The sequence below is a fragment of the Chitinophaga sp. CB10 genome (assembly GCA_001870995.2).
Lineage (GTDB): Bacteria > Bacteroidota > Bacteroidia > Chitinophagales > Chitinophagaceae > Chitinophaga.
In genome coordinates this window covers 1-57,671 of record MLAV02000016.1, presented here as the reverse complement: position 1 = coordinate 57,671, position 57,671 = coordinate 1, and the positions used below count along the sequence as shown (strand labels likewise).

The window sequence follows — 57,671 nt, the reverse complement described above, 5'->3', positions numbered from 1 at the left end:
AGGCTGTCGACCACGCTGCCGCCGCTGACGTACCTGAGGCTGCCCACCTTCGTTTTAAACCGGTACGGGAGCAGGCCGCTGAGGCGCATGATCCTGACCGGAAATTCATCCGGCTGGTCCAGTTCATCGTAGATGGCGTAGTGCGTGGAGTCGTTAATATTGGACCGGTCATAGTTCAGGGTCACCCAGCTTCCTGCCGGGGATTTCCAGGCTTTCAGGAACGGTTCATAGTCCGGCGCGTTCCAGTAAATGACGGGCGTATCTACTACGCCGTTCATGGTACGGGTGATGTGGCTGATAAGGCGGGACGGCTCGTAATAGGTAATATGGCCCTGCTGCGCCACCGGCTGCCCGTTGCCGAAAATATTGCAGGCGTAATCCGTGGCCCTGCCAAGGCTGTCGACCCGCACCTGCAGGGTAGTATCGCCGGCGCCCTGGATAAAGTACCTTTTATCCCCGTCGTATTTTACGGTAAAGAACCAGAAATGCCAGTTATCGTTATAGCCGGAGTTCATGGTGAGGTGGGAGAGCCTGCCGCTGGTACTGTCGTAGGTGTACAGGGCCATCGGTCTTAGTACGCCGTTAATACTGTACCAGCATGCGGTAATTCTCCAGGTGGTATCAGGGGTGTTGGGGGGGAGAGACATAGCCGTCGTGCCGGTAATGGCCTCGTGTTGGGTCAGTGGCTCTTTGGAGCATGCCGGGAGCAACAGGGCTGCCAGCATTGCCACGCCAAGATTTTTAACGCTTGTTGGGATCATATGTTTTTAATTTAAGAGCAATAAGTCCGCGGGGATCGGTTGATCCCGGGTTTTTACAGTTAGCAGGGGTACCCGGTATAGGTTTCCTGTAAAATTACGCGGCGGGGCGGTGGGAAAAAAAGTGGTTTTCCGGGTAGGCATATACGAAAAAAAGCTGGTCGTACGACCAGCTTTTCACTTATTTAATAGCGTTAAAACTTACGCTTTGTATTTTTTGAACACGCAGATAGCGTTGTGACCGCCGAAGCCGAAAGTATTGCTCATGGCGATGTTCACAGGGCGTTCCTGGGCTTTGCCGAGGGTCAGGTTCAGGTTTGTCGGGATACCTTCGCCCAGTTCCCTGGTATTGATGGTAGGCGGAACGATATCTTCCTGGGTGGCTTTGATGCAGGCGATCGCTTCGATAGCGCCGGCAGCGCCCAGGAGGTGGCCTGTCATAGATTTGGTAGCGGAGATGTTGAGTTTTTCAACATGCTCGCCAAACGCTGCGCTGATGGCTTTCAGCTCGCTGATGTCCCCAACAGGAGTGGAAGTGGTGTGGGAGTTGATATAATCCACATCGGCCACGGTTACGCCGGCATCTTCCAAAGCCTGCTCCATACCCAGTCTTGCGCCGAGGCCTTCAGGGTGGGTGGCGGTGAGGTGGTAAGCGTCGCAGGTCATAGCGCCGCCGATCATTTCGCCGTAGATGGTGGCGCCGCGGGCGATGGCATGCTCATACTCTTCGAGGATGATGGCGCCGGCGCCTTCTCCCATAACGAATCCATCGCGGTCGGCGTCAAACGGACGGGAAGCGGTGGAAGGATCGTCGTTCCGGGTGGACAGCGCTTTCAGCGCGTTAAAGCCGGCAATACCAGCGCGGGTTACAGGGGCTTCGGAGCCGCCGGCAACGATCACATTGGCTTTACCCAGGCGGATATAATTAAACGCATCCACCAGCGCGCTGCTGGATGAAGCGCAGGCAGAAACTGTACAGAAGTTGATACCCATGAAACCATATTTCATGGCAATCTGGCCGGCAGCGATGTCGGAAATCAGTTTCGGAATGAAGAACGGGTTGAATTTAGGCACAAAGTTTTGCTGTGCAAATTCCACGATCTGCTCTTCGAAGGTGAGCATACCGCCGTTTCCGGAAGCCCAGATCACCCCTACTTTAGTTTTATCAATGCCTTCGTTGGTGAGGCCTGCATCCAAAACAGCTTCGTGCGCAGCCGCCATAGCGTACTGGGTGAAGTTGTCCATTTTGCGGGCTTCCTTTTTATCCATGTATTTTTCTACATCGAAATTTTTAACCTCACAGGCAAATTTTGTTTTGAACTCTGTGGTGTCAAATTTGGTGATAGGGCCAGCGCCACTAACACCCGCCTTTAAGTTGCTCCAAAAAGTATTTACATCATTCCCGATAGGTGTTAATGCCCCCAAGCCGGTGATCACAACCCTTTTCAGTGTAACAGTACGCATATTTTTTACTTTATATAAAAAAAGTTAGAGCGCAAATTTAGTTACTTATTGTTATGAATAATCATAATCATTAAGATATTCTGTTATAATATCTGTTAAATAGTCTTAAAACGCAACAGGGGCAAAGGTTTTAAGCCCCTGCCCCTGGTATAAAAATTAAAAAATCAGACAAAAACGGTAAATAATCCTGCTAGGCGGCCGCCATTGCCGGCTGTGGAACCGTGAGGATCGGGCGGGTACGTGCCCGCAGGAAGGCGATGACTTCTTCCTCGGAGCGGAATTTGCCGCCGATGTCCACAAAGTGCCTGGCCAGCAGGTCGTACCGCTTGGTCATCAGCCACAGCCATACGTGCAGGAAGTGAATGCCGTCGTACACGATCGTGTCGTTTTCAATGTACAATCCCAAAGTTTTCTTAAAATAAACGGGATGCTCCGTCCAGTGCATGCTGGGCTTGTCGTGGTGACTGATATGATACCCGTCGTTCCAGCACTTATGGTTGTATTTAGTGTTGATGCAGGTGATGCTGTTCTTATAGGGATTGTCAGGATCGGCCGGACAGATGAATGCGTGCTGCGCCCAGTTGCCCACCATCATTATGATCCTGGAAATAATGAACGGCAGGATAAACACAACGAACGTTGCGGGGAAGTTGATAAAGGATAATCCCACACAGGCAAGGATAAACAGCAGCTCGCCCCTTACGGAGCGCATGAGCAGGTTTTTCCTTTTCTTCCGGAACAGGTAAGTGGCCAGGTGGTATATACCTGCGAAAAAGAAACTGCCGAGGTAATGGAGAAAGCCCCGGAAGGAGTCCCGTCGATAGGCCATGGTGGAGCTTTCATCCTCCGGCATATTGTTTTCCGGGTGGTGCATGCCGATGTGGTGGCTGTAATATGTTTCAGGCGTCTGGCCAAACAGCGGGCCAATCACCCAGGGGAGGTAGTGGTTGAGGAATTGGTATTTACGGTCAAAGAAAACGCGGTGGCTGGTGCAATGCAGCATGAGGCCGAACGGCCCTTTGAACGTCACGTTGTTGAGGAACTGGTAAGCAATCGCGGCAGTCCACCACATCCAGTTGTTCAATCCGGGGATGTACAACAGGATGGCCAGGGGCCACAGCGTGAAGGTGATTTTCAGCGTCAGGTACACAAAAGGCAAGTCCCTTTCATCGCGGATATAGCGCTTAAAAAAACGGTCGGCTGCCAATTCGGTTGCAGGCTTGATGTAAATCGGATCGTTGATTGTTGTGAGTTGCTTCATGATAACTGTGTAATGTTGGCTACAGTACAAATGGCCTTTGTGAAATATTGAGTAGCTATATTTGCTTAACGTGGAATCACATCCAATATTATCCGGCCAAAAAACTGTTTTCGTAATATAAGCAATTTAAGTTGGTCTGCCAGTATTTTTGTAATTTCCGCCCCCGGAAATCGGCAGAACGCTTTTAAAGAAATGTTAAAACGTGGAAGAGCGTGCTGGTAACTGTCCAAAAAATTCCCAAATGAAGAGACTCACACTCAAAGATGTAGCCAGGATGGCTGGCGTAGCTCCCAGTACCGTATCCTTTGTTTTAAACGGAAAGGCAAAACAGATGCGTATCCGCGACGAGGTAGCGCAAAAGATCATGAGTGTGGTGAATCAGTCCGGTTACGAGCCGCATCGTGTAGCCGTTAACTTACGTACGGGGCAATCCAAAACACTGGGCCTTATTGTGGAAAGTATTTCAGGCAGCTTCTTCGCCAGCCTGGCCCGCACCATCGAAACCGAGGCGGAGCGCCTGGGGTATAATGTGGTGTACTGCAGTACGGAAAACAATGCGGAGAAAGGCGGTGAGCTGATTCGTATGCTGGGCCGCCAGATGGTGGATGGTTACCTGATCACGCCCGCCCCCGGTATGGAAAACGAAATCAGGCGGCTGTTGCAGATGCATAAGCCCGTAGTGCTGATGGACAGCTACTTTCCGGGCATCAAAGCGCCGTATGTACTCATCGATAATTTTCACGGCGTGCAGCTGGGCATGGATCACCTCTTTGAAAGGGGCTACCGCAAAATAGGTTATGTAACGGTAGATGTGTCCCTGATACAGCTGGCCGAGCGCCAGCGCAGTTATACACAGGCCCTGAAGAAAAAGGATATCCCTTTCCGTAAGAAGCGGGTGCTGGAACTGAATTACCATGACAGCAGGGAACAAAACCTCGCTACGCTGGAAGCTTTCATACAGGAGAACCGCGATATGGATGCTATTTTCTTCGCTACGAACTATTTAGGCATCCTGGGGCTCGAGGCCATGGGCCGACTGAAAATCAGCATGCCTAAGCAAATGGCGGCCATCTGCTTTGATGATCATGATATTTTCCGCCTTTATCCGCCGGGTATTACGGTGATAGAGCAGCCGATCGAAGGCATTGCCGCGAAGGCAATCAGTTTGCTGATGAAGCAGCTGGATAAACAGTCCGGGCCTATTAAGGAGTCGCAGGTAGCGCTCCCGGGCCGGTTGATTGTGCGGAGTTCGACGTGAGGCGGGCGCCATTCGCGTTTTACAGGGTTCCCGCTCCGGACAGCACTCCCGATCCTACGGCATTTTCCGCGGTAGTATCGCCTGACGCCTTATTCATCGCGTTTTACAGGGTCCCCGCTCCGGACAGCACTCCCGATCCTACGGCATTTTCCGCGGTAGTATCGCCTGACGCCTTATTCATCGCGTTTTACAGGGGGGGCGCTCCGGACAGCACTCCTGATCCTACGGCATTTTCCGTGGTAGAAGCGCCTGACGCCTTAATCACCGCGTTTTACAGGGTCCCCGCTCCGGACAGCACTCCCGATCCAACGGCATTTTCCGCGGTAGTATCGCCTGACGCCTTATTCACCGCGTTTTACAGGGTCCCCACTCCGGGCAGCGCCCCCGTTCCCATGGCATTTTCCCCGGTAGTAGCGCCGCCCGCCCCCGGCCTTATTCACCGCGTTTTACAGGGTCCCCGCTCCGGACAGCGCCCCCGTTCCCACAGCATTCTCCCCGGAAGTGCCGCCGCCCGGACGATACCCCCCGGCCCGCCGTCCATAAATTTCTCCCCAATATTTCCCCTTGATCTAAAAAAAAATTATACATTTATCACGGGTATGGTATCAGAGATAGTAAAGATTCTTCAGAGAATCTTTTTTTAATTCACCTGTGCTAAATCGATTTTGTAAGTATTCCATTTATAAATACAAGTATGAAAAAAGTTGGATTGCTAGCTGTAGCTATTTTTTTAATGCACCACGCCAAGAGTCAGACGGTGGAAAAAGTGCAGGAACCGGTGGAATGGGTGAACACCCTCATGGGCACCGATTCCAAAGTAAGCCTGTCTAACGGTAACACCTATCCCGCCATCGCCCTGCCATGGGGTATGAATTTCTGGATGCCGCAAACCGGCGCCATGGGCGACGGATGGGCGTATCAATACAGCGCCGACAAGATCCGCGGCTTCAAACAAACCCACCAGCCTTCCCCCTGGATCAACGACTATGGCCAGTTTGCCATCATGCCGGTAACAGGCTCCATCAAGTTTGACCAGCGGAAACGCGCCAGCTGGTTCTCCCACAAATCGGAAATCACCAAACCATACTACTATAGCGTGTACCTCGCAGATGCCGACGTAACCACGGAAATCACGCCTACGGAAAGAGCCGCGCAACTGCGTTTTACCTACCCGGCCAGCGATAGCTCCTTCCTCGTGGTAGATGCGTTCGACAAAGGGTCCTACATTAAAATCATCCCGGAAGAAAAAAAGATCATCGGCTACACCACTAAAAACAGCGGCGGCGTACCGGCGAACTTCAAAAATTATTTCGTGATCTATTTCGATAAACCGTTTACCGTAGCCCATACCTGGCACGACAGCGTGCTGGTTGCCGGCAAGCTGGAAATGCAGTCCAACCACAGCGGCGCGGTAGTGGGCTTCAAAACCCAACGCGGGGAAAAAGTGACGATCAAAACCGCATCGTCCTTTATTTCCTACGACCAGGCGGAACTCAACCTGAAACGGGAAATTGGCAGCGATAACTTCGACGTTACCAAAAACAAAGCGAAAGATATCTGGAATAAAGAACTGGGCCGCCTCGCCGTACAGGGCGGCACACCGGAACAGGTGCGCACCTTCTACTCCTCCCTGTACCGCGTACTCCTCTTCCCGCGCAAGTTCTATGAACTCAATGCAAAAAATGAAGTGGTGCACTACAGTCCGTACAAAGGGGAAGTATTACCCGGCTATATGTTTACCGATAACGGCTTCTGGGACACGTTCCGCGCCGTACACCCGTTCTTCACCCTCATGTATCCGAGCCTGAGCAGCCACATCATGGAGGGCCTCGCCAACGCTTACAAGGAAAGCGGCTGGCTGCCTGAATGGGCGAGCCCCGGCCACCGCGACTGCATGATCGGCTCCAACTCCGCTTCACTCATCGCTGACGCCTATATCAAAGGTATCCGCGGTTATGATATCAATACCCTCTACGAAGCAGTGCTGAAAAATTCTGAAAACGAAGGCCCGCTCACCTCTGTAGGCCGTAAAGGCGTGAAATATTACAATACCCTGGGGTATGTGCCTTACGATGTAAATATCAATGAAAACACCGCCCGTACGCTGGAATACGCCTACGACGACTTCACCATCCTGCAGCTGGCAAAAGCCCTGAACCGGCCAAAAGAAGAGCTGGACCGCTTTGCAAAACGCAGCCAGAACTTCCGCAACGTGTTTGACCCGGAAACAAAGCTCATGCGCGGCAGAAACAAGGATGGCAAATTCCAGACGCCTTTCAACCCATTCAAATGGGGAGATGCCTTTACCGAAGGCAACTCCTGGCACTATACCTGGTCCGTTTTCCACGACGTGAATGCCCTGGCCACCTTAATGGGCGGAAAAGAGCAGTTTGTGGAAATGCTGGATTCCGTATTCAAAATGCCACCTGCGTTTGACGACAGCTATTACGGCGGCGTCATCCACGAGATCCGCGAAATGCAGATTATGAACATGGGCCAGTACGCGCACGGCAACCAACCCATCCAGCATATGATTTACCTGTACAACTACGCCGGCCAGCCATGGAAAACGCAATACTGGATCCGCCAGGTGATGGAGCGCTTGTACAAACCTACGCCGGATGGTTACTGCGGGGATGAGGATAACGGCCAAACCTCCGCCTGGTACGTGTTTTCCGCGATGGGCTTCTACCCGGTATGCCCTGGTACGCCGCAATATGTATTCGGCACGCCGTTATTTTCCAAACTCACCATGACGCTGGAAGACGGTAAGAAAATGGTGATTGAAGCGCCGGCTAACAGCGCCAAAAACCTCTATGTGCAAAGCGCGTCCCTTAACGGTAAAAACTATACGAAAAACTGGATCAGCCACCAGGACCTGCAAAATGGCGGTAAGCTGGTATTCAATATGGGCGCGGCTCCTAATAAAACAAAAGGAACCAGCCCGGCTGATTTCCCCTACTCTTACTCTACCGCGGTAAAGTAAAAGATGGATAAAAAAGAATTTCATTGTTCACTGTAAATACTTCATCCCGATTCTTCGGGATGTATTTTTTATAGCTCTTAAACATCAACCATGAAGCAATTTTTGACGCCCTTGCTACTCACTGCGGCAGTAGCTGCCAACGCGCAGGAAAACCTCCTGCAATATGTAAAGCCCATCACCGGTACCATGAAAATGGGGCATACCTATCCCGGCGCTACCGTGCCTTTCGGCGCGGTGCAGCTCAGCCCGGAAACGGATACCATACCTTACGAAATGGATGGGAAATACAATAAGGATGTGTATAAGTATTGCGCGGGTTACCAGTATGAGGATAAAACCATCGTAGGATTCAGCCATACCCATTTCAGCGGTACCGGCCATGCGGACCTCGGGGATTTCCTGATCATGCCTGCCACGGGCCCGCTGCAACTCAATCCCGGTACGGCGGACCACCCGGAAACCGGCTACCGCTCTACCTTTTCCCATGCCAGCGAAGTATCCGAAGCAGGTTACTATAAAGTGAAACTGGACGAGCCGGACGTACTGGCAGAACTCACCGCTACCAACCGGGTAGGGTTTCATCAATATACCTTCAATGGCAAGGAGCCAGCGCATATCATCCTGGATATGATGTCCAACATCTACAACTACGAAAACAAGAATGTGTGGACTTTCATCCGGGTGGAAAACGACAGCACCATCACCGGCTACCGGCAGACTAACGGTTGGGCACGTACGAGAACAGTGTATTTCGCCATGACCTTCTCCAAGCCGTTTAAAAGCTACGGTCATCAGAACTACGCCAACAACGTGTACCGCGGCTTCTGGCGCAAGTTTGATCAAACGCATAATTTCCCGGAAATGGCAGGGCGGCAGATCCGCGCCTGGTTTGACTTTAACACCACCCCCGGGGAGCAGATCAAAATCAAACTGGCCATTTCCCCGGTAAGCACTGCCGGCGCATTGAAAAATTTATATGCGGAAGCGCCGGGCTGGGACTTCAATAAAGTGAAGGCTGACGCGCAGGCGCTTTGGGCCAAAGAACTGAATAAAATCCGTATTGAATCGCCTTCCAGGGAAGAGAAGGAGAACTTCTACACCGCGATGTACCACGCTTTCATCAATCCGACTACCTATATGGATGTGGATGGCAACTACCGCGGACTGGATATGAATGTGCATAACGCCAACGGTTATACGAATTATACCACCTTCTCCCTCTGGGATACCTACCGCGCCCTGCATCCTTTCTTTAACCTGATACAGCCTGCCCGCAACGCGGACATGGTACGCTCTATGGTAGCGCATTACGAGCAAAGCGCGCAGCATATGCTGCCGGTATGGTCCCACTATGCCAACGAAAACTGGTGTATGATCGGCTATCACAGCGTATCTGTAATCGCCGATGCCATCATAAAAGGAAACGCGCCGTTTGATGCAGACAAGGCATTGGAAGCCTGCGTGACCACGGCCCGCCACCGCAGCTATGACGGCCTCGGGTACTATATTGATAATGGTTATATCCCGGAGGATAAACAAGGCGCCTCCGTATCTAAAGTGCTGGAATATGCTTATGACGACTGGTGCATTGCCCAGGTAGCCAAAAAGCTGAACCGCAAGGATATCTACGAGGAGTTCATCAAACGCTCCCTCCACTACAAAAATGTTTATGACGCCTCCACCGGCTTCATGCGCCCCCGCCTGAGCGACGGCTCCTTCAAAAAAGATTTTGACCCGCTGCAAACGCACGACCAGGGCTTTATTGAAGGCAATGCGTGGAACTACAGCCTGTACGTACCGCAATACCCCGCTGAAATGATTGAAATGATGGGTGGCAAGAAACAATTTGCGCAACACCTGGATTCGCTTTTCACCATGGAGCTGCCGGATAAATATTTTGCGGAAACGGAAGATATTACCCGCGACGGTATCATCGGGAATTATGTACATGGCAATGAACCTTCGCATCACGTGGCCTACCTCTACAACCATACCGGCCAGCCATGGAAAACGCAGGACAGGGTGCGTATGATCCTGAAGAAAATGTATCACCCCGGCCCGGATGGCCTCGGCGGCAATGATGACTGCGGCCAGATGAGCGCCTGGTATATCTTTTCCTCCCTGGGCTTTTACCCGCTGTGCCCCGGCTCCGACCAGTATGAACTGGGAAGTCCCGCGGTGAATAAGGCGACGCTGCAGCTGGAAAATGGGAAATCATTTACCGTGGATGTGCGGAATCAGTCAGACAAAAATGTGTATGTACAAAAGGTACTGCTGAATGGGAAGGAGTGGAAGAAGCTGACGATCAGCCATGCGGATATTATGCATGGAGGAGTGATTACGTTTGTGATGGGGAATAAACCGAAGGATTATACGAAGTAGATTGGTTTGTTTTTTTGGCACTAAACCCAACGACTATACGAAGTAATCTGCTGTTCTTTTTTATGGCGTAAACCTACTGCCTTAATAAGTGATAAAAAAAATCCCTGACGCTTGTAACGTCAGGGATTTTTTTTATGCCTTGAACAGGCTGTTATTTCAATAAAATCGACGTTATCCCCAACGGCGCCTGTTTGGCAGGATCTATCGGTTTAAACGCAAATTTCAGGGTATGTTTTTTACCATCGCTCACGCCCGGTAATTTAACAGAACCGGTTGCCGGCTGCCTTGGCTGTGCGCCAGGCCCTACCTGGAACGCGCCGATCTGGTTGCCATCCAGGTAAGCGGTTACGTTGAAGCCTGCTTCGGAAGCGGCATTGGTCATGTAGTTCATGTCTACCGCCGATACGCCTGTCAGGTCAAGATCGCCGTATTCCACCGTGCTGGAAGGCACGCCCGGGATGAGGAATTTCATGCCGTTGATTTCAAAGGCGGACACGCCATCGGCTTTGGTATAGGCCGATGCCGGGATGCGCGGACTGTACAGCGCTACGCTGGCAGTACCGGTCATTGGTTTGATGCCGGCAGCGCCTTTATCCGTATAGCTGGCGCTGATATAAAGCACGCCATCGTCTTTCAGCGGTCCTTTCCCGGCGGGGTTGATGCTGCCGGAAGCCGGCAGGGATGGCTCTTTGGTGGTAGCGCCGCCAACGGAGTAGATGTATTCTACCAGTTGTTTGGCCTCCGTGGTGGACAGGCCCGGATGCGCTGCCATAGCGGTCTCGCCCCAAACGCCGCCACCGCCGTTGATAATTTTCTGCGCCAGTTTTTCAGGAGCGGAAGGATCGGATTTGTATTTCTCCGCCACTTGTTTAAAGGATGGTCCGATGGACTTTTCATCCACTTTGTGGCAGGTTTTACAATCGGATACCTCCATGATGTTTTTACCGGCAATGGCGCCGGTGATCACCTGGTGGCCCTGTGGCATAGCGGCTTTATCACGGCCTTCCAGGTAGTCGGATTTAACATAGAGGTTGCTGTTGTCGATTTTGCCATCGGCAGAGGAACCATCTTCCTTATCGGAAACGTTCACCGTGTATTGCACGGGTTTGCCCGGGAAATAGAACATTTTATTGCCGGCGATATTAATGCTGACTACCGGCGCTTCGTTGCCGGCATATACGCTGATTTGCTGGCTGCGCGTGCTGGCGCCGTTGTTATCCTTTACTTCCACGCCCACATTGTATTCGCCTGCGGTGGTGTAGGTATAGGTAACGGTAGGCTCGGTGGTTTCTTTTTTATTACCGTTGCCGAATGTCCAGAGGTAAGTGAGTTGATCCCCATCCGGGTCCTTACTGCCGGCGGCTGATAATTTCACGGTAAACGGCAGGCCGCCGCTGAGCTTATCCACCTGCAGTTGCGCTACCGGCGCGCGGTTGCCGCCGTTGTAGTCGATACGGGTGAGGGCCGCATCCGGGTTTTTACTGAACCAGCCATTACCATATTCGAGGATGTAAAGGCGGCCGTCAGGGCCCATTTCCATATCGATCGGAGCGTTCAGCTTCAGGTGAGGCATGAAGCGTTCCATCCGGGAATAGTTATGGTCTTTATCCATGGTAACCGCCATGATCCAGCCACGTACCCAGTCGTAGATAAACAGCTTGTTGTTATAGTAATCCGGGAAGCGGGTGTCTTTTGGATAGAATTCACTGTAATATACCGGTCCGGCTTCCGCGTTGCGGCCACCGGCGCCCACCAGCGGGAACTCCTCTGATTTGGCGTACGGGTACCAGATAAACGCAGGCACCGCCGGCGGCAGTTCCTTCAGGCCGGTGTTGTTGCGGGAGTTGTTGATCGGTTTTTTAGGATCGTAAAACTTACCGCTTTCCCCGGTTTCATAATTGTATTCCCGGTAGGGTTTATTGTCCGCAATAAACAGCGGGTAACCATAATAGCCGGGCTTTTTAGCCTGGTTTATTTCATCGTAACCACGTGGGCCACGGAGGGAATCATCGTTGTTGGCGTCAGGGCCTACTTCTCCCCAATATACATACCCGTTTTTACGGTCAACGGATATACGGTAAGGGTTGCGGGTACCCATGACGAAGATTTCCGGCTTGGTGCCCGGTGTGCCCGGAGGGAACAGGTTGCCTTTTGGAATGGTGTAACTGCCATCCGGCATCACTTTGATGCGCAGGATTTTACCACGCAGGTCATTGGTGTTGGAAGAGGACCTTCTGCCGTCGTACTGCAGGTGGCCGGGGCGGTCGTCCGTAGGGCCATAACCTTTTGAGCCGAATTGCTGGCCTGGTTCGTCAAACGGCGTCGTGTTATCCCCGGTGGAGAGGTACAGCAGGTTATCCGGCCCGAAGGCGATAGAACCGCCGGTATGGCAGCAGATATCCCGCTGGCTGTAGAACTGCAGGATGATCTTTTCTGACGCCGTATCCAGCTTATTATCCGTGAAGGTAAAGCGGGAAAGGCGGTTTACAGAAGTATCCCGGGGAGAATAAAAAGCGTAGATGTAGTGGTTGTTCTTATAATCCGGGTCAGCTGCAAGGCCGAGGAAGCCTTCTTCCGCATTGACGTTGGGCACTTCCGTTTTATAATACACGTTCAGGAAGCCTACCTGGGAAATGGACCTGTCCGCCTGTTTGTACAGCAGCAGTTCGCCGCGGCGCTGTGCCACGAGGATATCCAGGTTAGGGAGTATAGTCATTTCCGTTGGTTCGAAGAACTGACCTGCTGCCAGCACGTTTTTCGTGAAGCGGTCTTCCGAAGGCACGCGGAGCGTGGTAGCGGCGGAGTAGTCCAGCACCTTATTGTCGCCGATGGCATAACGCACGCCGGCTTTCAGCTGGTTCAGGAAGTTCTCCTGCTGGTAAGCTTCCGGCGTGTGGCCCATACCGGTATAAAAGGCGCGGCCGCCGTCGTAATCATGGTACCAGGCGATAGGGTGGTTGTTGTTCATCGTACCGCCTTTATAGGAAGTTTCATCCAGCTGGATCAGCACTTTGAGGGTGGTATCCATCTTTTTGAAATTGTACCATTCATCCACCTGGTTAAAGGTAGCCGGCAGCTTATACGGGTCAAAGAACTGCTGGTCCTTTACAATCAGTTTGGCATCATGCACGCCTTCCGGGTGGTTGGCGAATTGTGCGCCTACGAGGTGATTGTACCAGGGCCAGTCGTATTCCGTATCCGTACCGGCATGCACGCCTACAAAACCGCCGCCGGCCTGGATATATCTTTCAAAGTCGGCTTCCTGGTAGTTGTCGAGCACGTCGCCGGTGGTATTGAGGAATACTACGGCCGCATATTGGGAAAGGGTATCTTCATTGAATTTGCTGGCATCCTCCGTGGTATCCACGATGATATTCAGGTCGCTGGCAATTTTCGTCTGAAAGGCTGCGATACCGGCAGGAATGGAAGCATGCCTGAACGCCGTGGTTTTGGTAAACACGAGGATGCGGGGCTTGCCTTCTCTCTTTTTCGTACATCCGGTAACGGTAGCGATGAGGGCTATTACCAGGAGTAGTCTGAAAACTGGTTTCATAATTTTAAGGGATTATTTCACTTTGATGTTAGCGGCATATTGGATTCCTCCGAGCAGGTGCTGCAGGTACAGCGGGTCGGCGTAGGACTCTTTAGTGTGGCCCATTTCGGTGTAGAAGGAACGTCCTCCTTCGAAAGCGTGGTACCAGCACATCGGGTGGTTGTCGCCGTTTTTACCTCCTTCGTAGGTGGATTCGTCTATCTTGATCAGCACGTGAATGTCCGGGTTAATATCCCTGAAATTGTACCATTCATCTTTTCTTGTCCAGTCGTCCGGGAGGTGTTTGGTGGAGATATGGGATTTATCGATCACCTTCAGCGTGGCCACCTGTTGTTTAGGGTGACTGGTGAAATAAGCCCCTACCAGGCGTCCGAACCATGGCCAGTCGTACTCTGTATCCGTAGCTGCGTGGATGCCCATAAATCCGCCTCCTTTATGGATGTATTTTATGAAAGCTTCCTGCTGTGCGCTGTCAAGTACGTCGCCGGTGGTGCAGCTGAAAATCACGGCATCGTATTTTTTCAGGTTGTCGTAAGTGAAAACGGAGGCGTCTTCGGTCGTATCTACCGCAAAGTTATTTTCGGCGCCCAGTTTCAGGATGGCCTGCCGGGCGGTGGGGATGCAGTCATGCCGGAACCCCTTTGTTTTTGAAAATACCAGCACCCGGTATTTGTGCTTGGCATTGGCCGAAATGGCGGCCACCAGTAATAAAAAGGCGAGGAACGTGGTGAGTTTCTTCATCGTTTATCCGTGGTTGTTAGATTAAATAAAAAGCGGCGGCTGTAAAAGCAAAATCCGCCTGTGGCGGATCTTTACCTGCTTTTTGTCTGGTAGTGCCCTTTTGGCTCAGAAGTATAACGTCCGCTTTTTGGGCGGACGTTATGTAGTAATTAAAGTTGTCTGATTTTGATGTCGCGGTAGGACACAACGTCGCCGTGGTCCTGGAGGGCGATATGGCCTTTCTGGTATTTGCCAAAGCCTTTCCAGGTTTTGAACTTGCTGTTGGCAACCAGGGCGTCCCATTCAGGCGTGCCGATGGTAGTGGTAACGGTGGTTACCCCGTTGAGTTTCAGCGTCAGGTGACCGTCTTTTTTAATGATCTGGGCGGTATTCCACTGGCCTACCGGTTTTACGGCAGGCTTGGCGGACTTCTTCAGGTCATAGAGGTCGCCGGAGTTGTGTTTCGGTATTTTGCCGTCCTTGTGTCTTTCATCATCCAGCACCTGCATTTCAGGACCGGTTTCGTAGGTGGCATGGAACTCGGGCGATTCGTGTACGCCGAAGATGATACCGCTGTTGCCGCCTTCGGAGATTTTCCACTGCAGGCTCAGTTCATAGTTTTCAAATTCGTCGTTGGTGACGAGGTCGCCACCGGGAGCGCCATTCTTTTTGGCTTCCTGGTCGAGCACCAGGGCTCCGTCTTCTACTTTCCAGGCAGGGCTGGCCTCATTTTTCAGGTAAGTATGCCAACCGTTGGTGGTCTTGCCGTCAAACAGCAGTTTCCATCCAGCCTTTTTTTCCTTTGCGGTAAGTGTATTGATAGTTTGAGCGGAAGCAGCGGTGCAGATGAATGCAGCCAGTGCGGCTCCTATTATTACTTTTTTCATGCTGGCATTTTTGATGATAAGGTTATTGGTTGGCAGAAAGAGAAAGGATATATCTCACCATTTCCTTCGCATCGTCCTTGGAGATGTTGGAATGTGGCAGCATTGCTACTTCTCCCCAGTTGCCGGAACCGCCTTTAATGATCTTATCAGCCAGTTTATCCACATTTTCTTCCGTGTTGGGATATTTACCGGCGATGTCTTTGAAAGACGGGCCTACCAGCTTCATTTCTTCTTTATGGCAGGTTTTGCAATCCTGCTGCGCCATCAGTTCCTGGCCTTTGGTCATTGGCTTATTGGCGTTCGGCGATACCATGGAGTTGTCTGCAGGCTGCTCTGTTTCGCTGGTTGCTGCCTGTTCACCCGATTTACTACCACCTCCGCAGGCTGCGAAGAATAAAGCACTCAATACAAACGGCGCCAAATATCTCTTTTTCATTTTCTGTTTTTTTTAGATGCTTGTTATTTTATCAGATTCCCAAAATTCTTTTGTTGAAAGCGTCGTCGGTGTCGGCGCCTGCGAAATCATCGAATGCCTTGTCGGTCACGCGGATGATATGGTTTTTAATAAACGGAGCGCCTTCCCTTGCGCCGTCTTCCGGATGTTTCATGCAGCATTCCCATTCCATAACGGCCCATCCGGCGTAATCGTATTGGGTTAATTTGCTGAATACGGATTTGAAATCTACCTGTCCATCGCCGAGGGAGCGGAAGCGTCCCGGGCGGTCGATCCATGCCTGGAATCCGCCGTACACGCCGCTGCGGCCTGTCGGGTTAAACTCCGCATCTTTCACGTGGAATGCCTTGATTCTTTCGTGATAGATGTCGATATACTCGAGGTAGTTGAGGCATTGCAGTACGAAGTGGCTTGGATCATAGAGCAGGCAGGCACGTTGGTGGTTGCCGGTGGCTTCGAGGAAGCGTTCGTAGCTGGCGCCGTCGTGGAGGTCTTCCCCCGGGTGTATTTCGTAGCACACGTCCACGCCCTGTTCATCGAAGGCGTTGAGGATAGGCATCCAGCGTTTTGCCAGTTCGGCAAAGCCAGCTTCCACCAGTCCGGCAGGCCGTTGCGGCCATGGGTACATGGCAGGCGCCCAGAGCAGCGCGCCGCTGAAAGTGGCGTGCGCATCGAGGCCCAGGTTACGGCTGGCTTTAGCAGCGTATTTCAGCTGGTTTACGGCCCACTCCGTACGTGCGTTGATGTTATTATGATAGGGCGCCGGAGCAAACTGGTCAAACATTTCAGAGAAGGCAGGGTTGACTGCCACCAGTTGCCCCTGCAGGTGCGTACTCAATTCAGTGATTTCGAGTCCGGCTGCGTTGACGATGCCTTTGATCTCATCGGCGTAGGTTTTGCTTTCGGCCGCTTTTTGAAGGTCGATGAGGCGGGTATCCCAGCTGGGGATCTGTACGCCTTTGAAACCGATGGATGCCGCCCATTCGCAGATGCTTTTCAGGCTGTTGAAGGGGGCGGCATCGCCCATAAACTGAGCGAGGAAAATACCAGGTCCTTTTATAGTTCTCATAATACCTTTCCGTTTAACCGATTAGATCTCGAAATTAGTCCATTTAACGTCGCTCTGTGAAGATTTCACCACGTTGTCAATAAATGCCATACCGCGGATACCTTCTTCTACACCCGGGAAGTCCAGGGATTCCGGAGCAGGCTCCCTGCCGTCAATCTTGGCGGAGAGCGTCTGCGCAAAGTTGCGGTAGAGGTTTCCGAACGCTTCGAGGTAGCCTTCAGGGTGGCCGCCCGGTGTGCGGGTATTGTGCGTCATGTAAGAGCTCTGGTAGCCGTAACCGTTACCGGCGCGGTAGATCTGAGCCGGTTTATCCAGCCATTTTACCAGCAGGGTGTTAGGCTCATGCTGGGCCCATTCCAGGCCGCCATTTTCGCCATACACGCGGATCTTCAATGCATTCTCTTCACCGGCAGCCACCTGCGATGCCATCAGCACGCCGGAAGCGCCGTTGTCGAAGCGCAGCAGCACGCCGCCATCGTCGTCGAGGGCGCGGCCAGGCACTACGATATTCAGGTCCGCGCAAAGCTTTTCCAGTTTTGCGCCGGTGATATATTCAGCCAGGTTGAAGGCATGCGTACCGATGTCGCCCATTGCGCCGGCTTTACCGGAGCGTTTAGGATCGGTTCTCCATGCTGCCTGCGCGTTTCCTTCTCTTTCGCTGAGTTTGGACAGCCAGCCCTGCGGGTATTCTACCCATACTTTGCGGATCTTGCCGAGGTCGCCGTTTTTCACCATCTGCCTTGCCTGTTTTACCATCGGGTAGCCGGTGTAGGTGTGGGTGAGCAGGAGGGAAAGCCCCGTAGCCTCCACTTTTGCTTTCAGTTGTTTGGCTTCGTCCAGGGAGATGGTGATCGGTTTTTCGATTACCACGTTGAAACCCAGGTCCAGCGCCATCATCGCAGGTTCGAAGTGTGCGAAGTTGGGCGTTACGATCGTAACAAAATCCAGGCGTTTGTCTGCCGGCATGGCAGCTTCTTTTTGCAGCATGGTTTTGAAATCGGTGTAGGTGCGTTCCGGGTCGAGGAACAGCATTTTACCGGATTCAACGGCCACTTCAGGGTTAACACTGAGTGCGCCTGCAACGAGTTCAATAAGACCGTCCATATTGGCGGCAATACGGTGGATAGCACCGATGAAGGCATCTTTACCGCCTCCGATCATTCCCATTCTTAGCTTGCGTGTCATATATTCAGTTCAGCTTTTTATCTAGTATGATTGATGATTTATTATGCGATTGCGATATCAGGTTTCCTGCGGTTGCGCATATAGAAATACAGGCCGGTGAAGGCGAATATCAGTACTACAGGTATTACTAAGGTCACATTCAGGATTTCAGGGCCTGCCACTGCCTGCGCTTTGGCAAAAGCGGCTGCTTCAGGCGTGCCTGCTGCGGCGGTGCGGTAGGCATCCAGCGAAGCGCCCGCAGGTAACTGCTTGGCGAGGATGCTGTCGTAAAATCCGCCCATGAAGATAGTATAAATTGAAACGGCAAACATCCCTGCGCCGCCTACCAGGTTCATACCCAGGGCGCCGGATTCAGGAATATTCTCGGAGACGAAACCGATCATGCAAGGCCAGAAGTAGGTAACGCCCATGCCGAATATAAACGCGGCCAGAAATACCAGGTTGCCGCTTACATGGGCCAGCATGTACAGGCCAACAGCGGAAAGGATGGCGGATACCAGCAGTACGCCGGTGGGCGACATACGATGTACAATCGGGCCGGCAAAAGCGCGTCCCAGGGTTTGTACGCCGGCCGTCATCGCCAGGATGAGGATGGCGTTTTCAGTGACGTTCTTTAACAGCACTTCTATCCACTGGCCGGTAAACAGCTCGGTGATGGCGGTGCCAAACATTAATATAAAGATCACAATGAACAGCGGACTGAAAATACTGCGGTACATCTGCGCATTGGTGATACCGGAAGCCACGCGCTCCGTTACCGGGAAATCCGGCTTCAGGAACAGGTAACCGTATAATAAAGTGGGGATGATCATGGTCGCCATCTGCACCTTGTAATTCAGGCCCATACCCGAAAGGAAGAATACTACCAGCGCGCCGATCACGATGCCGCCCGGGAACCAGAGGTGAAAGTGATTGAGCTTGGTGGTTTTGTTGGTCGGGTAGATGGTTGCTACCAGCGGGTTACATGCCGCTTCTACCGTACCGTTGGCCATGCCGATGAAGAGCGTGGATACAAACAGGGTGCTGAATCCGGTGGCGAATATTGTCAGCAGGATGCCGGCCAGGTGGAGCAAAAAGGCAGCCAACAGCAGGCGTTTCATGCCAATGATATCCACCACAAATCCTCCTATTACTACTGCCAGCGGGAAGCCCCAGAAAGCGGTGCTGGCTATAATACCCAGTTGCGACGCGCTGAGGTCAAACTGCTTTCCCAGGTCGCCTAAAATGCCGGCACGGATGCCGAAGGACAGGGAAGTAACCAGTAATGCCATGCAGCTGGCCACAAATAATTTAGACGGCTGAATCGCCTTTGCCATAAACGTGGAGTTTTGTGTGGTTTATAAACTTGTAATAAAACGACTAAATTTATAAAAAGTATTCACACTTTTTCCGCTTTTTATGGATGAATGGCTTTTTTTTCGGCATTTTGACAGACTGCCGTGTCCTGCCCGCAGTACACATGTCAAAAACCGTCAATTTGACCTAAACCCGGTTTGGATTTTGTTAAAAATCATTTCTTCCGTATTATGCCTCGAATTCATCCCGGAATTCCCCAAATTTATTACTAATTTTACAGGCCTTGAAAAGCAGTACCGGCATCTGTCACCTTGTCAGGGAAGCTTTGCAAGCATAGTATTTGAGTAACAAAAGTCCCCGTCTATCCAACTAACCAGGCCGGTAAACCAGACAGACAGCGGCCATTTTAGGGGAGGATGTACACTGATGATGGATTTGCTCCACCACAGCCCAAGGGAAGGTTACATGAAAATTTAAATCGTAATTCGTAATTAAACATTCTATATGCTAGGTTTTTTAACAAAACTGTTTGGAGGGAATAAGTCTGAAAGAGATATCAAGTCTATCGCTCCAATAGTGAAGCAGGTCAATGAGGAGTTTGAAAAACTGCAATCCCTGCCTATTGACGACCTGCGTCATAAAACCCAGGAATTCCGCGCTCGTATCAAGGAACACCTTGCCGCTATCGATAAAGAAATAGCCGAGAAAAAGGAAACTGCCGATAGCTCAGAGGATGTAACCATAAAAGATGCTATTTACCAGGAAATAGACGCACTGAAAAAAGACCGTGACAAGCAACTGGAGGTAGTACTCCTCGAACTGTTGCCGCAGGCTTTTGCAGTAATCAAGGAAGCAGCACGCCGCTTCGCTACCAACACCACCCTCACTGCCACCGCTACGGCGCTCGACCGCCAGCTGGCTGTTACCAAAGATTATGTGACCATCGAAGGCGATAAAGCCATCTGGAAAAACTCCTGGACCGCCGCCGGCAACCAGGTGACCTGGAACATGGTGCACTATGACGTACAGCTGATCGGTGGTATCGCCCTGCACCAGGGTAAGATCGCCGAAATGGCTACGGGTGAAGGTAAAACCCTGGTATCCACCCTGCCTGCCTACCTCAACGCACTGGCAGGCGAAGGCGTACACATCGTAACAGTAAACACTTACCTCGCTCAGCGTGACTCCGAATGGAACGGCCCGCTGTTCGAGTTCCTCGATATTACGGTAGACTGTATCGACGCGCACCAGCCTAACAGCCCTGCACGTCGCCAGGCTTACCTCGCGGATATTACCTACGGTACCAATAACGAATTCGGCTTCGACTATCTCCGTGATAACATGGTGCATAGCCCTGAAGAAATGGTACAACGCAAACACCACTATGCCATGGTCGATGAGGTGGATAGCGTATTGATCGACGATGCCCGTACCCCGCTGATTATCTCCGGCCCGGTACACCGTGGCGAAGAACAGGAGTTCCATATCCTGAAACCGCGTATCGCCGAGCTGTTTGAACTGCAAAAAAGAGAAGTGAATAAATACCTGCTCGAAGCCAAAAAGCTCATCGCCGAAGGAAAGGACGATCCCAAAACCGGTGGTCTGGCCCTGATGCGCGCTTACAGAGGCTTGCCGAAGAGCAGCGCCCTGATCAAGTTCCTCAGCGAACCGGGTATGAAAGTATTGCTGCAAAAAGCGGAAAACTACTACCTGGCAGATCAGCAGCGCGAAATGCCGAAAGTAGACGCCGGCCTGTACTTCACTATCGAAGAAAAGAATAACAGCGTAGACCTCACCGATAAAGGTATCGCACAGATCACCAAAGCCGGCGAAGATGCAGACTTCTTCATCATGCCGGATGTAGGTAGCGAAATCGCTGAAATCGAAAAAATGGACGTGTCCCCTGAAGAAAAACTGCAACGTAAAGACATGCTGCTGCAGGACTTCGCTCAGAAATCAGACCGTATCCACTCCGTACAACAACTCCTGAAAGCATATACCCTCTTTGAAAAAGATGTGGAATATGTGGTGATCGACGATAAAGTAAAAATCGTAGATGAGCAGACGGGCCGTATCCTCGATGGCCGCCGCTACTCCGATGGTTTGCACCAGGCCATTGAAGCGAAGGAAAACGTGAAAGTGGAAGCCGCTACCCAAACCTTTGCGACCATCACCTTACAGAACTACTTCCGTATGTACCACAAACTGGCTGGTATGACCGGTACCGCTTCCACAGAAGCAGGCGAGTTCTGGGAAATCTACAAACTGGATGTGGTAACTATTCCTACCAACATTCCTATCTCCCGCATCGATGCGGAAGACCTGGTGTACAAAACCAAGAGAGATAAATACAAGGCAGTGATCGAAGAGATCAAAAAGCTCCAGGCACAAGGCCGCCCGGTACTGGTAGGTACCACTTCCGTAGAGGTGTCCGAATTGCTGAGCAAAATGCTGACCTTCGAAAAAATCCCTCACAACGTACTCAACGCAAAACAACACGCCCGTGAAGCACAGGTGGTGGCTGCGGCTGGTTTGGCCGGCGCCGTTACCATCGCTACCAACATGGCGGGCCGTGGTACGGATATCAAGCTCGGACCTGGCGTGAAAGAAGCCGGCGGTCTGGCCATCATCGGTACGGAAAGACACGAAAGCCGCCGTGTAGACAGGCAGCTGCGTGGCCGTGCCGGCCGTCAGGGTGATCCGGGATCTTCCCAGTTCTTCGTATCCCTGGAAGATGACCTGATGCGTATGTTCGGTTCCGATCGTATCGCCGGCCTGATGGACCGTATGGGCTACAAGGAAGGAGAAGTGATCCAGCACAGCATGATCACCCGCTCCATCGAAAGAGCGCAGAAAAAAGTAGAAGAAAACAACTTCGGTATCCGTAAACGCCTGCTCGAATACGATGACGTAATGAATAAACAGCGTACTGTTATCTATTCCAAACGTAACCACGCCCTCTTCGGCGAACGTCTGGCAATTGATATCGACAACGCATTCTACGACGTGGCAGAAAACATGATCACCACCCATAAAGAAAGCGGCGACCACGAAGCTTTCAAAATGGACGCTATCATGAACTTCGCGATCGATACAGAGATAACGGCCGAAGAACTGGCGCGTACAGACGGCCAGGCGCTGGCTACCCGCCTCTACAACGAAGCGAAATCCAACTACCAGCGTAAAGTAGACGCCATCAGCGCCCACATGCTGGAAGCCGCGCAGAACATCCTGCAGCAGCACAACCAGTTCGGTACCATCCGCGTGCCTTTCCACGACGGCAGAAAACAACTCTGGATCTATGCGGACCTGCAGCAGATCGTTGCTACCAACGGTCATGAAGTGATGAACTCCCTGGAGCGCAACATCACCCTGCACCTGATCGACGACGCCTGGAAAGAACATCTCCGCGCAATGGACGACCTGAAACAATCCGTACAGAGCGCCGTTTACGAACAGAAAGATCCGTTGCTGATCTATAAATTTGAAGCGTTCAACCTCTTCAAACAAATGGATGGCGAAACCAGCCGCGATATCGTTTCCTTCCTTTGCAAATCCATGATCCCTGTACAACAGGACGAACCGGAAGAGCAGCTGGTAGAAGAAGCACGCCGCCCGGAAGAAAGGACTGATATGAGCAAAATGCGCGCTACCCACGAAGATGTGAACGAGCATGCCAGCTACCAGGAATCAGGCCCGCAATACGCGCAGGAAGTGGAAGAAAAATCCGAACCGGTACGCGTAGGCCCTAAAGTTGGCCGTAACGATCCTTGCCCTTGCGGAAGCGGTAAAAAATTCAAACAATGTCATGGCCGCGACCTGTAATGGAGAGCGCCATCGTCAATAATGGTTGTTATTTGCCCTCAGCTTAACAGCCATACGTTCCTGAAAACGGATTGCAGAAAACGCAATCCGTTTTTTTATTTAATTTCGCCGTAATAACTGTACAAAATGGAGATAAACCGCTATATAGATCATACCGTATTGAAGCCGACCACTACGCTGGAAGATATCAAGAACCTGTGCATGGAATGCGTGGAATACAACTTCGCCGCTGCCTGCGTGCCGCCGCTGTTCGTAAAGCTGGCCAAGCAATTTTTGGGCAGCACCGATACCAGGGTGGCAACCGTGATCGGATTCCCGTTCGGATATTCCGCCATTGAAGCCAAGGTAGCCGAAACGGTACTGGCAATAGTGGACGGGGCAGATGAGCTGGACGTGGTGATCAATATCTCCGCTATAAAAAATAAAGACTGGGAATTCCTGGAAAGGGAAATTGCCAGCCTGATGATGATTATCCGCGAGAAACAGAAAATTGTGAAGGTGATCATCGAAAGCGGCATCCTCACGGATGAAGAAATCATCAAATGCTGCCAGCTGTATGCGAAGTACGGCGTGGATTTTGTTAAAACCTCTACCGGCTACGCCGAGAAGGGCGCCAGCGTGCATGCCGTGCAACTCATGCGCGCCAACCTGCCGGCCGATATCCAGATCAAAGCCAGCGGCGGTATCCGTACCCTCGCCTTTGCGCAGGAACTGATTGCTGCCGGCGCTACCCGCATCGGCGCCAGCGCCAGCGTATCCATCGTAAAAGAGGCGAAGGCCTGATTGCTAACGACCAATTTTTAAGCTATGCATAAGATTTTCATCCTGATCTGCTGCCTCCTCGGAAGTACCTGCGTTATGGCGCAGGACGTGGCCAGCAATGGGAACGTAAAGGTGATTAAAGATAGCCGTATCGATGTGCTGATCAAAAAGCAAATCTACATCAATACCCTCGCTATCCGCAATCAGCCCGGCTTCCGGGTGCAGGTGATTTCTACCAACAAACGCGCCGATGCCAACGAAGCTAAACAAAAGGTGATGCAGTTATACCCGGATGTGCGCACCTACCTCGAATTCCAGGCGCCTTATTTCAAAGTGCGTGTGGGCGACTACAAAAGCCGCGAGGAAGCCAGCGAGCTGCGTGATAAACTCTCCAGCCTTTTCTCAGGAGGAGTATTTGTGGTACCAGCTACTATTAACGTGACACCGGATAAAGAACTATCTAATGAAGAATCTAATTAAGGAGCTGGCAAAAGCCTACGCTCCTGAGTTTATCAGCATCAGGCATCACCTGCATGCACACCCCGAACTCTCTTTCCAGGAATATAAAACCTCCGGATTCATCCAGCAGAAACTGACGGAATACGGTGTTCCCTTTACCGCCGGCATCGCCGGAACAGGCGTTATCGCGCTGATTGAAGGCCGGAATCCGGCTTCCAGGGTAATCGCCCTGCGTGCCGATATCGATGCATTGCCCATTACCGAAGCCAACGACGTGCCTTATAAATCCCAGCACACCGGCGTAATGCACGCCTGCGGGCACGATGTGCATACGACCTGTGTACTCGGCGCAACACGCATCCTGCACGAACTAAAAGACCAGTTTGAAGGAACGATAAAAATTTTATTCCAGCCGGGAGAAGAAAAGCATCCCGGGGGCGCCAGCATCATGATCGAAGAAGGAGCCCTGGAAAATCCAAAGCCGGACGCAATCCTGGGTATGCACGTGCAGCCCACCATGGAAGCAGGCATCGTAGGCTTCAGAGCCGGCCAGTACATGGCCAGCGCGGATGAAATCTACATCACCGTAAAAGGAAAAGGCGGCCATGCCGCGCTGCCCCAGCTGACGGCGGATACCATCCTCATCGCCTCCCATATCGTCGTAGGGCTGCAGCAGATCATCTCCCGCAACAACAATCCTTTCTCCCCGTCCGTACTCAGCATCTGCGCATTCAACGGCGGTTTCACCACCAACGTAATCCCCAGCGAAGTGAAGCTCATGGGTACTTTCCGGGCAATGGACGAAACCTGGCGCTTCAAGGCGCACGACCTGATCCGCAAACAAGCCAAAGGCATTGCGGAAGCTATGGGCGCTGAAATTGATATCGATATCCTCGTTGGGTATCCTACCCTCTATAACAACGAAGCGGTAACCGCCCAGGCCCGCAGCCTCGCGGAAGATTACCTCGGGAAGGACGCGGTAGTGGACACGGAAATCCGTATGGGCGCGGAAGATTTTGCGTTCTACTCTCAAATCATACCTGCCTGCTTTTTCAGACTCGGTACCGGTAATGTGGCCAGAGGTATAACCTCCGGTGTGCATACCCCCACCTTCGATGTCGATGAAAAAGCGATTGAAATAGGAATGGGCACGATGGCTTACCTGGCCACCCAGTTCACCAAATAAAAAAATGCCGATGGAAATCGGCATCCTTGCTTTTTGGAAAATGTTGTTAAAGAAGTCCTGATGGAGATCAGGGCTTTTTTTATTGCTTGTAAAACTGATAAGTATAATTTATTCTTAACACTATTGTTATTGTCCGGAGATAATCTTCACGGATTTCCCGTTCATCGATACATCCACCTTGTCATCAAAATTGAAACGATGTTGTTTGAAATAAACATCGTACAGGCTGATGGCGCCCCCGTCTGCAAAGGAAATATCCGCATGGTTGAAATCCGGACAGGTAGAAATTTCCAGCCTGGTATTCCGGCCACCCCTGTAGGTGAATTGCCCGATTCCCGAATTGTTGATAACCGTCCTGGCGGAAGTATCTGAGCTAATCGCCAGGTTATCCACATAGATGCCGGATATATCCATCCAGGCAGCATGGTTGATAATCTCCGGGGCCTCTTTGCCTATCGCTACCCTGAATCCGCCTGACCGGCTTGTTAAAGTTATCAGAAGCGTATCGCCCTTCCTGGTGAATTGGCCGCCTTCATATGCAGTGACGGACCATGCCTCCTCCTGTACCAGCTCCACCCGGTTTGTTTGCCGTACCTCTTCACTGTATTCAACCCTTGTACTGTCGGCATTTGAACGGCTCCGCCGGATCACATCCGTATTAAAGACGACCAGGACTTTAAAAGGTTGCACGCTGGCTGGTAAAATTTTTCTTTCCGCTTCCCGGTTGACTTTGCCGTTGTTGACCCCAATCCATTCTTCATTGGTAATGCCTTTTTTGTAATTGGCCCAGATGGTAATGTCCGTCAGTAATAGCATGAATAGCAGGAAGCCTAAAAATCCTATGATGAGTTTGGTACTAGTTTTCATGTCCGTTAATTTTATTTTGCCTGAAAGTGGCGTAATAAGGTTTGAGGTCGTCCAGGGTCATATCCAGCAGGTACAGGCTCCGGAAAAACTGCGGCAGCTCATTGCTGATGAAGGCCTCCTTCTTTGCTGCAATAATTTTTTTCACGGCGTCCTGCTGGATAAAATAACCGATGCCACGCTTGTTGGCAATGATCTCCTGTTGTTGCAGCAGCTCGCAGGTCCGCATCACCGTATTGGGATTTACTTCCAGCGCTACGGCCAGCTCCCGCACGGAGGGGATCTTCTCTTCCGGCTGCCATTTCCCCAGCAGTATCTGTTCGTTTATGTAATCAGCAATCTGGAGGTAGATTGCCTGGGTATCTTTGAATTCCATTTGTCAACGTTTTATTGGATTTCTTTATCACTGATCCGGAAATAGCTCAACACCCATAATGCCGGTATCAGCAGGAACTGCGCAATGAAAAGGTTCGCCCTGCCTAACCATTCCGGCACTACGTAGGCGAAATTGTGCATGCGGTCATTGCCGGTGAAAATGGCGAAATAAGGCAGGTTGGTGTACCAGTCATGCAGCGCTTTTCCGAACAGCGCATTGGTAATGGCAATGTTGATAAACCAGATGCCAAACAGGAAAATCAGGAAGCAAAAGAATATCTTCGGAAAGCTAAACCTGTAGAAAAACGTAGCCCCGAAGAAGAAGGCGGCATGCAGGCCCAGCATCAGTTGCAGGTAATTGCCGTAGGTGAATTTCGGAGGGAACACCTGGTCCCAGTCGTAAATCATGACAGCCTGTTTGTAAGTCACCACAAGGCTCTGGTAAGTTTGGAAACTAACCCAGGCGCAGCAATGGAAAATCACGGAAACAAAAATGAACGTAATCAGGTACTGGCCCAAAACCTTTTCAAATTTGGACGCCGGCAGCAGGAAGAAGTCCATACGCCTCTCTGTTTTAGCCAGCGCATTGAAGCTCCTGGAGGCGTCCAGCCCGATGAACAGGGTAAAGAAGATAATATAGACCGGCAGTATATGCGATACTTTGATTTCTTTTTCCCATTGGTTGAGATTGGCGAAGGCAAAGAGCGCGATGCCTACGCCCAGGGCCAGCATCAGCGCGATGGAGAGCAGGTAGGTTTTATAGTTGTCCGAAATTTCTTTCCGGAGGTACATGCCCATTCTGTTGATAGAAAAGAAGTTGTTCTGCATAATGATCAGTTGAAAATTTCCTGGATAGATTGACGGTTGGAGAGGACGGCGTTGAACAGCAGTTCCATATCGATTTTACTGTGTTCCTGGTGCTTGTTGGGCGTTACAATAGCATGGCCCCGCAGGTTGCTGTCCGCATACAACACCGTTTCCGCCGGATTTAGCTGCGGCACCACTTTGAAACTCAGTTTATCCGTCACCGTTTCAACCGCCTCCCGGAAAATGATCCGGTGGTTGTCAATGATCACAATGCTATCAATCAGGTTGTCCAGATCCCGCACCTGGTGAGTGGAAATAATAATGCACTTCTCCTCTGTGAGAGAGCCCGCAATCAGTTTACGGAAAGTGCTCTTGCTGGGGATGTCCAGCCCGTTCGTAGGCTCGTCCATCACCACTACACGGGTGTTGGCAGCCAGCGCAAAGCTGATGACAAACTTTTTCTTCTGCCCGTAAGACATTTCAGGGAGATACTGGTTCAGCGGAATTTCAAACTCCCTCAGGTAGCTTTCAAATGCCTGGTGGTCAAACTTCGGATAAAAGCAAGCCCGCGTTGCCAGGTACTGGTTGATTTTTACTTTGGGGAGATATAATTCCTCCGGCACTAAAAAGATATCCTGCAGGAAAGAAGGGTTCCGTTGGGCCGCTACTTCGCCAAATACTTCCACTTTGCCGGCATCCGGAAATAATAACCCGGTGATCTGTTTCAGCAGGGTGGATTTACCTGCTCCGTTTTTGCCCAGCAGGCCATATATATGACCCGGCAGCAGTTGGAGATGCAGGTTCTCAAACAACGGCCTGCCCGCTTTGTAGCTGAATTTTAGGGATTGGATGTTAATCATAACTAAAGGATGTGGTTTAGTGTACTACTTAACTAGTACACCATAAAAGTACAAATTCTTTTGAAAGCGCAAAATTTATTTAAGGGAGATGATAAGATGGGGGAGGCAACGCACATAAAAAAAGTCCCGCCGGCGTGAGCCGGCGGGACCACAAAAAAATATTCAAACGCTTATCCCAATTCAGGATACAGCGCAAACTGCTGCATAAAGGTATTCACCTCGCCACGTACCTTGCTGATCAGCGCCTCATTGTCGGCATCCATCAGCAACTGATCGATCCAATCCACAATCTGGCCCATATGACCTTCCTTAAGACCACGGGAAGTGATCGCAGGCACGCCTACACGAATACCGGAAGTAACAAAAGCAGATTTATCATCAAACGGAACCATGTTCTTATTGGTAGTGATATCCGCTTTCACCAGGGTCTGTTCTGCTTTCTTACCGGAGATGTTCTTATTACGCAGATCGATCAGCATCAGGTGGTTGTCAGTACCGCCGGAAACGATCTGGTAGCCCCTGTCTACGAAGCTCTTCGCCATAGCCTGCGCATTCTTGATAATCTGGTTAGCGTACACCGTATAGTCGTCAGAGAGAATTTCAAAGAAAGATACCGCCTTGGCAGCAATCACATGCTCCAGCGGACCACCCTGGATACCCGGGAATACCGCTGTATCAATCAGGGAACTCATCATGCGGGTTTCGCCTTTTGGCGTTTTCAGGCCGAACGGATTTTCGAAATCCTTGCCCAGCATAATCATACCACCACGTGGACCACGGAGGGTTTTGTGGGTAGTAGTGGTCACAAAATGGCAATGTTCAAACGGAGAGTTCAGTAAGCCTTTGGCAATCAGACCTGCAGGATGCGCAATATCTGCCAGTACAAAAGCGCCCACCTGGTCCGCAATCTCGCGGATACGTTTGTAATCCCAGTCGCGGCTATAAGCAGAAGCGCCGCACACGATCAGCTTTGGCTTCTCGCGGTTAGCAACTTCTTCCATTTTATCGTACTCTACGAGGCCGGTTTCCTTATTTACGCCATAGAAATGAGGCTCATATAATTTACCGGAAAAGTTTACGGCAGAACCATGTGTCAGGTGACCGCCCATGCTCAGATCCAGACCCAGAATCTTATCGCCCGGTTGCAGAATTGCCAGCATTACAGCAGCATTGGCTTGCGCGCCGGAGTGAGGCTGCACGTTAGCATACTCAATCCCGAAAATCTGTTTTGCCCTGTCAATAGCCAGTTGCTCGCTCAGATCCACGATTTCGCAACCGCCGTAATATCTTCTGCCTGGATAGCCTTCGGCATATTTGTTTGTCATCACATTCCCCATCGCCTGCATTACCTGAAGGCTGGTGAAGTTTTCTGATGCGATCAACTCAATGCCATGGCGCTGACGCTCCAACTCCTGGCGGATGATATCAAATATTTGCTGGTCTCTTTGCATGATGCCTTAAAATTTGACGCAAAGGTAGAATAAACCTGAATCAATTGCAATGCGCAGCCCCGGAGAAAATTAATTTGCCGTCACATAAAGATTTTGCTATATTTTTATACTGGTCTGACGATAGCCAAATTTATCCTATTTTCGCCCCATCATGAAGGCAATAATACCAGTGGCCGGAGCAGGCACTAAACTCCGTCCGCATACATATACTCAACCCAAAGCTTTAATTCCACTGGCAGGTCGTACAATACTCAGTATTATTGTTGATCAGCTTGTTGACGCAGGTATCAGCGAATTCGTATTCGTCGTAGGCTACCTGGGCGACAAGATCCAGAACTACGTGGAAAATAAATATCCAAACCTTACCTGTCACTTCGTGCAGCAAAACAGCCGCGAAGGTACCGGCCACGCCATCCTGCTCACCCGCGAAGTAGTCGCCAACGACGAGATACTCATCGTACTCGGCGATACCATCGTGGAATGCGACCTCCAGGAAGTCATCAACTCCCCGTACTCCATGCTGGGACTCAAAAAAGTGGACGACCCGCGCAACTTCGGCGTAGCCGAACTGGATGAATCAGGCTTCATCACCCGCGTAGTGGAAAAACCACAAATCCCTAAATCCAACCTGGCCCTCGTAGGGTTGTATAAAGTCAAAGAAACGCCGCTGCTCTTTGAATGCCTCCAGAAAAACCTGGATAATAAAATCAAATCGCACGACGAATTCCAGCTCACCGACGCGCTGGAATGCATGATCGAAAACGGCGTTAAATTCAATGGCTTCCGCGTAAACAACTGGTTCGACTGCGGCCGGAAAGACACGCTCCTCGAAACCAACGCCATCCTCCTGAAAAAATATAAAGCCGCCAGCAACCCGGTACTGCCGTATGAAAACACCATCATCATACCACCGGTGAGCATTGGCGAAGGCTGTAATATCAAAAACTCCATCATCGGCCCCAACGTAGCCGTAGGAGATAATACCGTAGTGAACTACTCCATCGTAAAGGATTCCATCATCGGCTCCTTCAGTAACCTGTACGAAGTAGTACTCAAATCTTCCCTGATCGGTAGCGATGCCAACATCAGGGGGCTCTCCCAAAGCCTGAATATTGGCGACAATACAGAAATTGATCTGGGCTGAGATGGATCATCCGGCCATGCAGTTTAACCGTCTTGATATTTATCTGATTGCTTATGAACAGGATTAATGAACTATTCGGCATACGTTATCCTATCATCCAGGCCGGTATGATCTGGGCCAGCGGTTGGCGTTTAGCCAGCGCTGTTAGTAACGCCGGCGGCCTTGGCCTCATCGGCGCAGGCAGCATGTACCCTCCTGTACTGCGGGAGCATATTCAGAAAGCCAAACAAGCAACAGATAAGCCTTTCGGGGTCAACGTGCCCTTGCTCTACCCGGATATCGACCAGCTGATAAACATCATCCTGGAAGAAAAAGTGCCGGTGGTATTCACCTCCGCCGGCAACCCGAAAACCTGGACCGGCACGCTCAAAGCCGCCGGTGTCAAAGTGGTACACGTCGTGTCCAGCAGCCTGTTTGCCGAAAAGAGCGAAGCCGCCGGCGTAGATGCGGTAGTAGCAGAGGGCTTCGAAGCAGGCGGACATAACGGGCGGGAAGAAACCACCACCATGGTGCTCATCCCCGCCGTAACAGCGAAGGTAAAGATCCCCGTAATAGCCGCCGGAGGCATTGCTACGGGCAGGGGGATGCTCGCTGCCATGGCATTGGGCGCAGAAGGAGTGCAGATAGGCAGCCGCTTCGTGGCCACGCCGGAGGCCTCTTCTCACCAAAACTTTAAAAATGCCATACTCGACGCCAGGGAAGGAGATACGGCGCTGGCATTGAAAAAACTCACCCCGGTACGCCTTATTAAAAACCATTTCTACGACCTCGTCAAAGCCGCTGAAGATAGCGGCGCAGATGCGGCTGCCCTCAAAGAGCTGCTGGGCCGCGCCCGCGCCAAAACCGGCATGTTCGAAGGCAACCTCTCCGAAGGAGAGCTGGAAATCGGCCAGGTAAGCGCGCTTATCGACCAGATAAAACCAGCTGCCGATATCGTAAAGGAAATCTGGGAAGAGTTCGAGGCCGCCCGCAAACAGCTTATGACTTACTAAAAATCCACCTGGTAGCCTCTTTCAGCGTAATCTTCTTACCATACATCAGGATGCCCGTGCGGTAAATCCTGCCGGCAATCCAGGTGCTCGCAATAAACCCGCCTATTAATACCAACATGCTCAATAGCAACTGCCAGTAAGGAACCGTGCCGGGTACGCCCGCAGGAATACGCGCCATCATCACCAGCGGGGAGCTGAAGGGGATGATGCTGGCCCATACCGCCAGCGGACTCGTAGGATCGGCCACCGCCCGCACCAGTATAATGCTGCTGATGATAATCGGCGCCGTCAGCGGCAATGTCATCTGCTGAATATCAGAAGCGTCTTCATTGGCCAGGCTGCCCACCGCCGCGTATAAGGAAGAGTAAAATAAATAGCCCCCGAGGAAATAAAATATAAAGCAACCAATGAACAGCGCCCAGTTGATCTTGCCAAGCACAAAGGAGAATTTCTGCATGGCCTCGGCCATTTCCGCATTGGAACCCGCCTGGTTGGCGGTCTGTATAGCCTCGGGCGACATAAACAACGGCATGGCCATCGACAGTAAAAACAACAGTACACCCCATATGAGGAATTGTAAAAGTCCCACGGCGGCAATGCCTGTTATTTTACCCATCATCAGCTGAAAAGGCCGTACACTGCTGATCATTACTTCCGCGATGCGGTTCACCTTCTCTTCCATTACGCCCCGCATCACGGAGGTGCCAAACAACAGGAGCATGAAGTACATGGTAAAGCCGCTGGCATAGCCCAGTATAAACGAGGCCGCCGAGCTGCCTTTCTTCTCATCCTTGCTGTCCTTAAATTCCACGGTCACGTCCGCACGGATCGCGTCCAGCTTGGCTTTGTCAATACCGTTTATTTCCATGCGCTTCCTTTCGATCACGCTGTTCAGGTTGTTGGTAATCGTATGTTCCAGCGCAATGCTGGCCTGGGCGTCGCTGTAGTACTCAAAGCCGGAGGGCCGCTCCAGGTCTATCTCCGGGATCAGCAGCACGCCGCTGTAGCCCTGGTCCGCATAGTGCCGCTTCAGGGAATCCGGGTGCTGGTCGGAAATAAACTTGAAATAGGTATTCCGGCTATCCTGGAACTGCCCTTTAAAAATGCCGCTTTTATCCACTACGGCTACTTTCGTGCTGCTATTGGAATTGCCGGCCAGTACGGCCGGTATGATAATCATCGCGGCAAAGGCCAGCGGCACCAGCAGGGTTACAATCAGGAAAGAACGCTTGCGGACGCGGGAGAGGAATTCCCGTTGTATAATCAGGTATATCTTGTTCATGATTCAGCAGGATTAGGCGGTGGCAGCAACGTTTTCCGTCAGCTGCACCTGGGAAATGAAAACTTCGTTTATGCTTGGCAGTATCTCTTCAAAATAGGTTACAGGTATCTCCTGGCGGATGAAGTGCATCAGGATGTCGTTCGTAGTACTGTCGGGATTCAGCTTCAGGGTAAAGGAATGGTCGTCCACGGACACAATGGTAAAATGCCAGGTAGCCATCTGCGCGGCATTGGGCATAACGCCCACCCCTATACGGAAGAGGCCCTGCTTGAAGTCCTGGCGTATCTGCTTAACGCTGCCATCCAGTATCTTATGCCCTTTATTCACCAGCATGATATGATCGCATATCTCTTCCACCTGCTCCATCCTGTGGGTGGAAAAGATAATGGTAGTACCGTTTTTGCTCAGGTTAAAGATTTCCTGTTTTAACAGGTTGGAGTTGATAGGGTCCAGGCCGGAGAAGGGTTCGTCCAGGATCAGCAGTTTAGGCTCATGTAGAATGGTGGAAATAAACTGCACTTTTTGCTGCATGCCCTTGCTGAGTTCATCCACTTTCTTGTGCGCCCAGGCGTTCATCTCAAACTTGTCAAACCAATGCCTGATGCGGGCGTTGGCCGTTTTCTTATCAAGCCCTTTGAGTTGTGCCAGGTAAAGTACCTGCTCGGCTACCGGCATTTTCTTGTACAGGCCCCGTTCTTCGGGCATGTAGCCGATGGCCTGCAGATCGTTCATCGGGTCAAAGTGCCTGCCGTTCAGCAGGATGTTGCCGGAGTCGGGATAAAATATGCCGGTGATCATGCGTAACAGGGTTGTCTTACCGGCGCCATTGGGGCCTAACAGGCCAAATATGCTACCCTGGGCAATATTGAAGGAGATATCATCTACTGCTTTATGGGTGGCATAGTATTTCTTCAGGTGTTGTACTTCCAGGAGGTTCATACTGGAAATTAATAATAAATCCTGATAAACCTCCGGCGTACATATTATAATCTTTATAGAGATAACTTGGCTGCAATAGCCGCTGCTACACGTTCTCCATCCATGGCAGCCGATACAATTCCACCGGCATAACCTGCGCCTTCGCCGCAAGGGTAAAGGCCTTTTACCTGCGGATGCTCCAGCGTATCGCTCTCCCGCGGAATGCGTACCGGCGAGGAAGTGCGGGATTCGGTCGCCACCAGGATGGCGTCGCTCGTGTAATAACCTTTCATCTTTTTACCGAAGGCTTTGAAGGCGCCTGCGAGTCGGGTATGTACCGCGGCGGGTAGTACTTCGCGCAGGTTCACGCTATTCACGCCAGGCACGTAAGAGCACTCCGGTAAAGTAGCGGATACTTTATTGTTGACGAAGTCAGTCATCCTTTGCGCCGGCGCTACAAACTTTCCTCCGCCTGCGTTGTAGGCGGCTATCTCCACTTCGCGCTGGTAATACATGGCTGCCAGCGCGCCTTTGTCCGCAAACGGCTGGTAGTCGCCCGCTTCAATACTCACCACCATGCCCGAATTGGCAAAGGGGTTATTGCGTTTCGAAGGGGACCATCCGTTCACCACCAGTTCTCCCGGATCGGTGGCTGCAGGCGCAATGATGCCGCCCGGGCACATGCAGAAGGAAAATACGCCCCTGCCATCCACCTGTTCTACCAAACTGTAGCTGGCCGGCGGCAGGTATTCCACGCGGATAGCGCAATGGTACTGCGCGCTGTCGATCAGCTCCTGCGGGTGTTCTATACGAACGCCGAGGGCAAAGGGCTTCGCTTCCAGCAGCAGCTGTTGCTCGTTCAGCATAATAAAAATATCCCGCGCGGAGTGGCCGGTGGCAAGGATCAGGCGCTGGCCGGCAAAGTAAGCGCCGGTGGCGGTTTTCACGCCCTTCACCTGTCCGTCTTTTATATCAATGGCTGTAATCCGTTGTTCGAAGTGAACTTCCCCGCCGCTGGCAATGATTTGCTCGCGCATGGCGGTGATGATATGCGGTAGTTTATTGGTGCCGATGTGCGGGTGCGCATCAATGGCAATTTTTTCATCCGCCCCAAACTGTATGAAGATATTGAGGATGCGGTTTATATCGCCCCGTTTGTTGGAGCGGGTGTACAGCTTCCCGTCGGAATACGTGCCGGCGCCGCCTTCCCCGAAGCAGTAGTTGGAATCGGGGTTGACAATGCCGGTTTTGTTAAGGGCGGCGAGGTCGCGCCTGCGGGCGCGCACATCTTTCCCTCTTTCCAGTATCACAGGCCTGATGCCGGTTTCTATCAGTCGCAACGCGGCAAACAGGCCGGCAGGGCCGGCCCCGGCAATCAATACCGTGGGAGCGGTTGCCGGCAGGTCTTTATAAACCGGCGCTTGCAGTTCTTTTTTATGAAACGGTTCATTGACGTACACCTGCACGGTCAGGATATAATACACCTGCCTGGAACGTGCGTCAATAGAGCGTTTGAGAAGATTGTAACCGGTGATTGTTTTGGGAGGCACGCTGAGCGCCGCAGCCGCGGCTTTGATAACAGCCTGGTCTGACCCGGCATCGGCTGGTAGCAGCTTGAGAGAAACTTGTTGAATCATGTTAGGTAGTTATCCTAAAGAAATACGGATTTGCAGAGTTCAGGGCTGGCCTGATATACGCTGCAAATCCGTATAGGTATGTTTGAAAAATTGAATTAGAACGGCAGATCGTCGCTGCTGTCTCCACCGCCGGCAGGCATTTGCGGAGTGTTGTAGTTAGGCATTGGGTCCGCTCCCGGAGCAGGGGCAGCCATAACTGATTCCATACGCCACGCATCGAGGTTGGTAATGTAGTTTACTTTGCCATCTTTCTCCCAACGGGTACCTTTGATATTGAAATAAACTTTAACATTTTCACCTTCGTTGAACCGGTCAACAATACCAGTGCGGTCTTGCACAGCCTGGAACTTAATGTAGTTATTGATTACGCGGCCGTTGATATCGTCAGATTTCTCGATAACGAACTCTCTTGTTTTAAAAGTTTCGCTTCGTTGCACTGTATTATACTTCACGACCAGCTTTCCGGTAATTTCAAAACTCATAGAAAAATAATTTAAATTCAGAAGTTCCAAAGATAGGTATTCGCCAAAGTGCGTGCAAATAATTTTTATTGATTACAAGCGCGCGGGTATATAAAAAATTAGTTCCTTATAAACTAGCCCTAAACACATTTTTTTTAATGGAGATACTAACATAGTTTTGCACCCTCGCTGAAAAAATTGTGAATATCTGCGGAATTGATCTCCGGAAAAAAATAAAGAGAAAAATTCTACGATAGTATTTTATCATGAATGCGATACTATTTATGATAAAAGAGGCAATGCTTTCAGAAAGCGGTTGCAAATCAGGCCGGTTTGGAATGCAAAAAAAATGAGGAATGTCAATGCTGTAAAGCAATAGCAGCGGGCGGACACAGGGTGTTTTCACACTGTATTCAGGATAATATAAACAAGGGTAGATAAATTTTTTTTTTCAACATTTTCTACAGATATTCGTCATCCTGTCCGAACATTTTTCGACATCCTGCGTTGAGGAATAGCGAATTCGAGAACATCCTTAAGACGTGAATTGCTTTCATTAAATTAAGAAACAAACTAATTTTTTTTATCTCAATGAATAAAACTTGCGAACAAGTTTGGGAAAGGTGTCTTAATATAATTAGGGATATTGTTGAGTGGCAGCCTTTTAAGACATGGTTTGAGCCAATTAAACCGATTAAACTTGAAAACAATGTTTTAACCATCCAGGTCCCCAGCCAATTCTTTTACGAATACCTAGAGGAGCATTACGTGGGATTGTTAGGAAAAACCATCAAGAGAGAATTAGGTAAAGAAGCCCGGTTGGAATACCGCATTGTAGTAGAGAACGGTACGCCACACCAAAACCCAAGAACTGTAAACATGCCGACGCAGTTTACAAAGCCCCAGAAAGACAATGAAGTTGATTTTCCATTGACGATCCAGAACCCGGTCAAAAACCCGTTCGTGATCCCCGGCATTAAACGTGTACAGATAGATTCACAGCTGAATCCCAACTATACGTTCGATACCTATATAGAAGGCGACTGTAATCGCGTGGCCCGCCGCGCCGGTAAAACAGTGGCTGAAAAACCGGGTGGAACTTCCTTCAACCCGCTGGTGATATACGGTGGCGTAGGCCTGGGGAAAACCCACCTGGCGCAGGCTATTGGCAATGAGGTGAAGAGGATTCATCCCAACAAGGCCGTATTGTACGTCAGCGCGGAAAAGTTCATCAACCAGTTCATTGATCACTCCAAGAACAACATCATAAATGATTTCATTCACTTCTATCAGTTGATCGACGTACTGATCGTGGATGATATCCAGTTCTTTGCCCGCGCAGAGAAAACACAGGATGCATTCTTCGCCATCTTCAACCACCTGCACCAATCCGGCAAACAGCTGATCCTTACTTCGGATAAAGCCCCGAAGGACCTGGACGGTGTGCAGGAACGCCTGCTCAGCCGCTTCCGCTGGGGCCTCAGCGCCGATATCCAGATTCCTGACTTCGAAACCAGGATGGAAATCCTGGAAATGAAAATGCGCAACGACGGCCTGGAAATGCCAAAGGAAGTAGTGAAGTACGTGGCCTATAACATCCAAACCAACGTCCGCGAGCTGGAAGGAGCGCTGATCTCCCTGCTGGCACAGTCCTCCCTTAACCGCAAAGAAATTGACCTGGAACTGGCCAAACGCGTACTGAAATCTTTCGTAAAAACCTCATCAAAAGAAATTACCATCGAGAGTATCCAGAAGATGGTATGCGAATATTTTGATGTCCCTTACGATAAACTCCTGCAAAAAACGCGTAAACGCGAAATCGTGCAGGCCCGCCAGATTACCATGTACCTGGCCAAATCATTTACAAAGAACTCCCTGAAAACTATCGGTGAACATTTTGGCGGCCGTGATCATACCACAGTTATTCACTCCTGCCAGACAGTAAAAGACTTAATGGATACTGACAACAACTTCCGCGACAGCGTTATCGAGTTGCAGCAGAAAGTGCAGTTGGCAGCAATGTAATTACCCCCTGTAACCTATTTGTTGCATGCCTCCGTTTTAAACGGAGGCATGTTTCTTTTAGGGAAGTCCCGCCCGGAAAAGGCCGCAGGCTATCCCACCGTCGCGCTTTTATCAAAATATCCTGTTGTTTTTTAGGGGGAGAGATCTAATCCAACCTTCTCCACAACGTCACGTTTTTACTCGCTTTTGCACCCTATCCAACTGCCGTTGCAAAAAATTTTCGTGTAGGCCTGGCTGCCCCTTTAGGCCCTGAAACGCAGACTGCGAAAGGATTTGATAAGCCTCGCCATACCGCCCCGGAAGAATTTTGGAAAAAAACTTTGAAAAAACTGTAAATGTTTTTTGTGAATTTAAAATAATTCCTATTTTTGCAACCCCTTCAAGGAACTAACGCGAGAGGCGTTAATAGAAGGTACACGGTGAGGTGCCTGAGTGGCCGAAAGGAACGGTTTGCTAAACCGTCGTACGGGTTAAACTGTACCGAGGGTTCGAATCCCTCCCTCACCGCGAATCCAGTCGGGATTCTTTCGGGGTGTAGCGTAGCCCGGTATCGCGCCACATTTGGGATGTGGAGGTCGTAGGTTCGAATCCTGCCACCCCGACTCAGAACGACGAAAGCCTTACAGTGCAAACTGTAAGGCTTTTTTATTTTAAGTCCGGCAATGCAGGACCTGCAGTTGGAACACAGGCGTAATACGTTGCCCGCCTCTTAAATCCGGTGATACCGGCTAAAACGCATATCGCCGCATACCCCCGTCCACTACCGCTACAGTACCCGTTACATACTTCGCTCTCGGCGATACCAGGAATGCCGCCATATTCGCAATGTCTTCCGGTTCGCCAAAATCCCCCATGGGAATTTCCCTTTCTGCAAATTTCCTTCTCTCCTCACCGGGAAATATTCTCCTTATCTGTGCAGAGTCAATGATACCCGGTTGCAAACAGTTCACCCGGATGCCCTGCGATGCCAGTTCACCCGCCAGGGCTTTGGACCAGGATACAATCGCCGCCTTGGCCACCGCAGAACCATTGATGCTTCTCAACTCATAAGTGCTGCATAAATTAAGCACAACGCCCTGCCTGCGTTCCAGGAATTGTGGTAACAAAGCCTGCGTCAGTTGCCGGTGATGATGGAAGTCGAGCGTAAACGCTGCCTCCCATTCTTCCTCAGGCGCAATGGGCGCCAGCGGGCGGCTCGCCCCGGCATTGTTAATAAGGATGTCCACATGTCCAAAAGCCTGCAACGCCGCCGCTGCTATGGCCGCCGGGCCGCCGGGCGCAGTGAAGTCCTGCAGGAACACCTCCGGTACTACGCCTCCTTCCGCTGCAATCTCAGATTGCAACTCCGCCAGCAAGGAGGCATTCCTGGCGGTGGCTAATACTTTTACGCCTTCCGCTGCCAGCGTTTTAACGATACTCCTTCCCAGGCCCTGACTGGCGCCTGTTACTACGGCCGTTTTGTTTTTAAGATATAAGTCCATGTTGAATATAATTTTGAAACTGATAAATACCAGGTACAAAATTATTGCCTGAACGCAGTGCTGGTATGTGTTACAGCCGATTGTGAGTTGCGTACAATTTTGTTAGTACGGGGCCGTATCTCTATAGAGAAATCGTATAGCCGGCAAGGTTAGTGACCAAATGCAGCCATCGTATATTGATACTGCCGCTGTAATAAAACAATTTATTACAATCCCTCCGCTGGCAGGCAGCCTTCCGCCCGCCATCCCCGTTTACTTTCAACGCCGTAAATCCATGGCGGACCCTTTCAAACCCAAACTTCAACTGGAATTACCATTCCGCTGTATGCAAAACTGATCGCCTGAAACCCTTGCCAGTCAAGGCAAATAGCCCCAGGCTAGCCTGTAATTCCACACCCGTAAACCCCTCCGCACAAACTTTTTTTAAAAAATGTAAAGTCCAATTTGGTTTTCTCACAAACTTATCGCTACCTTTGCACTCCGCAATCAGAGATACACACGCTCAGATTGCGCACCGGAAAGAGTTCGGGGTGTAGCGTAGCCCGGTATCGCGCCACATTTGGGATGTGGAGGTCGTAGGTTCGAATCCTGCCACCCCGACTTGACAGGACAAAGTGGAAATTTTACCATTTTGTCCTGTTTTATTTTCGCCCAAAGCCTTATCCAGCGCGTATATTATGCGCACCGCTTCATTGATGCGGGAAGTTCGAAATGTAAAACCGTCAAAACCTAATTTTTCCGGGTACATCGAACTAATGATCTCACGTTTTCTGTCTATCTCGCCGCTTTCATACACATAATCCAGTTTTAAAAGATTATTCAGCCCCCTGCCTAACAGGTCGGTTATGTTCACTTGGTCATAGTCGTAGGCGCTTAGTTTGGCTTCCAACTTCTCCAATTTTGTGCTATACTCGGTTTTCATTTCCCGGAAGTCAGAAGGCTCAATTTGCTTTGAAGAAAGCAATTCCCGTATGTAAGACAACTTCCCTTCTAGTTCCTTTATTTGGTATTGTAACTGTCTCTGGTCGCTCTGTAAATGGTCGGTTTGGTCATGCCATGCTTCGATAAGGGTGACCCTATAAAGATCGGCCATTTCCGCGCGAGGCACGTATTTCTTTATTTCACAAGTAAATAAACTGTTTACATTGTCCGCCCTGAATCGGCAAGTACACCCGGTTGTACAATGATAATAGCTGTAATATCTGGTATGCCCTTTGGACTTACTGCCGGTTAACAGTTTGCCGCATTTTGGGCAGATCAGAAAACCACGCAACGGCAATTCGTTATTGGTAATGATTTTGAGACGGTACGGCGCTCTTTTTCTGCCGTCCAAAACGTCCTGCGCCCGGTAAAATAGTTCTTCCGATATAATAGGCTCATGCAGCCCTTTCACAAATCGGGCTTCTTCATCCTTGTACTTGGCAATAAATATTTTCCCGCAATAAACAGGATTACGGATGATAAACCAGAAAAGACCTTTGCTCCCTTTGTACCCCTTTCCCTTAGACATTTTGTAAATCTGTTCGGTATTAAATACCCCTTCCGCAATCTGCTCGTAAGCCCAACGTATAATGCTTGCTTGCGGTTCTTTGGGAGCAATATACTTTCTGCCGGCCTCATCTGTCTTGTTCACATAACCGTAAGGCGCTAAACCCATATAACGCCCTTCTTTTCTTGCCCTTCGCATACCATGAATAACATTTAATGCCCTGCGGTCATTCTCTACTTCGGGAGCCGCTAAATAGAAGGCCAGCATCATTTTATTTTCGGGAATAGACAAGTCTAGCGGCTGTTCAATAGCTTGCGGCTCTACCCCTAATTTTCGCAGCGTATTGATCATCTGGTAAGCATCCCCTGCATTGCGGCTAAACCTGTCCCATTTGAGAAACAGCACCAAATCTGTCTGTCCTCTATGTCGCTTTAATTCCAGCAGGTACTTCTTCCATTCCGGCCGGTTAAAGGTCTTGGCCGAATGATCTTCAAAAATCACCTTACGGATGGAAATTTTGTTGATGTCGCAATATTTGCGCAATAGTTCTTCCTGGCTCCTTTGGGAATAGCCTTTGTCCGCCTGTTCATCGGTACTTACCCGGATATACAAATCAGCTATTTTCATTTTCCTAAAACTTGGGTTATCAAATAATACATTTGCTTACGTTCATCGGTTACGCAGTTTTTCCAAATGATGAGCAACAATAATGTTAGCCAATTTACGCATAAATTCAAGGACGGCTGCCGCCTGCTCAACAGTTACTGCGATGCCTTTCTTTTGCAGCATTTCCGCTGCTTTCTCTGGTTTAATTTTTTCCATTTGCACCTCCGCATTTATCAAGTTCACAATACCCCTCGTGCAAGGGAACACTTTTCAAAAGCTAATATAAGTAATTAGTTTTGATATTTTGCGTTTTACCAAAACTTTTTTTGAAATTATTCCTGATTTTACCGAACTTTACCCAAATTGACGCTATTTGATGTGTTTTTATATAATTTGTAGCACACTTTACTACTGTATAAACATTTTTAGTATGAAAGCGTCTAAAAGAGGTTAAAAATGACTAAAACATACAAAGTTAGCTATAAAACGTACTTCAATGACCGGCTTAAACAAGTGTATTTTCATGGAAAGCTCACCCACCCGTTATATGTACAGGTAACATTTGACAGGAAAACGATCTTCTTCAAAAGCTATTACTTTGAACTGTTTTCAAAGCCCCGATATTTTTTGTCTGTAGCGGGGTTAACCGGGGGGCCTTCTATTGAGGATATTATTAAAAAGGAAAATGAGGTAATTGATTTTATCATTGATAAAAACCTGCAAGATTTCTCTTTAGACCTCTTTAAAAAAGAATATGCCTTTTACAGCAAAGACCTTTGCGACATAACAGAGGAAGGCTTTATTGATTACATGTATATTTTCTTTCAGGATAAGGGAATGCCTGACCTGGCTGTTACTGTAAGAGAAGGTAGCACGTTCCGTATTGTTTACAATGTGGTGCGGGATATGAAACGAGCTTTCAATAAACCTTTATATGATGAGTTGGTAGAAAATTCTTTTTACTATGCCCCGCCCTATCTGCCGCTATATGGATTTATGCAGCAGACAAAGAAATGGCCGATGTTAAGCCTTACGGTTATGGAGTGGGAAGATATAAAGACAAAGGCCCGATTTGCTGAGTATATGCAAAAACATTACCCGGACAAAGATGTGGTCCAGGTAATGACAGAAATAGATAAATGGCTGAATCAACTAAGGAATGAGGGTAAGTAGTAGCATATCATCAAAGTTAGGCAACATATGAATTGTAGGTTTAGGTGGTTTTGCTTCATTCACCCTTTACGTTTTACACAAAGGGAATTTCTGCAACTTTATACATTTTTTCATCCAGTTTTTGTTTTGTTTGCTTAAATGCTTCTAAAGTAAGGTTAATGTCCTCATCTGTATGAACTGCTGTCGGGATTAGTCTGTAAATAATCTGTCCTTTAGGTATTACAGGATATACCACAATAGAACAAAAAATGTTATAGTTTTCCCGCAAGTCCAGGCACATAGCCGTAGCTTCCGGTATATCTCCTTGTAAATATATAGGGGTTACCGGTGAATTGGTCGAACCGATATCGAATCCGTTTTCTTTTAATCCATGCTGAAGTTTTTTTACATTTTCCCATAATTTATGTTTCAATGCCGGTTGGGTGCGTAATAATTCCAGACGTTTGAGGTTGCCGATCACCAGGGGGAGAGGTAGTGATTTAGCAAATATCTGAGAGCGCATGTTATACCGCAAAAAGTTAATAATAGCTTTATCACCACTTATAAAAGCGCCTATTGAGGCCATAGATTTGGCGAAAGTTGAAAAGTACAGATCTATTTTGTCTTGTATCCCTTGTTCTTCCCCTGTCCCGGCTCCATTTTTTCCCATTGTTCCAAAACCATGCGCATCATCTACCAGCAGACGGAACTTATATCTGTCTTTTAAGTCTGTAATTAGCCGGAGCTTACCTTGATCACCGGCCATACCGAAAACCCCTTCGGTAATTAATAAAATACCACCGCCTTGACTTTTAGCCATTTCCTGCGCCCTGGTTAGTTGCTTCTCACAGTCTGCAATGTCATTATGCTTGAACACATAGCGGTAACCTGGGTGCAATCGCAATCCGTCTATGATAGAGGCGTGACACTCGGCGTCATATACTATAATGTCACGGCGGCTGCAAATAGCATCAATAGCGCTTGAAATCCCCTGGTAGCCATAGTTCAGTAATATTGTATCCTCTTTGTTTACAAATTCTGACAATTCTTTTTCTAATTGTTCATGATGATCGGAATTGCCGCTCATCATACGGGCACCCATCGGTGACGCCAATCCGAATTTAGTTGCCGCTTCAGTATCTGTTGCTCTTACTTCCGGGTGGTTAGCTAATCCTAAATAGTTATTGAGACTCCATATAATCTTTTCTTTCCCCCTAAAACTCATACGCGGCCCTATTTCTCCTTCCAACTTTGGGAAAGCAAAATACCCGTGTGCCCTTGCGGCATGTTCTCCAATAGGGCCCATATGTTTGAGTAATTTATCAAAAATATCCATGAAGTATTATTTATATTTTAAGTACATGAAATCCTGTTTATTTGGTATATCAGTTAAGATGCTTTCACTTCTTAGCAATGCCTCTTTAAATGTTGCTAATACATTGGCTTTCCCTATTGCAAATAATAGCCGTGCCTTCTTTAATTCTTCCAAAACCTGGCTGCTTTGAACTTCAGATAAAATTAGTTTGGTGCCACGATGCTTTAATTCCTTATGTACCTCCTTTAATGTATGAATGCCTGTCGCATCTATGATCGGCACCTCCCGCATACGGATAATTAAAACTTTGGGAGCTTTCTCTATTATTTTGCTTGCTTCCTTGAATTTATAGGCTGCACCAAAAAACAAGGGACCAGTAATTTCAAAAACTTCTACATCATTGGGTACAAAAAAATTAGAAACTGATAGTGGATCAGTTTTGCTTTTATCGCCATTGAATTGTTTAGTAATAACACTAACATTGCTAAATTGTGTCATTTTTCGCATGAAAAGGAAAGAGGCTAATATCATCCCAATTTCAATGGCAACAGTAAGATCGATAAGCACCGTAAGTAAAAAAGTAGTAATTAACACCGCAGTATCACTTTTAGGGCCTTTCAGTATCGCCACAAAATTTTCCCATTCACTCATATTATAGGCTACAACAACAAGAATTCCTGCTAAAACTGCCATAGGTATTAATGCGGCCAATTTGCCTATAAAAAGCATAATCAGCAGTAATGTTGCCGCATGTATTATACCGGCAACAGGAGTACGGCCCCCGTTTTTTATGTTGGTAGCGGTTCTTGCGATAGCTCCGGTAGCAGGAATACCGCCAAATATGGAAGAAAATATGTTCGCCGTTCCCTGCGCTACCAGCTCCATGTTACTTTTGTGTTTACCACCAATCATCCCATCTGCTACCACAGCAGAAAGTAAAGATTCAATACCACCTAATAATGCAATAGTAAAAGCAGGTTGGATAAGCTGTTTAATAGTGCTAAAATCTAAATGTGGTATGGTGGGAGAAGGTAAGGAAGTAGGAATACTACCAAACCTACTTCCTATAGTTTCAACAGGCAGATGAAATAGCTGAACAACTAAGGTTGATAAAATGATAGCGATGAGCGATCCTGGTATTTTATGAGTTACTTTAGGCCACAAAAAAATTACTATCACGGTGAATGCTGCTAAAGCAAATGCATATACATTAATAGAAGAAATATACTGCGTGTATGCTATCCATTTTTCAAGAAAATCAGAGGGTACTGCTCCCATCTTCAATCCTAAGAAATCCTTTATTTGAGAGGAAAAAATGATCAGCGCTATTCCGCTGGTAAATCCTACTATCAATGGGTGTGGAATAAACTTTATTACAGAGCCTAACCGCGCTATCCCCATTATGATCAGAATGATTCCAGCAATAAAAGTGGCAATGATAAGACCGTTTACGCCGTATTGCTGTACAATGCCGTAGACTATTACTATAAAAGCTCCTGTAGGCCCGCCTATCTGCACACGACTACCCCCTAATGCCGAAATAATAAATCCAGCTATTACTGCGGTAAATAATCCTTTTTCAGGTGAAACTCCAGAGGCAATAGCAAATGCAATGGCTAAAGGTAATGCAACGATACCAACAATAAGACCGGCTTGCAAATCCTTTGCAAACTGATCTTTAGTATATCCTTTTAGGGTATGGAATAGTTTAGGAATGAACATATATTTATTTAATACTATTTTGCTTTTATTCGATTGGTTCAGGGTCATACGTCACAAAAAAATTAAGGTATAACGTACGTGACCAACGCATGAGAGCTGGCATAGCCAGTACCAATAGGGCCCCATTGATGATCAACCAATGAAATACACTATTGTCTCTCCATGATATACCAAAAATCAGCCAATACCAGGCTAAGTTAAAGACCGAGAAAGCAACACACATAACATAGCTAACATATCCTGTTCCGTACCAGAAGCCTGGTTCCAACTCAGTTTCTTGCGTGCAAACCGGACAATGCGAATGCATGTCAAAAACTCTTTTTAGATGATAAGGATTGTTATTTCTAAATAAATAACCTTTTCTACAGCGCGGACATTTGTTACGTAGAATGCTGGCAATTAAGCCAGGTCTTTCAGTATCCCGGTTACTAATTTTCGGCATGTTTTACGGTTAAAAGTTCACGCACATAAATCAAAGCGCAACGATACAAACTCCATTGGTCACTCTTGCAATTGAGTGGAGATAAATCCTCTAAGACACTTTGCAGTTTTGTCAAATAACGTTGAATAATAAATCCATTCTTCTTTTTCTCTACCATATTTTGCACTGATTGAACAATGATCATTTCTACCTGATTGCAATTTTTCACTACTTTAATTTGTTGTATTATCAACAAGACATATTCATCAGTTGTCATAACAAACTCTTTTATTGAAGGAACTCGACTTTTCCATTATCCATATTATATACCGCACCGGCTATATTCACTTCCTTCCTTTCAATCTTTTTTTGTAATTCCGCATCTGCTTCTACCAAATGCATCATGTGAAGAACATTAGCTTTCACACAATTTTCTATAAAATGAGACTTATCATGAATCTGTTTGATTTCAGATTCATTTTTAAGTGTATCAATTAAAGTTTTAATGTATCCATGTGGTAACTCTCCATTAGCAAAAGCTTCTATGGCCCCGCATCGCTCATGACCCATTATTATAATAAGATGTACACCCAGATGTTCTACTCCATATTCTATACTACCTAACTCCACCGGGCTAATAATGTTACCAGCAGAGCGAATAACAAAAAGATCGCCCAACCCCTGGTCAAAAACCAATTCTGGGCAAACCCTTGAATCTGAACAGCAAACAATGATTGCTTCAGGATGTTGTTCTCTGGAGACTGTTGACATCCACTGTTTGTTTGTATGAGGATGCTGCATTTGATGGCTGTGGAACCGTTTATTTCCCTCCTGCAAAAGTGCCAATACATTTGATGATGAAATACGATGGTCAGGTGCTGCTGGCTGATGACAGGAAAATGAGATCAGAAGAGTAAAAATAATAACTATAAATAAAACAGTAGGTGTAATAAATCTTACTTTCCTCATCTTTTTATCCACATTTTTAAAAGCAGATCAATAGAAGCATCTACAACCTGATAGCTGGGTGGTACTTCATCTTCCAGGCTATGAAAAGTCACTAACCGGGTACCGCTTGGTTTATTTTCCAAGGCTTTGAACAGATAACGGGAATAATATACGTACAGGCTGGTAGAGTATTCAATCTGTTGATCTATGCGATCTTTCCCATCCAGGTTTTCAAAAAAAGCGTTATAAAAATAAAAGCTATCATATTCGGACAGGTCTACTTGCGTAAAGTTCGCATTTATAAAATCGGCATTGCCGGTTTGTGTAGCCTCTCTGGCTGCAAGTGAGTAGTGATATAATTCCCGACGTTGTTCTACACCGAAAAAAAAGGCTTCCGGAAAGAAATGGGCACCGATAAGGCAAAACTTTCCAACACCACTCCCTATATCCAATATTTTTTTTCCTGGTACATCTGCCAGGAATTGGGCAGCCTTTTTAGCTACTCCTAATGGCGTCCAATGCCGCCTTGACAATAGTTGTATCCTTTCTGGATACAACCAGTCAAAAGCAGCATCGGTCATATAGCAGGTTGGCTTTAATAGAGTATTATTTTCCATAATTAAATTCAATCAACTTTTTTAAGGCGAATATGTTTTTGATAATCTTCCCGGGAAAGAAGAGGCTCCTGGCCAGAAAATTTTAATGGAGTGATAAAAAATACCCACCCTCTATCCTGAGGGCTCTCAAGGATCAGGTTTAAATTGCCATTCAGTTTTTGGTTAGACCCTAAGAATTTACAGTTAACAGGAGCATGTATGGGGATAATATAGTCCTCAGAATGAAGTTCTGCTATTAAAGTGCCCTTTTCAATGGCTCCTTTATACCTGTACCATTTAATATTATCAATTTTCTTTATCCCTTTTAACTTGAATGCAGAAATGCCCACAAAACCAACTGTTCCATTATAATCAATCCATTCGTGCTCAACGGTATAATGCATCATCGGGCGAGAAATAGTTGTTTCTTTCATGTTGCAAAGGTACCTTTGTAGATCATTCATCGAACTGCAAATTTTCAACTGGAAAACTGATAAAAGTCAGCTTCATTAATTTATTGATTTAAAATCTAATATGAGTTTAGCTGGTCGATTTCCTATAGATAAATGGAACTTTAAATCACAATCCATTTTGCAAAATCTCCCTGTTGAAGAGTATGAACATCTTTGTTTGCATATGATAGAGCAGAAATATAAAAAGGGTGAAATGTTATTTAGGGAGGGAACAGTACCACAAGGTATTTTTTTTGTAAAACAGGGTAAAGTAAAAAAATATCAGGTTGACCGGGATGGGAAAGAGCAGATCTTTTATGTAGCTAATTCAGGAGAGTTAATTGGATATCATGCCGTAATTACTGATGAAAGATACCCGGATTCCGCCGCTACTTTAGAGGACAGCATAATAGAGTTAATACCAAAAGAGGATTTTTTGGAGGTATTAGAGAATTCTACTGTTCTTCCTCAAAGGTTGCTCAAAATTTTAAGTCATGAATTCACGGTTTTAACAAATACTATTTCAATACTTGCGAAAAAATCTGTTCGCGAAAGAGTAGCTATTTCATTAATTGTATTACGTGAGAAATTTAAAGATGAAACAAAACCAGGAAATGAAATAGCAATAAATATTTCCCGCAATGATTTGGCCAATATGGTTGGGACCGGCGAGGAAAATGTGATCCGTTTTTTAAAAGAGTTTAAAATTGCGGGTATACTTGATACCTATGGGAGAAAGATAGTTATTCGTGATGTTGGAAGATTAATTGAGTTATCTGGTTATAGTAGTTTAAAATAAAGTTATACATGTGAGGTGGTCGGCCCATACAGGGAAAGTAGGCCAAGTAGATTTATTTGTTTCAGGAGGTCTTTTCTTCCACGATTTTCTTAGCGGCTTCCTGTAACCGGATCACTTTGTCAAAAAGTTTAGACAGATCATCGTCCGGTATGTTATACTGATTATCATACCGGGCTTTTAAATAGGCATTTTCCAGTATATCCAGCAGGCGCTTTTCCTCGTCTGTATCATCCGTGAAAATATTGTTCAATTGCGGAGTGCAGCGGCGTACATGCTTTTTCAAAGACCGGATTTCATGCGTCCTTTTATCGTATCCGTTCAGGCTTTGTAAAATTCCTCGGTAAGTAAGTTCTACCGCTTGGTGCAGCAAGAAGCCGATAATATGGGAAGGGTTGTTTTCATGCAGGAATGCAGCACTTTCGTTGAAGGCAACAGCTTTCTTAAAGTTAAACATAAACTGCTCCCTGACGCGCTGTATCATTTCCCGCATGGCGTCGGGTGTTGTTGATGGATACACGGTTGTCTTATCATCATAGACAAGGTTTTCAGGTATGCAGTTAAGGGAATAGAATATATGCCCGTTACGCAAACCTTCTATTATGTTCCCCTCACTGTGCAAGGAACAGGAAACCCGCTGATCTTTCAGGTAGGCTATTTCAAGTATGGGTTCAATTTCAGTAAACGGAACATTGTTTTTGCCGGAAATAACAATTAGCAGGTCAATAAAGCCGCCTGTTGCTGCCGTACCATTATGACGCAGCATATATATTTTAGCCGGAGATATGGTGGCTACTAAAAATTGTATAAGAGGCTTTAAGGTATCTGTCTGGACAGGTATCTGTTCTGCTATGGAAATTAGCTTCTCTTTCCAGTCCCTTACCTCTGCGGTATCTGCACCCGCATTAAGAAATACATTGGTGGTATATTCTATTCTGTGATTGTGGCCGCTGATGTTCATGACATGAGGTTTTGAGTTTACAAAAACCGGGAGTGCCCTATTTATAGGCTTTAACGGTAGTGACCGGGTAACATTCCCGAAGCTGATCTAAGTATTCCTGCTCAAAATCGCCAAAGTGTTCTTTGAAAACAGTAATATGTCCCCCGGATTTACGTATCCATTCTGCAATACCTGCATCTCTCAATGACGGCAGCAGGTACAGTTTTGTGCCTTCTGAAATGAAAAAGGTGGTTTCAGTATCGCATTTATGGATATTCCTATCCCTTACGGCCACCTTCATGTATAGCTGATAAAAGGCTCCTTTGTCCAAAAGTTGGAAGTGCAGGCGGGGCCGGTCTTTTGATAACTGTACACGTTCAATCCTTGCCCTTTGCGGCTTTTCTTTCAGTTCCCGCTTATTATACAAACCATACCTGTAAATAAATTCCTGTTGCAGTAAAAGGGGCATTGCTTTTTCCCACAGACTAAAAACGCCAGCCGGTTCGCATTCCTGCTCCGGTTCGCCTTCTATAAGGGAGCCAGACTGCGTTTCAACCTGTTGCCACATTTCATAACAAAGCCGGTTCAGGGTTTTTTGTTCATCCGTTAGAAATTGATCGTATTCCCGTTCTGTACCGCTAATGAAGTGGTGAAAGCCTTTAACCTCTGTTTCTGCCTTATTCAGCATTCCCAAACAGGGGAGCAGGAATGTAAGGTACTTGTTCCGGAAGGCATCTATTATAATGTAAGTTAACGCTGTGTCTTTTGCCTTCTTCCTTTCAGGCGCGGACGGTGGCAATTCCAGAATATCCGCGAATTGCAAGCCTTCCATTTTATCGGCCAAATGATAGACGCTGCCTAAACTGGCTTTAGGTTTTACCTCAATGCCTCGGTCTGTTGCCTTTCTGTCAAAGTATTTCCTGTGTCTGGCCGCTATTTCCATTAAACCATTGGGACGATATTGTTTAAAGTAATCTGTACTGCGGTAGCCGATTAATTGCCCAAGGGCTCTGTAGGTATGCAGGCAAAGCGTTTCAACCTGGCTGCCGCAGCTACAGGAAACATGCAGCTTGTCTGGCTCAATCCCTACTGTCATTATGTAAGATATTTCCCTGAAAGTAAGCCTTAACTTTAAGTTGGTATCTTCCATAGAAATAAACTTTAGCTTTGGGTAAAACCATTCCTTTTTTCGTTGCACGCGTTCATCTGTCTGCCGTTTCAGAGCATCTTCGCTCAATATATAGGGTTCATCCTCTAAATGGATGGTAAGGGGGGCGGACGCATTGCGCAGCAGTGCGCCCCCCTGTGATCTGATATGTTTTACAGTTGCCATGTGGTAAAGTTTGATTACTCAAAGCAACTATGTAACAGCCTAATATTCAATTTGATACGGATATATCATATTGAATGCTCCGGATATTTTAGTAATATTTTATTCAAATTCTGTATATTACGGTTGGACAAAAAAACTACTTTTGCACCATGATAAATACGGATATGCCCAAAAAGATACATGAAGGCAGGAATGTTAAGCGTTTCCGGGAAATGCTGGGAATTAAGCAGGAAGCCTTAGCTGCTGAATTGGGGGAAGATTGGACACAAAGTAAAATTTCATTATTGGAAGCAAAGGAAACCATTGAACCAGCAATCTTAGATCGGGTAGCCAAAGTCTTGAAGGTTCCAGTAGAGGCTATAAAGAATTTCGATGAAGAGACGGCTATTGTCAATATTCAAAATAATTATGACGGCTCAACTTTGAATCATTCCGCAAATTATCAATATAACTATCAGCCGACTTTTAATCCGGTCGATAAGGTTGTAGAGCTATACGAGCGGCTGTTGAAAGAAAAGGATGCCGAAATTGAGGACCTGAAAAAACAGGTTGGTGAAAAGAAAAAGTAATAACAGATTTCAAAAAATACTGGAAATACAGGAAAGCCACCGTTTTCAGGTGGCTTTCGGCTTATTGCGGCTCAAGGTTACCGACTTTGATATAAGCACTGTCCATTAGGCGTTTTACCCCTTTCCCTTGTTGTTGATAGAGGTAGTGCCATGCCTTTTTTATCCTGTCATTTTCCAATTTTTGCAGCTTTACTTCCTGCTGGCTATCGCTCCAATGAATGCTGAATTTATACAGGTTTGTAAGAAATAACATTATTACTAACATGAGGAACCAGCGGCTAAATACGACCTTGTAAAACAGTTTAGCATCCTGTTCAGGAAATAGCAAAACCTGAAATTTGCGTATCACATTTTTAGGCTGTGCAGCTACCGTCAATTTCATGTCTATAATGCCTTTCTTTACAATTTCCTGTATAGGCTTGGTATCTGTTGAAACCGTTACTTCCTTTGGTTTTTCCAGTTTTTCCTCAAATTGGGTGAACTTACTGGAAAGGCTGTTGACAGCTTCAACCAGGTCATTAACAGATTGGGTGTGTAACTTCTGTTCCCCTGTAAATTCTTCCAGCACCAGTTCTAAACTGGCCTTTTCTATATTTTCATTTTTTTGGACTGTATCCATAATAAGTTAATTTTTAGGATTAATGACTAAGACGTTGGGCCTGTTCCTTTTTCTTCCGGCGCTTGATGCCTTCCTCTGTTAATTCATAAGGCAGGTAGTTAGAAGTATATTCTGGTTTTAAAAGCTGCTGTAAGAGGTTTCCTAATTCCCGGATTACCGGAACAAATGGGGAACGTTCCATCAGCGCCGTTTTCCTTGTCTGCCGGAGTAATTTTTGAGCAGGAGTAAAGGAATGCTGCGTTATCCTTTTCTGCCGGACGGCCGTTTCATAAATTTCTTGTTTGGCTTTTGCCACTTCCAGCTTTTGTTTTACGCCGAGGATCTGCTCTATCTTTGCCAGTGAAAATCCAACTTCGCTGCCTTTTATTTTCACCTTCTTATCATCAATAAAAGAAATGCCCCGGCCTTTTATGACCTTATACCCCAACGCCTGCATTTTCTGTTCAAACGCGTGATAATTGTGTACCTGCCCCAAAGTTTCCCGAATATCTGTTTTCAGCCGTTCCTTCCGCATATCCTGCCGGGGCAATAACCGTTCTTTGGCAGATAAAAAGGCACGGGGACTTAATACCTCTTGCAGCTTATACTGTTTTTCCAACCTCCGGCAAAGGGCAGCCATTCTTTTATAACTATTGCTGTCGCTGGCCACTTTACCGTTAAAGCCTACCCGGTTTGCAACAATGTGGATATGCTGCTCTTGGGTATCTTTATGCAGGATGCAGATATATTGGTTATCCGCTACACCAAATTCTTTAGCGCATTCCCGGCCAATTTCTATAAACTGATTTTTTGTAAGCGTTTCACCGGGGGCCAGCCGTAAGGAAAAATGAAATACCGGCTTTTCTACCCGCTTGCTTAATTTGGCAACGTCAATAAGCTGGCTGGACAGTTCTTTTAAATTCCCGAAACATTTATTGTAGTCCAATATTTCTGCCCGATTCTTGTGCTGCAGGTTGTCTTTAAGGGAAAGTTGCAGCTTTTGTTCTTCGGATAGTTCCTTTTTGTCTTGCAGGCAATAACGGATACACTCAAAAAAAGAACTTCCTGTACCTATATAGCCGATCATTGGAAATAGCTTTTAATTTGTGATGCTAGTGCTTTTAAATCTCCGGATTGTACTTTCAGATTAGCCCGTTCAAGCGGGCTTAGTTCTTCATGGCTGTTTCTCTTTCTGGCGATCTGGTTAAGGTTTGCGGCTACATGGTTGAGCGTGCCGGTTAGCTCTAAAACTTCTTTAGGCAATGCTTTTCCCCGCCTGTCAATTTTTCCGGTCTGCCCTATCTCGCATAGGTATTCCGACACGGAAAGGTTAGCGCTTTTGGCCCTTGCTTCAATAACTCGCCTTTCGTAAAGGCTGCATTTTAAGGCCAGCAATTGATCTTTCTTTACGTCTTTTTTGGGGCGGCCCCCCTTTTTCTTAATTTGTGCATTCTGTTGCTCCATATCAACCTCCTCTTTATTTTTTGAATGCGATAGCATGAAAAAAATTCCTCACCGAATGCGGTAGCATGAGGTGAGCCAGCCGTTTTGGTTTTACCAAAACATAGCTGGCTACCCGAACGTCAAAGCCGCCTTCCTATCCTCTGGCTCTCTCTTTGGCTGTAGTGATGGTGAATAAGCCAGTCGTTTAAATCCTTGTGACCGTGGTAAAAATCGCTACGGTCTATATACTTGTTCCCGTCCCATTCAAGCGCCTGCCGGGTACGATTCATACCGGCATTATCCCTGTCCAAAATCAAATGAACATGCCTGTATTGCTCCATCAGCGGGCGGCATTTTTCAAAGAAAGACAGCGAATTGAGGATAAGACAATTTGTCAATGGGGCCTGTTGATTTCTGTTGATGGTTTGAAAAGACAGGAAGCTAAAGAAGCCTTCAAAGACGGCGATCTGTTCTGTTCGATTGTCTATAAATGTTACGTCTTTCGGGACGCTGCTACCTTTAAAGTTTTCGCTACGCAGCTCGTACCCCCCGGCATTGTTCGGGAAACCTATAACGGTATGCTTCTTCCCGTATAAAAGAAAATCCACTTCCCGGCAAAAACGGTTGGCAATTTCCAGCGGGATACTTCTTTTTTGCAGGTAGTCCAGTAGGGGTTGTTCCGCAAGGGGGCGGGTGTCCAAAACAACAATTTTGCTGTCGGGGGTATCTTTTTTTTCACCAGCAAAAGAAGCCGGGGCCTTGGGTGGGTTGCCGGGGACAGGGTGCGGGTGAAAAGAAAGAGCCGGGGCAGGTTGCTGCGATAAACGTTGCAGCAGGTCGGCAACAGTACAATTAAAATAAAGGGTTCCGAAGTCTACCAGATCGCCGCCTTTCCCCATTCCGTGATCGTACCACACGTTCAGCCGCCGGTTAACCTTAAAGGAAGGCGTTTTTTCCTCCCGGAGCGGGGATAAGTACCAGTAGTCCTGGTTCCTCACCTTTTGGGGGTGGTGACCCAATGAGGCCAGATATTCTACCAGATCAATCTGCTTTGCCTCTGCACATATTAATTTTTTCATACACTCGTTTTTCAGGTTCACAATTAAGTATGCATAATACAAAACGGCCTACAAACAATTGGCTATCAAATAGCTATGTTTGCAAGCCGTCTTAAATCCATTAAAAATAAGTTCGAAAATTGTACAGGCAGGGCGACAAAAGTCACTGATAATCAGTGGCTTTTTCTATTTTCGGACATATTTCGGACAAAAGCGACTTGTTTTTTAACTTATATTAAGGTAGGTAAGTTTAGATTAGAGTAATCTCATATAGTGTTTTCCTTAGAATTATAAAAATCCATAGAACTTGGGGTCTTCTTCTTATCAATATCTGTGATATGTGTGTAATCATGTTAGTATAGGTGTCTTACGGACTTTGTGAACGACAGGACGACAATTCGCAGAATTACCGCTAACAGTCCAACAATTTTTCGTTCATTTGCAAAAATACTAAACAGTATCTTTTTATGAAAAAAGCGGAAGCAACACGGCTGACAATTCTACAAAAAGCGTTTGAACTGATTTATGTTAAAGGTTATCAGACGACAAGCATTGACGACATTATCGCCACGACAAAAGTTACCAAAGGGGCTTTTTACTACCATTTCAAAACCAAAGACGAAATGGGACTTGCCATCATCAACGAAATCCTAAAGCCGACACTTACAAATAGTTTTATTGAGCCGCTTCAAACTGAAGAGAATCCATTAGATGCAATTTATAACCTAATGGACAATCTTTTAATGAAAAATGATTTTCTGAAAGTGGAATACGGTTGTCCCGCATCCAATTTTACGCAAGAAATGACCCCGTGGAATTCGGAATTTAATAAGGCTTTGAATGAATTAACTCAGGAATGGACAAAAGCAATAACCGCTACCATCGAAAGAGGCAAGAAAAGCGGCACGATCCGTAAGGACGTAAATGCGAAACAGGTAACCATCTTTGTTATGTCGGGCTATTGGGGCATTCGGAATTTGGGAAAATTAGAGAACAGCAAAAAAGTGTATGTCTCTTATTTAAAACAACTTAAAATCTATTTAGATAGTTTGAAATAATTTTTCTCAAAAAACATACCGAATGGTATTTTTAAGATTCAAATTTGCAAGTCAGATAAAATATGCAAACATCATTCTTAAAATACAGTAACCAATACATTGGGTACAGCGTTGATAGGGTTCATATTTCACATCATATTGTATATAAACGAACAGGAGAATTGTCCGAAATGGACAATGCTTTTCGCTACCTAACCACAGCCATTCCCCATATTCAAGTTATAATAACAACAAATAACTCCTGTCAATAAAATGGAAGCTCCCATAAGTAACATTCCCACACATTCTTTTAATATGGAGGAGAATTCCGGAATATTTGTAACCAAAATAATCTCGGAACCATTTAATGAAAATGTTGAATTGGGTCAAGCACATCGGCATAACAGCCATGTTTTGGGATTGCATTTAAAAGGAATATCTCTTGTGGAACTGGATTTTAAACAATACCAAATAAAACATCCGTCCGTTTTGTATCAGTCTCCCAATCAGGTGCATAGAATACTGAATGTCGATGAAATAGAAATGTTCTTATTGGGAATCGACCAAGAACTAATTGATAAGAACCTCTATAAACATGTCCAGGGAATTATTATGCCACATCCCCTGCACCTAAGAGCTGATGAAATGAATATTTTAAGGCAGGCTTTCTTATTGTGTGCTAATCTTCATGATAAAAAGGAGGATAAATTCTATTTCCATTCATTAAAGAATGCTTGCAATGCCCTCATCGGCCTATATCTTTCTTTTTACCTAAAAACGTTGCAGTCACAAGAACAGCTTTCCAGATTTGAACGCATACACTATGACTTTCTAAAACTGTTGGAAGTACAATTCAAAGTTTGGAAACGCCCTTCCGATTATGCTCAAAAATTAAACATCTCAGTAGCCTACCTTAATGAATGTGTAAAAACAGTAACTGGTTTTGCCGTTTCGTATCACATTCAACAGCGGGTTGTCTTAGAAGCCAAGCGCCTGCTGTACTATACCGAAAAATCCGTAAAAGAAATTGCAAACGAATTGGGCTATAATGATTACCCGTATTTTTCGAGATTGTTCTCTAAAGTTGCCGGAATGACTGCTTTGACATTCAAGAACAAAAACCACGTTTAGTCCAATACTTACCTCTATTGCATACTTTCTCGACTTATCAATTCTTCAGTTATTTGCATAACTAAAATAAATAACAATATGCCAAGAGCTCCCAAATGGTTATTCGATACCGTTGATTTACTTACGACAAAACTTCCAGACGTAAAAATAGAGGAAACCGTTTTCTTATTGTAAGCTTCCCCTAAAACTAAGCCAGTCAGGATTAGAGCTTCTCATGCAATAGACCTTGATAAAAACGCTCGGCGTATTTGCAAGGAGATAGA

General features: G+C 47.6%; 48 protein-coding genes, 3 tRNA genes and 1 pseudogene (1 of these 52 running past the window's edge). 18 read left to right on the top strand and 34 right to left on the bottom strand.

Annotated features, from left to right (window positions below; genetic code table 11):
- The 3 genes from BOC67_RS19995 to BOC67_RS19985 form a co-directional block, all read right to left on the bottom strand.
- On the bottom strand, nt 1–761 hold the 5' portion of the coding sequence (locus BOC67_RS19995) for a hypothetical protein (protein WP_291912789.1). The gene continues 97 nt to the left of window position 1, outside the view; 761 of the gene's 858 nt are visible here — the first part of the coding sequence; the start codon lies at nt 759–761; its stop codon lies off the left edge, out of view.
- A gap of 198 nt (nt 762–959) precedes the next feature.
- Entirely contained in the window at nt 960–2,222 is a 1,263-nt protein-coding gene (gene fabF / locus BOC67_RS19990; protein ID WP_291912786.1) for a beta-ketoacyl-ACP synthase II, read from the bottom strand.
- Nucleotides 2,223–2,412: 190 nt separating this feature from the next.
- A complete protein-coding gene (locus BOC67_RS19985) occupies nt 2,413–3,483 on the bottom strand; it encodes a fatty acid desaturase (RefSeq protein WP_291912784.1) in 1,071 nt (356 codons plus the stop codon).
- A 241-nt stretch (nt 3,484–3,724) separates the two neighbouring features.
- Between BOC67_RS19985 and BOC67_RS19980 the strand changes: the two genes are divergently transcribed.
- From BOC67_RS19980 to BOC67_RS19970, 3 genes are all read left to right on the top strand, one after another.
- Entirely contained in the window at nt 3,725–4,741 is a 1,017-nt protein-coding gene (locus BOC67_RS19980; protein ID WP_291912782.1) for a LacI family DNA-binding transcriptional regulator, read from the top strand.
- Nucleotides 4,742–5,435: 694 nt separating this feature from the next.
- The gene (locus BOC67_RS19975) at nt 5,436–7,727 is read left to right on the top strand and encodes a GH92 family glycosyl hydrolase (RefSeq protein ID WP_291912781.1); all 2,292 of its coding nucleotides are present in this window, start codon (nt 5,436–5,438) and stop codon (nt 7,725–7,727) included.
- A 90-nt stretch (nt 7,728–7,817) separates the two neighbouring features.
- Nucleotides 7,818–10,109: a GH92 family glycosyl hydrolase gene (locus tag BOC67_RS19970; protein WP_291912778.1), complete on the top strand. Its 2,292-nt coding sequence runs from the start codon at nt 7,818–7,820 to the stop codon at nt 10,107–10,109.
- A 151-nt stretch (nt 10,110–10,260) separates the two neighbouring features.
- Here the strand turns inward: BOC67_RS19970 and BOC67_RS19965 are convergent, their stop codons facing one another.
- The 7 genes from BOC67_RS19965 to BOC67_RS19935 all read right to left on the bottom strand — a co-directional run bounded on the left by BOC67_RS19965 (nt 10,261) and on the right by BOC67_RS19935 (nt 19,293).
- Nucleotides 10,261–13,662 carry a ThuA domain-containing protein gene (locus BOC67_RS19965; RefSeq protein WP_291912776.1) on the bottom strand — a complete coding sequence of 1,134 codons (3,402 nt, stop codon included), beginning with the start codon at nt 13,660–13,662 and terminating at the stop codon, nt 10,261–10,263.
- 12 nt (nt 13,663–13,674) lie between these two features.
- Nucleotides 13,675–14,403 (bottom strand): ThuA domain-containing protein, encoded by a 729-nt coding sequence (locus BOC67_RS19960; RefSeq protein ID WP_291912773.1) that lies wholly within the window; start codon nt 14,401–14,403, stop codon nt 13,675–13,677.
- Between the two features lie 149 nt (nt 14,404–14,552).
- Nucleotides 14,553–15,269 (bottom strand): DUF1080 domain-containing protein, encoded by a 717-nt coding sequence (locus BOC67_RS19955; protein ID WP_291912771.1) that lies wholly within the window; start codon nt 15,267–15,269, stop codon nt 14,553–14,555.
- A 22-nt stretch (nt 15,270–15,291) separates the two neighbouring features.
- Nucleotides 15,292–15,705, bottom strand: a complete 414-nt coding sequence (locus BOC67_RS19950) for a c-type cytochrome (protein WP_291912769.1) — start codon at nt 15,703–15,705, stop codon at nt 15,292–15,294.
- A gap of 31 nt (nt 15,706–15,736) precedes the next feature.
- Nucleotides 15,737–16,792, bottom strand: a complete 1,056-nt coding sequence (locus tag BOC67_RS19945; RefSeq protein WP_291912767.1) for a sugar phosphate isomerase/epimerase — start codon at nt 16,790–16,792, stop codon at nt 15,737–15,739.
- Nucleotides 16,793–16,813: 21 nt separating this feature from the next.
- Nucleotides 16,814–17,977: a Gfo/Idh/MocA family oxidoreductase gene (locus BOC67_RS19940; RefSeq protein ID WP_291912765.1), complete on the bottom strand. Its 1,164-nt coding sequence runs from the start codon at nt 17,975–17,977 to the stop codon at nt 16,814–16,816.
- A 41-nt stretch (nt 17,978–18,018) separates the two neighbouring features.
- Nucleotides 18,019–19,293: a sugar MFS transporter gene (locus BOC67_RS19935; protein ID WP_291912763.1), complete on the bottom strand. Its 1,275-nt coding sequence runs from the start codon at nt 19,291–19,293 to the stop codon at nt 18,019–18,021.
- A gap of 484 nt (nt 19,294–19,777) precedes the next feature.
- On the opposite strand from BOC67_RS19935, the gene secA reads away from it, so the two are divergent.
- From secA to BOC67_RS19915, 4 genes are all read left to right on the top strand, one after another.
- Nucleotides 19,778–23,098, top strand: coding sequence for a preprotein translocase subunit SecA (secA, locus tag BOC67_RS19930; RefSeq protein WP_291912760.1), 3,321 nt, complete (start codon nt 19,778–19,780; stop codon nt 23,096–23,098).
- Nucleotides 23,099–23,224: 126 nt separating this feature from the next.
- On the top strand, nt 23,225–23,881 hold the full coding sequence (deoC, locus tag BOC67_RS19925; RefSeq protein WP_291912758.1) for a deoxyribose-phosphate aldolase: 657 nt from the start codon (nt 23,225–23,227) through the stop codon (nt 23,879–23,881).
- 24 nt (nt 23,882–23,905) lie between these two features.
- On the top strand, nt 23,906–24,340 hold the full coding sequence (locus BOC67_RS19920; protein WP_291912756.1) for an SPOR domain-containing protein: 435 nt from the start codon (nt 23,906–23,908) through the stop codon (nt 24,338–24,340).
- The gene (locus BOC67_RS19915; RefSeq protein WP_291912754.1) at nt 24,324–25,505 is read left to right on the top strand and encodes a M20 family metallopeptidase; all 1,182 of its coding nucleotides are present in this window, start codon (nt 24,324–24,326) and stop codon (nt 25,503–25,505) included. The genes BOC67_RS19920 and BOC67_RS19915 overlap by 17 nt, the downstream gene beginning before the upstream one ends.
- Before the next feature lie 126 nt (nt 25,506–25,631).
- Here the strand turns inward: BOC67_RS19915 and BOC67_RS19910 are convergent, their stop codons facing one another.
- The 5 genes from BOC67_RS19910 to glyA form a co-directional block, all read right to left on the bottom strand.
- The gene (locus BOC67_RS19910; RefSeq protein WP_291912751.1) at nt 25,632–26,372 is read right to left on the bottom strand and encodes a hypothetical protein; all 741 of its coding nucleotides are present in this window, start codon (nt 26,370–26,372) and stop codon (nt 25,632–25,634) included.
- On the bottom strand, nt 26,362–26,745 hold the full coding sequence (locus BOC67_RS19905) for a GntR family transcriptional regulator (RefSeq protein WP_291912748.1): 384 nt from the start codon (nt 26,743–26,745) through the stop codon (nt 26,362–26,364). The genes BOC67_RS19910 and BOC67_RS19905 overlap by 11 nt, the downstream gene beginning before the upstream one ends.
- Before the next feature lie 11 nt (nt 26,746–26,756).
- Entirely contained in the window at nt 26,757–27,572 is an 816-nt protein-coding gene (locus tag BOC67_RS19900; protein WP_291912746.1) for a hypothetical protein, read from the bottom strand.
- A gap of 5 nt (nt 27,573–27,577) precedes the next feature.
- The gene (locus tag BOC67_RS19895) at nt 27,578–28,411 is read right to left on the bottom strand and encodes an ATP-binding cassette domain-containing protein (protein ID WP_291912744.1); all 834 of its coding nucleotides are present in this window, start codon (nt 28,409–28,411) and stop codon (nt 27,578–27,580) included.
- A 170-nt stretch (nt 28,412–28,581) separates the two neighbouring features.
- Nucleotides 28,582–29,862: a serine hydroxymethyltransferase gene (gene glyA / locus BOC67_RS19890; protein ID WP_291912741.1), complete on the bottom strand. Its 1,281-nt coding sequence runs from the start codon at nt 29,860–29,862 to the stop codon at nt 28,582–28,584.
- A 151-nt stretch (nt 29,863–30,013) separates the two neighbouring features.
- Here glyA and BOC67_RS19885 point away from each other — a divergent pair, with 151 nt between their 5' ends.
- Nucleotides 30,014–31,006 (top strand): sugar phosphate nucleotidyltransferase, encoded by a 993-nt coding sequence (locus BOC67_RS19885; RefSeq protein ID WP_291912738.1) that lies wholly within the window; start codon nt 30,014–30,016, stop codon nt 31,004–31,006.
- Between the two features lie 53 nt (nt 31,007–31,059).
- On the top strand, nt 31,060–31,998 hold the full coding sequence (locus BOC67_RS19880) for a nitronate monooxygenase (protein WP_291912736.1): 939 nt from the start codon (nt 31,060–31,062) through the stop codon (nt 31,996–31,998).
- Here the strand turns inward: BOC67_RS19880 and BOC67_RS19875 are convergent.
- The 4 genes from BOC67_RS19875 to BOC67_RS19860 form a co-directional block, all read right to left on the bottom strand.
- The gene (locus tag BOC67_RS19875) at nt 31,985–33,280 is read right to left on the bottom strand and encodes an ABC transporter permease (protein WP_291912734.1); all 1,296 of its coding nucleotides are present in this window, start codon (nt 33,278–33,280) and stop codon (nt 31,985–31,987) included. The genes BOC67_RS19880 and BOC67_RS19875 overlap by 14 nt on opposite strands.
- Nucleotides 33,281–33,292: 12 nt before the next feature.
- On the bottom strand, nt 33,293–34,219 hold the full coding sequence (locus tag BOC67_RS19870; RefSeq protein WP_291912733.1) for an ABC transporter ATP-binding protein: 927 nt from the start codon (nt 34,217–34,219) through the stop codon (nt 33,293–33,295).
- 53 nt (nt 34,220–34,272) lie between these two features.
- Nucleotides 34,273–35,835, bottom strand: coding sequence for an NAD(P)/FAD-dependent oxidoreductase (locus BOC67_RS19865; RefSeq protein WP_291912732.1), 1,563 nt, complete (start codon nt 35,833–35,835; stop codon nt 34,273–34,275).
- Nucleotides 35,836–35,930: 95 nt separating this feature from the next.
- Nucleotides 35,931–36,317: a DUF3127 domain-containing protein gene (locus BOC67_RS19860; RefSeq protein WP_073078182.1), complete on the bottom strand. Its 387-nt coding sequence runs from the start codon at nt 36,315–36,317 to the stop codon at nt 35,931–35,933.
- Between the two features lie 570 nt (nt 36,318–36,887).
- Here BOC67_RS19860 and dnaA point away from each other — a divergent pair.
- From dnaA to BOC67_RS19845, 3 genes are all read left to right on the top strand, one after another.
- Nucleotides 36,888–38,321, top strand: coding sequence for a chromosomal replication initiator protein DnaA (gene dnaA / locus BOC67_RS19855; RefSeq protein WP_291912728.1), 1,434 nt, complete (start codon nt 36,888–36,890; stop codon nt 38,319–38,321).
- A gap of 418 nt (nt 38,322–38,739) precedes the next feature.
- Nucleotides 38,740–38,828: transfer RNA gene (locus tag BOC67_RS19850), tRNA-Ser, on the top strand.
- Between the two features lie 21 nt (nt 38,829–38,849).
- A tRNA-Pro gene (locus BOC67_RS19845) sits at nt 38,850–38,923 on the top strand.
- A 126-nt stretch (nt 38,924–39,049) separates the two neighbouring features.
- On the opposite strand, the gene BOC67_RS19840 is transcribed toward BOC67_RS19845, so the two are convergent.
- A complete protein-coding gene (locus BOC67_RS19840) occupies nt 39,050–39,802 on the bottom strand; it encodes an SDR family NAD(P)-dependent oxidoreductase (RefSeq protein ID WP_291912726.1) in 753 nt (250 codons plus the stop codon).
- Nucleotides 39,803–40,328: 526 nt separating this feature from the next.
- On the opposite strand from BOC67_RS19840, the gene BOC67_RS19835 reads away from it, so the two are divergent.
- A tRNA-Pro gene (locus tag BOC67_RS19835) sits at nt 40,329–40,402 on the top strand.
- A 733-nt stretch (nt 40,403–41,135) separates the two neighbouring features.
- Here BOC67_RS19835 and BOC67_RS25405 read toward each other — a convergent pair.
- Together BOC67_RS25405 and BOC67_RS19830 are read right to left on the bottom strand one after the other, a co-directional pair.
- Nucleotides 41,136–41,918, bottom strand: a pseudogene (locus BOC67_RS25405) (recombinase family protein); the annotation flags it as partial.
- Between the two features lie 42 nt (nt 41,919–41,960).
- Entirely contained in the window at nt 41,961–42,113 is a 153-nt protein-coding gene (locus BOC67_RS19830) for a hypothetical protein (protein ID WP_291912725.1), read from the bottom strand.
- A 240-nt stretch (nt 42,114–42,353) separates the two neighbouring features.
- Between BOC67_RS19830 and BOC67_RS19825 the strand changes: the two genes are divergently transcribed.
- Complete coding sequence (locus BOC67_RS19825; RefSeq protein ID WP_291912723.1) at nt 42,354–43,070, top strand: hypothetical protein; 717 nt, start codon at nt 42,354–42,356, stop codon at nt 43,068–43,070.
- A 73-nt stretch (nt 43,071–43,143) separates the two neighbouring features.
- On the opposite strand, the gene BOC67_RS19820 is transcribed toward BOC67_RS19825, so the two are convergent.
- The 6 genes from BOC67_RS19820 to BOC67_RS19795 all read right to left on the bottom strand — a co-directional run bounded on the left by BOC67_RS19820 (nt 43,144) and on the right by BOC67_RS19795 (nt 48,485).
- A complete protein-coding gene (locus tag BOC67_RS19820) occupies nt 43,144–44,385 on the bottom strand; it encodes an aminotransferase class I/II-fold pyridoxal phosphate-dependent enzyme (RefSeq protein WP_291912722.1) in 1,242 nt (413 codons plus the stop codon).
- 6 nt (nt 44,386–44,391) lie between these two features.
- Nucleotides 44,392–46,134: a SulP family inorganic anion transporter gene (locus BOC67_RS19815; protein ID WP_291912721.1), complete on the bottom strand. Its 1,743-nt coding sequence runs from the start codon at nt 46,132–46,134 to the stop codon at nt 44,392–44,394.
- A 380-nt stretch (nt 46,135–46,514) separates the two neighbouring features.
- Entirely contained in the window at nt 46,515–46,784 is a 270-nt protein-coding gene (locus tag BOC67_RS19810; RefSeq protein WP_291912719.1) for a hypothetical protein, read from the bottom strand.
- A gap of 11 nt (nt 46,785–46,795) precedes the next feature.
- Nucleotides 46,796–47,476, bottom strand: a complete 681-nt coding sequence (locus BOC67_RS19805) for a carbonic anhydrase (RefSeq protein ID WP_291912718.1) — start codon at nt 47,474–47,476, stop codon at nt 46,796–46,798.
- The gene (locus BOC67_RS19800) at nt 47,473–48,072 is read right to left on the bottom strand and encodes a class I SAM-dependent methyltransferase (protein ID WP_291912717.1); all 600 of its coding nucleotides are present in this window, start codon (nt 48,070–48,072) and stop codon (nt 47,473–47,475) included. Before BOC67_RS19800 ends, BOC67_RS19805 begins: the two co-directional genes overlap by 4 nt.
- An 8-nt stretch (nt 48,073–48,080) precedes the next feature.
- The gene (locus tag BOC67_RS19795) at nt 48,081–48,485 is read right to left on the bottom strand and encodes a hypothetical protein (protein WP_291912716.1); all 405 of its coding nucleotides are present in this window, start codon (nt 48,483–48,485) and stop codon (nt 48,081–48,083) included.
- Nucleotides 48,486–48,585: 100 nt separating this feature from the next.
- On the opposite strand from BOC67_RS19795, the gene BOC67_RS19790 reads away from it, so the two are divergent.
- Nucleotides 48,586–49,302, top strand: a complete 717-nt coding sequence (locus BOC67_RS19790; protein ID WP_291912715.1) for a Crp/Fnr family transcriptional regulator — start codon at nt 48,586–48,588, stop codon at nt 49,300–49,302.
- 61 nt (nt 49,303–49,363) lie between these two features.
- Here the strand turns inward: BOC67_RS19790 and BOC67_RS19785 are convergent, their stop codons facing one another.
- Entirely contained in the window at nt 49,364–50,260 is an 897-nt protein-coding gene (locus BOC67_RS19785; RefSeq protein ID WP_291912714.1) for a HEPN domain-containing protein, read from the bottom strand.
- Between the two features lie 37 nt (nt 50,261–50,297).
- Nucleotides 50,298–51,572, bottom strand: a complete 1,275-nt coding sequence (locus BOC67_RS19780; protein ID WP_291912712.1) for a hypothetical protein — start codon at nt 51,570–51,572, stop codon at nt 50,298–50,300.
- Between the two features lie 149 nt (nt 51,573–51,721).
- Here BOC67_RS19780 and BOC67_RS19775 point away from each other — a divergent pair, with 149 nt between their 5' ends.
- The gene (locus BOC67_RS19775) at nt 51,722–52,141 is read left to right on the top strand and encodes a helix-turn-helix transcriptional regulator (RefSeq protein WP_291912709.1); all 420 of its coding nucleotides are present in this window, start codon (nt 51,722–51,724) and stop codon (nt 52,139–52,141) included.
- Between the two features lie 61 nt (nt 52,142–52,202).
- Here BOC67_RS19775 and BOC67_RS19770 read toward each other — a convergent pair whose 3' ends face one another.
- The 4 genes from BOC67_RS19770 to BOC67_RS19755 all read right to left on the bottom strand — a co-directional run bounded on the left by BOC67_RS19770 (nt 52,203) and on the right by BOC67_RS19755 (nt 55,261).
- Nucleotides 52,203–52,760: a hypothetical protein gene (locus BOC67_RS19770; protein ID WP_291912706.1), complete on the bottom strand. Its 558-nt coding sequence runs from the start codon at nt 52,758–52,760 to the stop codon at nt 52,203–52,205.
- A 19-nt stretch (nt 52,761–52,779) separates the two neighbouring features.
- The gene (locus tag BOC67_RS19765; protein WP_291912703.1) at nt 52,780–53,826 is read right to left on the bottom strand and encodes a relaxase/mobilization nuclease domain-containing protein; all 1,047 of its coding nucleotides are present in this window, start codon (nt 53,824–53,826) and stop codon (nt 52,780–52,782) included.
- On the bottom strand, nt 53,823–54,203 hold the full coding sequence (locus BOC67_RS19760; RefSeq protein ID WP_291912701.1) for a mobilization protein: 381 nt from the start codon (nt 54,201–54,203) through the stop codon (nt 53,823–53,825). Before BOC67_RS19760 ends, BOC67_RS19765 begins: the two co-directional genes overlap by 4 nt.
- Nucleotides 54,204–54,322: 119 nt before the next feature.
- Nucleotides 54,323–55,261: a toprim domain-containing protein gene (locus tag BOC67_RS19755; protein WP_291912700.1), complete on the bottom strand. Its 939-nt coding sequence runs from the start codon at nt 55,259–55,261 to the stop codon at nt 54,323–54,325.
- 446 nt (nt 55,262–55,707) lie between these two features.
- Between BOC67_RS19755 and BOC67_RS19750 the strand changes: the two genes are divergently transcribed.
- Both BOC67_RS19750 and BOC67_RS19745 read left to right on the top strand, forming a co-directional pair.
- Nucleotides 55,708–56,298, top strand: a complete 591-nt coding sequence (locus BOC67_RS19750; protein WP_291912698.1) for a TetR/AcrR family transcriptional regulator — start codon at nt 55,708–55,710, stop codon at nt 56,296–56,298.
- A 252-nt stretch (nt 56,299–56,550) separates the two neighbouring features.
- Entirely contained in the window at nt 56,551–57,408 is an 858-nt protein-coding gene (locus BOC67_RS19745) for a helix-turn-helix transcriptional regulator (RefSeq protein WP_291912696.1), read from the top strand.
- The last annotated feature ends 263 nt before the right edge of the window (nt 57,409–57,671 follow it).

Excerpts from the sequence above, each read along its gene's own strand:
- fabF (WP_291912786.1), bottom strand. The coding sequence starts at position 2,222 with ATGCGTACTGTTACACTGAAAAGGGTTGTGATCACCGGCTTGGGGGCA.
- BOC67_RS19985 (WP_291912784.1), bottom strand. The coding sequence starts at position 3,483 with ATGAAGCAACTCACAACAATCAACGATCCGATTTACATCAAGCCTGCA.
- BOC67_RS19980 (WP_291912782.1), top strand. The coding sequence starts at position 3,725 with ATGAAGAGACTCACACTCAAAGATGTAGCCAGGATGGCTGGCGTAGCT.
- BOC67_RS19975 (WP_291912781.1), top strand. The coding sequence starts at position 5,436 with ATGAAAAAAGTTGGATTGCTAGCTGTAGCTATTTTTTTAATGCACCAC.
- BOC67_RS19970 (WP_291912778.1), top strand. The coding sequence starts at position 7,818 with ATGAAGCAATTTTTGACGCCCTTGCTACTCACTGCGGCAGTAGCTGCC.
- BOC67_RS19965 (WP_291912776.1), bottom strand. The coding sequence starts at position 13,662 with ATGAAACCAGTTTTCAGACTACTCCTGGTAATAGCCCTCATCGCTACC.
- BOC67_RS19960 (WP_291912773.1), bottom strand. The coding sequence starts at position 14,403 with ATGAAGAAACTCACCACGTTCCTCGCCTTTTTATTACTGGTGGCCGCC.
- BOC67_RS19955 (WP_291912771.1), bottom strand. The coding sequence starts at position 15,269 with ATGAAAAAAGTAATAATAGGAGCCGCACTGGCTGCATTCATCTGCACC.
- BOC67_RS19950 (WP_291912769.1), bottom strand. The coding sequence starts at position 15,705 with ATGAAAAAGAGATATTTGGCGCCGTTTGTATTGAGTGCTTTATTCTTC.
- BOC67_RS19945 (WP_291912767.1), bottom strand. The coding sequence starts at position 16,792 with ATGAGAACTATAAAAGGACCTGGTATTTTCCTCGCTCAGTTTATGGGC.
- BOC67_RS19940 (WP_291912765.1), bottom strand. The coding sequence starts at position 17,977 with ATGACACGCAAGCTAAGAATGGGAATGATCGGAGGCGGTAAAGATGCC.
- BOC67_RS19935 (WP_291912763.1), bottom strand. The coding sequence starts at position 19,293 with ATGGCAAAGGCGATTCAGCCGTCTAAATTATTTGTGGCCAGCTGCATG.
- secA (WP_291912760.1), top strand. The coding sequence starts at position 19,778 with ATGCTAGGTTTTTTAACAAAACTGTTTGGAGGGAATAAGTCTGAAAGA.
- deoC (WP_291912758.1), top strand. The coding sequence starts at position 23,225 with ATGGAGATAAACCGCTATATAGATCATACCGTATTGAAGCCGACCACT.
- BOC67_RS19920 (WP_291912756.1), top strand. The coding sequence starts at position 23,906 with ATGCATAAGATTTTCATCCTGATCTGCTGCCTCCTCGGAAGTACCTGC.
- BOC67_RS19915 (WP_291912754.1), top strand. The coding sequence starts at position 24,324 with ATGAAGAATCTAATTAAGGAGCTGGCAAAAGCCTACGCTCCTGAGTTT.
- BOC67_RS19910 (WP_291912751.1), bottom strand. The coding sequence starts at position 26,372 with ATGAAAACTAGTACCAAACTCATCATAGGATTTTTAGGCTTCCTGCTA.
- BOC67_RS19905 (WP_291912748.1), bottom strand. The coding sequence starts at position 26,745 with ATGGAATTCAAAGATACCCAGGCAATCTACCTCCAGATTGCTGATTAC.
- BOC67_RS19900 (WP_291912746.1), bottom strand. The coding sequence starts at position 27,572 with ATGCAGAACAACTTCTTTTCTATCAACAGAATGGGCATGTACCTCCGG.
- BOC67_RS19895 (WP_291912744.1), bottom strand. The coding sequence starts at position 28,411 with ATGATTAACATCCAATCCCTAAAATTCAGCTACAAAGCGGGCAGGCCG.
- glyA (WP_291912741.1), bottom strand. The coding sequence starts at position 29,862 with ATGCAAAGAGACCAGCAAATATTTGATATCATCCGCCAGGAGTTGGAG.
- BOC67_RS19885 (WP_291912738.1), top strand. The coding sequence starts at position 30,014 with ATGAAGGCAATAATACCAGTGGCCGGAGCAGGCACTAAACTCCGTCCG.
- BOC67_RS19880 (WP_291912736.1), top strand. The coding sequence starts at position 31,060 with ATGAACAGGATTAATGAACTATTCGGCATACGTTATCCTATCATCCAG.
- BOC67_RS19875 (WP_291912734.1), bottom strand. The coding sequence starts at position 33,280 with ATGAACAAGATATACCTGATTATACAACGGGAATTCCTCTCCCGCGTC.
- BOC67_RS19870 (WP_291912733.1), bottom strand. The coding sequence starts at position 34,219 with ATGAACCTCCTGGAAGTACAACACCTGAAGAAATACTATGCCACCCAT.
- BOC67_RS19865 (WP_291912732.1), bottom strand. The coding sequence starts at position 35,835 with ATGATTCAACAAGTTTCTCTCAAGCTGCTACCAGCCGATGCCGGGTCA.
- BOC67_RS19860 (WP_073078182.1), bottom strand. The coding sequence starts at position 36,317 with ATGAGTTTTGAAATTACCGGAAAGCTGGTCGTGAAGTATAATACAGTG.
- dnaA (WP_291912728.1), top strand. The coding sequence starts at position 36,888 with ATGAATAAAACTTGCGAACAAGTTTGGGAAAGGTGTCTTAATATAATT.
- BOC67_RS19840 (WP_291912726.1), bottom strand. The coding sequence starts at position 39,802 with ATGGACTTATATCTTAAAAACAAAACGGCCGTAGTAACAGGCGCCAGT.
- BOC67_RS19830 (WP_291912725.1), bottom strand. The coding sequence starts at position 42,113 with ATGGAAAAAATTAAACCAGAGAAAGCAGCGGAAATGCTGCAAAAGAAA.
- BOC67_RS19825 (WP_291912723.1), top strand. The coding sequence starts at position 42,354 with ATGACTAAAACATACAAAGTTAGCTATAAAACGTACTTCAATGACCGG.
- BOC67_RS19820 (WP_291912722.1), bottom strand. The coding sequence starts at position 44,385 with ATGGATATTTTTGATAAATTACTCAAACATATGGGCCCTATTGGAGAA.
- BOC67_RS19815 (WP_291912721.1), bottom strand. The coding sequence starts at position 46,134 with ATGACCCTGAACCAATCGAATAAAAGCAAAATAGTATTAAATAAATAT.
- BOC67_RS19810 (WP_291912719.1), bottom strand. The coding sequence starts at position 46,784 with ATGACAACTGATGAATATGTCTTGTTGATAATACAACAAATTAAAGTA.
- BOC67_RS19805 (WP_291912718.1), bottom strand. The coding sequence starts at position 47,476 with ATGAGGAAAGTAAGATTTATTACACCTACTGTTTTATTTATAGTTATT.
- BOC67_RS19800 (WP_291912717.1), bottom strand. The coding sequence starts at position 48,072 with ATGGAAAATAATACTCTATTAAAGCCAACCTGCTATATGACCGATGCT.
- BOC67_RS19795 (WP_291912716.1), bottom strand. The coding sequence starts at position 48,485 with ATGAAAGAAACAACTATTTCTCGCCCGATGATGCATTATACCGTTGAG.
- BOC67_RS19790 (WP_291912715.1), top strand. The coding sequence starts at position 48,586 with ATGAGTTTAGCTGGTCGATTTCCTATAGATAAATGGAACTTTAAATCA.
- BOC67_RS19785 (WP_291912714.1), bottom strand. The coding sequence starts at position 50,260 with ATGAACATCAGCGGCCACAATCACAGAATAGAATATACCACCAATGTA.
- BOC67_RS19780 (WP_291912712.1), bottom strand. The coding sequence starts at position 51,572 with ATGGCAACTGTAAAACATATCAGATCACAGGGGGGCGCACTGCTGCGC.
- BOC67_RS19775 (WP_291912709.1), top strand. The coding sequence starts at position 51,722 with ATGATAAATACGGATATGCCCAAAAAGATACATGAAGGCAGGAATGTT.
- BOC67_RS19770 (WP_291912706.1), bottom strand. The coding sequence starts at position 52,760 with ATGGATACAGTCCAAAAAAATGAAAATATAGAAAAGGCCAGTTTAGAA.
- BOC67_RS19765 (WP_291912703.1), bottom strand. The coding sequence starts at position 53,826 with ATGATCGGCTATATAGGTACAGGAAGTTCTTTTTTTGAGTGTATCCGT.
- BOC67_RS19760 (WP_291912701.1), bottom strand. The coding sequence starts at position 54,203 with ATGGAGCAACAGAATGCACAAATTAAGAAAAAGGGGGGCCGCCCCAAA.
- BOC67_RS19755 (WP_291912700.1), bottom strand. The coding sequence starts at position 55,261 with ATGAAAAAATTAATATGTGCAGAGGCAAAGCAGATTGATCTGGTAGAA.
- BOC67_RS19750 (WP_291912698.1), top strand. The coding sequence starts at position 55,708 with ATGAAAAAAGCGGAAGCAACACGGCTGACAATTCTACAAAAAGCGTTT.
- BOC67_RS19745 (WP_291912696.1), top strand. The coding sequence starts at position 56,551 with ATGGAAGCTCCCATAAGTAACATTCCCACACATTCTTTTAATATGGAG.